Source organism: Dickeya oryzae, assembly GCF_009372235.1.
In the GTDB taxonomy this organism is placed as follows: Bacteria; Pseudomonadota; Gammaproteobacteria; order Enterobacterales; family Enterobacteriaceae; genus Dickeya; species Dickeya oryzae.
In genome coordinates, this window is record NZ_SULL01000021.1 from 1 (window position 1) to 57,671 (window position 57,671).

The following is a 57,671-nucleotide window of genomic DNA, read 5'->3' on the forward strand; positions in this document are numbered from 1 at the left end:
TGCTCAAACAGCTCATGCACACACAGACCTGACGGGAATACGGTATGGGTTGCATTGAAATCGTACAGCACCTGCTGTCGTTCCGCTTCCGGCAGCACGGGCAGCGTGTTGGTTGCCTGCGTCGGGGTGCGTTCCAGCGCGTCGATCAGCGCGTTCAACGTCGTCAGTAACATCTGACCCACCCGTTCGGCACCGATGCGCGGGTCGACCTGAACATCAAGGCTGAAGTGTTTGCCGCCGTGGTCATTGACCGAAAGGTCGACCGGGTAATTGGAGCGCTCCTGACTGAACAGAATGTGCATACCGTCAATGTCAGAGCGCTGCGTGGCATCCAGTTGCTGACTGCCGCCGTCGTAACGGTAATTGAGCAGGCTGGTGAACAGCGGACTTTGGGCATCAACGCTGCTGTATTGCTGAATTTCAGCCAGCGAGGCGTGTTCAAAACACAGCAGCCCGGCCAGGCTGTCGTGCGTCTGGCGCAGCGCCTGTTCAACACTCACCTGTGCCAGCGACAGGCGCAACGGCAGAGTATTCAGGAACATGCCCAGCACCCGGTCTGCGCCTTCACCACCGGCCATACGGCCAAACAGCACCGTGCCGAACACGACGTTATCCTGCCCGGTAGTGGCCTGCACCACGCGTCCCCAGGCGAGATGGAACAGGCTGGCTACGGTGACACCGTGCCGTTGTGACTGCGTCCGCAGCCGTTGTCCTAATTTGTCTGACAATGGCAGGTGATGTTCGTCGATGTGCTGACCGCTGCCCTGGCTATCCCGCAGCCCGAACGGGGCGCAGGGTTCATCAATATCGCCGAGCTGTGTGCGGAAATAGTCCTGCTGTGCCGATTGTTGTGCCGGTATAGCCGTTTGTTGACGGGCGAGGGCGACAAACTGCCGGAATGGCAGCGGGGCCGGTAACTGGTCGGCTTTACCTTCAAGGTGTGCCTGCACTTCTTCGAGCAGCAGCTCCAGCGTGGTGTGGTCCATGCACAGGTGGTGGTGCAGCAGGCACAGCAGCCAGCGGTTATTGGCCGGGTCGGCGACCTGATAACTCTGGATCATCGGTGCCTGCGTGACGTTCATCTGCAACTGCGCCGGGGTAAAACGCTGTTGCAGGGCGTCGGCGACATCGTCGGCGGTGATTTCCAGCGTTTCCACCGGCATCAGTGCCTCGCGCCAGACCACCTGCACGGCCTCATCCAGCCCTTCCCAGACGACCGCTGTGCGCAGAATGTCGTGACGTTGAATGACGGCCTGCAAGGCGGCAATGAAATGATCCAACCCGTCCTTTTCGGCAAAGCTGAGGATGGAGCGGGTGATATAGGCATCCCCCACCGGTTGCAGCAGATGGTGGAACAGAATGCCGGTCTGGAGTGGTGCCAGCGGGTAGATATCCTGCACATTACGGGCACCGCCCGGCACGGTCGCCACCACGGCATCGATCTGCGTCTGCGTTAATGCCACCAGCGGCAGCATGGCCGGGGTGATCTGTTCACAATGCAGGGGGATCAGATTGGCCGGTACGCTGTCAGCGGTGGTGCTGGCTGTCAGCGTGGCGGCCAGTGCGGCCAGCGTCGGCTGCCTGAACAGTTCGCTGACGGCGAGCGTATACCCCACCCGGCGCAGGCGTTCGATAAGCTTAATCGCCAGCAGGGAGTGGCCGCCGAGCTCGAAGAAGTGATCCTGCCGCCCGATGCGCTCAATGCCCAGCAGGTCCTGCCATATCGTGGCAATCGCCTGTTCGGTGGCGGTTTGCGGTGCCTCGTAGGTGGTACGGACAAAGGCGCTGTCATCCGGCGCGGGCAGGGCGTTGCGGTCCACCTTGCCATGCCGGGTCAGCGGTATCTGCGCCAGCGGCACATAGGCCGACGGCACCATAAAATCAGGCAGACGGTGCGCGAGCTGCTGTTTCAGTGCCTCAATGGAAACGGATGTCTCTGAAATGGATGCCTCTGAAACGGATGTATCCGAGAGCGTGTAATAGGCCACCAGACGGTGATCGCCGGTATCGGTGCGCTGGGCGACGACCACCGCGTCACTGACCCCGTCGCATGACTGCAACGCCGATTCAACTTCGCCGGGCTCAATACGAAAGCCGCGAATTTTGACCTGAAAATCGTTACGGCCGAGGTAGTCAAGGGTGCCGTCAGCATTCCAGCGCGCGAGGTCACCCGCGCGGTACATCCGGGCACCAGGCTCGTGAGCAAACGGGTCATCCAGAAAGCGCTCCGCTGTCAGGTCGGGGCGGTTCAGGTAGCCGCGTGCCACCCCCATCCCGCCGATATAGATTTCACCCACCACCCCAACCGGTGCTGGCTGACGGTGTTCATCCAGAATATACATCCGGGTGTTGGCGATCGGACGGCCGATCGGTACCGCACCGGTGCTGCGCAAATCGGTCAGTGTATGCATACAACACCCCACCACGGTCTCGGTCGGGCCGTATTCATTCACGATGCGCACATCGGGCCGATGCTGCCGCCAGAAACTCACATGGCGCTCCAGCACGGCTTCCCCGCCGAGAATGAATTGCTGCAAACCGGGCAGCGTGGCGATGTCGATACCATTCGGATCACTGATCAGCAGACGGCTTAATGCATCCAGATAGGAGGGCGTCAGCTTGATAAAACTGAATGGCTCGCCGGACACCAACGCATGGTACAACGACGCGATTTCATCCTGACTGTCGACGATATACAGCGTCTTACCGACCAGAATCGGTACAAATACACTGGTAATGGTGGCATCAAAACCGATGGAGGAGTTCATCGGGACGCGATCACCGGCGGTGTCCGGGTAGGTTTGCAGGCTCCAGAACAGGTAGTTCATCAGGCTGCGATGTTCGATCATGACACCCTTGGGCCGCCCGGTGGAACCGGAGGTGTAGATGACGTAAGCCAGATGACGCGGTGTCAGGCCGAGGGTCGCCGGTGCGATATTGTCAGTCGGGCAGGTGGCCCACGGCTGGGCGTTACTTTTCCGTTCGATCTCACTGTCCCGTTCGATCTCACTGTCCAGTTCGACAACCGCCAGCTCAGCGGTGGTCTGCGTGATGAGTGTAGTGCGTACCGCGCGGGTGGTAATCAGCGCCACCGGCGCACTGTCGGCCAGCATGTCGCTTAATCGTTGTGAGGCATAACCCGGATCAATCGGCACATAGGCCCCACCGGCTTTCAGAGTTGCCAGCAGTGCCACGATAAGCTCAGGGCGACGCTCCAGTGCAATCGCCACGCGATGATCCGGTCTGACACCCAATTCAATCAGCCAGTGTGCCAGTTGGTTGGCCTGTTCATTCAGCTCGCGATAGCTCAGTGACTGCCCTTCGAAGACCACGGCGATGGCATCCGGCGTGCGCGCGACCTGCTGCTCAAACCGTTCATGGATGCACTGATCGGCCGGGAAGTCCGCCTCGGTGTCATTAAAGCCGTACAGCACCTGCTGGCGTTCTGCATCCGGCAGGATATTCAGCGCCGGTACGGGCTGCTCGGGTGTCTGTTCTAATGCATTAGCCAGCTCTGCCAACGCTGCCAGCATCATCTGACCGGCGCGTGCTGCGCCAATGCGTTGGTCGACCTGAACATCCAGACTGAAGCCCACACCGTGGTGGTCATTGACCGAGATATTAACCGGGTAGTGGGTACGTTCCTGACTGAACAGAATGTGCATCCCCGTGATGCCGGACCGCTCCGTGGTGTCCAGTTGCTGGCTACCGCCGTCGTAACGGTAGTTGAGCAGGCTGGTGAACAGTGGACTTTGGGTATCAACGCCACTGTATTGTTGAATTTCAGCCAGCGAGGCGTGCTCGACGTTCAGCAGGTCAGCCAGGCTGTCTTGCGTCTGGCGTAGCGCCTGTTCGACACTGACCTGTCCCAGCGACAGGCGCAATGGCAGGGTATTCAGGAACATGCCCAGCACCCGATCAGCGCCTTCACCTCCGGCCATACGGCCGAACAGCACGGTGCCGAACACGACGTTATCCTGCCCGGTGGTGGCCTGCACCACGCGACCCCACGCCAGATGAAACAGGCTGGCTACGGTGACGCCACGTTGCTGAGACTGCATCCGCAGCCGTTGTGCCAGTTCGCTTTCAAGCGGTAAATGACATTCTTCAATGCGTCCGACGTCCTGACCGTCACCCTGGCTATCGAGCAGCCCGAACGGCGCACAGGGCACGTCAATATCCCCGAGTTGTGCCCGGAAATAGTCCTGCTGAGCCTGCGCATCTGTCTGCTGACGGGCGAGGGCGACAAACTGCCGGAACGGCAGCGGAGTGGGTAGCTGGTCGGCACGGCCCAACAGGTGTGCCTGCACTTCTTCGAGCAGCAGCTCCAGCGTGGTGTGGTCCATACACAAATGGTGGTGCAGCAGGCACAACAGCCAGCGGTTATTGGCCGGGTCGGCGACCTGATACCCCTCGATCATCGGTGCCTGATCAAGGTTCATGGATAAACGCGTCGGATCGAATTTCTGGTGCAGTGCCCCGATAACATCGTCGGACTGTATAACCAGCGTTTCCAACGGCATCAGCGCGTCGCGCCAGACCACCTGCACGGCCTCGTCCAGCCCTTCCCAGACGACCGCTGTGCGCAGAATATCGTGGCGCTGGATCACCGCCTGCAAGGCGGCAATGAAATGATCCAGCCCGGCTTGTGCCTCAAAGCTCAGGATGGAGCGGGTGATATAGGCATCGCCTACCGGTTGCAACAGATGGTGGAACAGAATACCGGTCTGTAATGGTGCCAGTGGGTAGATATCCTGCACATTACGGGCACCACCCGGCACGGTGGCCACGACGGTATCGATCTGCGACTGCGTCAGTTCCACCAGCGGCAGCATGGCCGGGGTGATCTGTTCTGCATGCTGGGGGATCTTATTGGCTGGTACGGCGTCGGTCGTGATGGTTTGGGTGAGCGTGGCGGCGAGAGCGGCCAGTGTTGGCTGTTTGAACAGCTGACTGACAGAGAGCGTATAACCGGCCCGGCGCAAACGTTCGAGCAAGGTAATCGCCAGCAGGGAATGGCCGCCCAGTGCGAAGAAATGATCCTGGCGACCAACGTGGTCGATACCGAGCAGATCCTGCCAGAGCGTCGTCAAAAGCTGTTCGCGCTCACCCTGTGGGGCTTCGTATTCGGTGCGCACCACATCGTGCTCAGTGGGCTCCGGCAGGGCCTTGCGATCGACCTTACCATTCGGCGTCAGCGGCAGAGTATCGAGGTGAATATACGCGCCCGGCAACATATGAACCGGTAACTGCGCGGCAAGATGTGCATGTAGCTCGGCTACTCCAGCATGACCGGTAAACCAGGCAATCAGCCGTGGCTGATGGTGTTGATCCGCTCGGGCCATGACGATGACGTCAGTAACACCGGCACAGTGGCGTGCGCAGGACTCAATTTCACCCAGCTCGATGCGAAAACCGCGAATCTTGACCTGAAAGTCGTTACGGCCAAGATAGTCAATGGTGCCATCGGCGTGCCAGCGCCCCAAATCACCTGTCTTATACAGGCGTGCGTCGGGTGTAGAGGAAAACGGGTCGGGAATGAAACGTTCGGCACTCAGTTCTGGCCGGTTCAGGTAGCCGCGCGCAACCTGTACCCCGCCAATATGGAGCTCACCCACCACCCCGACAGGAACCGGGCGTCCCTGCGGGTCGAGAATATACATACGAACATTGGCTTTGGGCCGACCGATGGAGACCAGCATGCTGTCGGTATCATAGGCGCAGGCCCAGCCGGTGACGTCCACGGCGGCTTCCGTCGGCCCATACAGGTTGTGTAGTTCAGTGTGGGGTAAATATCTACCCGTTTGCCTGATGGCGGCGGCAGGCAGGGCTTCCCCGCTACAGAATATCGCTCGCAGACTGGGGCACTGGCCGGGTTTCAGCACGCTGAGAAAGTGGCTCAACATCGGCGGGACAAAGTGGGCGATAGTCACCCGTGCCTGTTCAATCAGTGTGCTCAGGTAATACGGGTCTTTGTGGCCCTCCGGTTTAGCCAGCAGCAGGGTTGCGCCGACCCATAACGGACAGAAAAACTCCCACACCGAGACATCAAAACTGAAGGGGGTTTTTTGCAGAATGATGTCTTGCGCGTCGAAGGCGTAGTCTTCAATCATCCAGGCCAGACGGTTGACCACGCCCCGGTGCTCATTCATCACCCCTTTGGGCTGACCGGTCGAGCCGGAGGTGTAGATAACATACGCCAGATGATGAGGCTCCAGGCCTATGTCGCTGGGGGTGATGTTGTCTGTCGGGCATTGCTGCCACGGTGTGGTTTCACCATCCAGTTCAATCAGGTGAGTCGCACTGGACTGTACAGACAGGAGGCTGACCCGGGCGCGGACAGACTGACTGGTGATCAGCACCGCAGGCTGGCAGTCATTGATCATGTAGGACAGCCGATCCTCCGGGTAATCCGGGTCCAGCGGCACGTAAGCACCCCCGGCTTTCAGGGTTGCCAGCAGGGCGATAACCAGCGCATGACTGCGCTCCAGTGCTACACCGACCCGACTGTCCGGCCCTACGCCTTGTTGGCGCAGCCACCAGGCCAGCTGGTTGGCCCGGCGGTTTAGCTCACCGTAGCTGAGCGTCTTACCGTTAAGTGACAACGCTATCGCGTCTGGCTGTTGACGTGCCTGTGCTTCAAACGGCTGATGGATATAGTCGCTGACAGGACCGGCGAGCTGAGCGGCATTCCACTGATCCAGAATGCGGGCTCGTTCGCCGGGGACAAACAGCTCCCGCTCGCCGATAGGCTGCTCCTGATGCTGGTCGGCCTCAGCGATAAAACAGAGCAGACGCTGGAGATGGCTGTCCAGATCAGCGGTGCTGTACAAGGCCGCATTGGCGTCCAGGTAAAATTCAAGGCCATGCTCACCGAGGTCGGAGACGGTGATGGAAAGGTCGTCCAGCGGGCCGAAGGCCAGATTATGCTCGGCGGTGCTCAGGCCATCGAACGTCACCTCGCCTGACAGCGGCAGGAAGTTGAACGCGGTGGCATAAAATGTCCGGTTCTCTGTCGCCAGGCCGAGGTCGGTTCTTAACTGCTCGCCCCGGTAGCGTTGGTGGCGCAGCGCACTGCTTAACCGGCCTTTCACCTGTTGCAGGCACTCGCTGAGGGTCAGGTCGGCTGACAGAGTTAAGCGCATCGGGACGATATTGGACGACATACCCGCCAGGCTTCGATGCTGACGGGTCATCCTCGCCGTGACCGGCAACCCCATGACCAGGTCGTTCTGGCCGGTCATCCGGTACAGATAAATGGCGGTCAGGGCGGTCAATAACTGCGCAAGGCTGGCATCGTGCTGGCGGGCCAGGTCACGAACGCGCTGACTTTCCTGACGGTTCATAGCCCGCGCTTGTCTGACAATGTCCGCACAACGTGCCTGCTGGTTGGCGAGGCTGACGGGGGCCGGTGCGTCTTGCATCAACGTCAGCCAGTATTGACGGTCACGCTCAACATGGCTGGATGTGTGGTAATCCTGCTCCAGCGTCATCAGGTCCTGAATGCTGCCAAAGGTGTGCTCTGACACCGTCTGCCCCTGCATCAGTGCCGAGTAGATATCGGCAATACGGCGTGTTATCAGGGTTCCACTGTAACCATCGATCACCACATGGTGAGAGCACTGGTAAAAGAAAAACCGGTTAGGCGAGATGCGCAGCAGGGCAAATGAAAAAAGTGGCCCCCGCTCAATATCAAAAGGCTGGTTCAGGTTTTCCCGCATCCATTGGATGGCACATTGCTCAGGGTACTGTTCGGTACTGAAATCCAGAGTTGGAAACGCCCAGCGTGGTGCTTCCAACACTCGCTGTACCGGTGTGGGGCCTGAGGCATCAATGACTGATCGGAACGACTCGGTTTCTTCAATTACCTGAGCAATAGCCACCTTCAATATATTGGCATCTACCTGACCACCAATATCGGTATATTTGGAAACCTTGAATACATTGGCTTGGGCATCCTGATTCACTTCCTGTGCTAACCAGATGCCTTGCTGAGCGGTTGATAATGGAAACGAGGAAGAGTTATTTAATGAACGGTGCTCTTTGTTATTACTCATATGAATTAGTCCCTATATAATCTGACACATCCTTTTGAAAGATTCAGAGTTACCTGTTTTGATAAAGGTGCAGGAACGTAAATCAAAACAAAAAGCGGTAACGCTCGTGTTGCATACTAACAATCTCATTATTAAATACAACGTAGGTTTATTAAATATGACGGAATAATTAGAAGGATGTTAGAGGGCTCTCATAGAATAAAGGGTAACACACGTGATTTTAGCGAAATACTCTCTGCGATTGTGAGGGTGCTTGTGGTGATATGACCTCGAAATCTCAATTCGATATTTGATATGGCATCACGTTTGTAATGAGTGTGTTTTATGACCAAATGAATAATTCTGTTTTTGTGTAAGTTTATTTGATGATTTTTTATAAATCTTCATGTTTTGTTTTTATTTGTATTTTTAAAATCAAATATTCCAGATGGGAATAAGATTTTTGAAAGTATTTCAATTGATGTAATTCACTCTGTAATTAAGACGGGGGTAGAGAGTTATTTAAAATGGGCTGGTTAACTTATTTTTTATTTTGCTTTGATGACTAATAGCAGATAGATTGTCATAACCTGACCCAAATCCGACCACCACATTCTTCCGATGCAGAGGGAAAACTGAAAATGTCCACTGCTTTGTGCTAAGAAAACTCTAATGCAGTCCACCAGACATATCTAAATTTCTAGTCGAGCAGAGAAAAGTGAATGGTTCGGTTTACCGGGATACTTACATGTTCCCATCCTGTTATTAGTGTTTTCGATGGGGGTGAGCCACATTATTACGCGTAGCGCGGTCAAAAATTGATTTTTGCATTATAAATACAAGTTTATTTTTTTTAGCTTATTGATTTATATAAGAAGATGGCGAAATCAGGTGGCGCCTTAGAGGACGTCATCGTTTTGGCAGCACCTGTATCAGGTAAGCAATATGGCGATGATATCATCATGGACCTCCTGCCATTCCTGGTCGCTGAAGGCGTAAAACCCAAAGCCTTTTAGGGTAAATGCGCCTTCTGTTGCCAGCAATGCAAGCCTCAGACGACGACCCGCCTGCGTGGAAGTATCGAACATCGCGAACAGATCTTGGTAGAAGGCATTGGCTTCGGCCAGGGATACGGGGGCCCGCATAAAGCTCGCCATCAGGGCGACAGCGCGCGTAATCACTTCAGCATCTTCACTCCGGTTGGCCTCGATATAGGCATGAATGCGGGTTTCTGGACTGTCACCCCGCATCGCCAGAAACTCCTCAACAATGCGATCGTAATTGGCCATGACTCGGCGCAACATTGCATCAATTAACTCATCCTTGGTGGCAAAGGCATAAAGTACTCCCCCCTTGCTGACACCGGCCTGTCTGGCCACGGCATCAAAAGTCAGGTTACCGGCGCCAACGCTTAGAACCACCGCTTCGGCAGCGTTAAGCAATAACTCTCGATCTATTGTTTTATGTCGGCCCATCACTCTCCCCTTTTAAAACCGTCTGGACGGATATATATTACTGACCCGTGTATTTCAGTGCAATTGTTCTCAGCGCACAGAGGTTTTTAGATGCTGTCCCTTCGACATCGCTGGTTAGTCTTGCTATCGGTGCTTCTGGCATTTTTGCCCATCATCATAGACATGACCATTCTGCACATCGCAGTGCCTTCTGTTACCCTGGCATTAAGTGCCAGTGGAACCGAGGTGTTGTGGATCATTGATATCTATCCTCTCATCATGTCCGGGTTACTGGTTCCCATGGGGACATTATCAGATAGGGTTGGTCATCGACGTATGCTGCTGATAGGCCTGTTCGTATTTATGCTCGCCTCGCTAGCTGCCGCTTTCTCACCCACGGCAGGTTTCCTGATTGCTGCACGCCTTCTGCTTGCGGTGGGGGGCGCGATGGTGATGCCTAATGTGCTCGCTATCATCCGACATACTTTCGATGATCCCAAAGAGCGGGGTATTGCTCTGGGGCTCTGGGGGACTGTTGGGTCGGCTGGTGCTGCACTTGGCCCGCTCGGAGGAGGCGCGTTACTCGAACATTTCTGGTGGGGGTCGGTGTTTCTGATCAACGTGCCAGTCATTCTGATTGTCCTGCCACTGGCTTATTTAAGCTTGCCGCATCACAGGCCAACGGTAAGAGGACAGTGGGCTATCAGACAGGCTCTGGTTCTGATTGCGGGCCTGATAGCCACTGTCTACGCTGTAAAATCCGGGTTCAAGGCTGAAGCCTCTTTGCTTATCACCTGCCTGATATTAGCGGTAGGACTGGGCCTGCTCACCTGGTTTGCCCGTCAGCAGCTTTCCAGCGTCGACCCAATGCTGGATCTCTCCTTATTCAGTAAGCCAGCTATCTGTGTTGGTATCATCATGGCATTGGTTGCCAGCGGCGCGCTGACAGGCGTGGAATTGACACTTGCTCAGGAACTGCAATTCGTGGTGGGTTACTCCCCGTTACAGGCGGGTCTCTTTATGGTGCCGCTCGCTATTGGCTCAGGACTGGGGGGCCCATTGGCGGGTTATACGACAGTACTGTTTGGACTTCGCAATGTAGCCTCCGCCTCCCTATTGGCGGCGGCGATGTGCCTCGCAGGGCTCAGCATAAGCGATTTCTACCACTTGACTATTTCCACTATCACGTTGCTGACGGTATTGGGTATGGCACTCGGCATCGGTCTGACTGCGTCATCTATTGCCATCATGAATAGTGCGCCACCGGACAAGGCTGGTGCGACCGGTTCGCTGGAAGTGACAGGCTATGAACTTGGTGCCGGACTTGGGATCACTTTCTTTGGTGTGCTCCTTTCCATGGCTTACGAAAAGACCATCAATTTGCCCGCTGATTTGCCAATCGGCTTTCACGCCAGGGCGGCCAGTTCCATCAGCGATACGATGGTTGTGGCGGAGCACCTGGGGGAAACCGGTATTGCTTTAGCACAGGCTGGACGTGTCGCATTTTCCAGTTCACATAGTGTTGTTTTGTTGACGGCAGCAAGCATGATAATGCTGCTGGCTGCGGTAGCGTTCGTCACATTGAAACACTATCAGAAACCCGAACACGGTTAGCCTCCTCCAAAGCAAGGAGCTTGAGCGTTGCTGTTATTCCGCTATCATTCGCCATTCATAAATGGATCGATAGAACCTTTAAGGCAAATTTTTATTGTCTCATGAAATGAGATCTATTTTGTTAAGGCGATAGTTCATGAAAGAAATCAGGTTGATTCCTGTAACTGAAAGTGAAAAAGTTAGGCTTTTCAGGGATGTGCAAAATTCTTTTCAAAGCGGGTTTGAAGCGGTTTTTGGAGAGTGTGCGGGCACTATTCTTCCAGAGCAAGATATAGAATATTCTTTTTCCGCCCCTAATGCTGAGTCTTATTTTGCGATTCTTGATGGTGAAGTCGTCGGTGGCGCTATTATTACCGTAAACAAAAAGAGTGGTATCAACCATCTTGATTTTCTCTATGTCAACGCCGGATGTCAAAACCACGGTGTTGGTATGGGGATCTGGAAGAATATTGAGCGTCTTCATCCAGAGACAAAAGTATGGGAAACGCATACCCCCTATTTTGACAAAAGGAATATCCATTTTTATATAAATAAGTTGGGTTTTCATATTGTTGAATTCTACAACGCAAGACATAAAGATCCGAATTATAAGGATGTAGCGGTAGAAGAGACGCGTGGAGATATTGACGAGGATCTTTTTCGTTTTGAAAAAGTGATGAGATAAAAATAATTATACGGTTGGTGAATCGGGAAATGAACAAGTCGATATTTGGACTGACCTTGCCCTACATTGTATATGCTGTATTAGTCGTGACGAGATCTGACACATGGCCTTGAGAGGTTGAGAGTTACCGGTTTTGATAGGGGTATCGAAGCCTTATACAAAACACAAGGTAACTCTCATACTACCAATCTCGTTGTCAAACACAAAGCTGGTTTGCTCAACCTCGCTGAAGAGCTCAGCAACGTATCTAAAGTCTGCAAAATCATGGGCGTTTCACGGGATACGTCTTATCGTTATCGCGATTAACTGGTAACACAGTGAGGCTCAGGCTGAGGCGGCATGTAGCGACGCGAGTACCAACAACCTTAACCCCATAGTGGAATGAATATGTCTCTGGTTTGGAGGCGAACCAATATTGTTTATGGGACTATCGCCCAGACCGTGATATGCATTTGTCTGATGACGGTTCCACAGCACTGATGGCCTCGATGATTTCGTGCAGGTGTTCCACCACAGTCAGGTCTTGGGCTGCCGTCATTGTCGCCTGCGACGGGCGAACCAGGAAGCCGTTGTGCGCAAGGCGCAGCATGGCAAGATCGTTGAAGGCGTCACCTGCGGCTAGAACGTGGCAACCCTGCTCCAGTAAGCGGGATATGTGTTCCTCCTTGCCATTTCGATCAGCCCATGCACATCCGGTTATCCAGCCGTCCGCATCTGTCTCCAGCGAGTGGCAGAACGACTCTGGTGAGCCAAGAGCATCAAGTAATGTGCCAGCCAGTTCGTAAAAACAATCCGAGACTATGTGGACCCGGTAGCCTCGTTGTTGAGTGAGTTGTTGGAGGAATACAACCGCATCGGGATAAGTCTGGGTTTTCGCGATCATCGCTTGCACGTCCGGCAGGCGTAGGCCGTTTTTTCGGAGATGCTCGATACGCAAGCGCATCAGTGCGGGGTAGTCGGGTTCCTCCCGCGTTGTGATGGACAGAGCTTCGATACCGCTGGCTTGCGCTATCTGTGGCCACAATTCTGGAATCAGAACACCTTCGAGATCAATACAGGCAATTTTCATCATATCCTCTTCCTTCATCAGGCGCTGACATTTGTAAAAGCCAGGGATGTACCGAGCACGATCAGGGCAACGCCGATGAACTTGTCGACAGTAAGCTGGTGTTCGAGCAAACGACGGCGCATGGCTGGCGCTGCGAAGAACAGTGCAACGATGCTGAACCAGATCCAGTGAGATACCGACATGAACAGGCCGTAGGCGAAGTTGTGGCTCATCGGACTGTCCGCATGGACAACCTGGGTATAGGTCGCGACAACGAAAAGCATCGTTTTTGGATTGAGTGCGTTGGTCAGGAAGCCCATGCGGAAAGCCGCCAATGTAGATGGCGCAGAACCGGAGGCCTCTCCGAGTTTGAGCACTGCTTTGTTGGTCAGCGATTTGTACCCGAGGTAGATCAGGTAAGAGGCACCCAGTACCTTCATTGTCATGAACAGCAGGGGCGAGTTGACGATGACTACGGCGATACCCAGTACCGTATACATCACATGGATCTGTACGCCGCAGGCAATACCAAACGCAGAAATTAGGCCGGTGCGTGCTCCGAAGGCATAACTGTTTCGGGTGATCATCGCGAAATCGGGACCGGGACTGATAACGGCCAGAATTGTGATGGTGGCTACTGCAATCAGTTCGTTCATTGTTTTAAAACTCCATTCAAATGTTGTGGAACGATCGGGTCGCTCCACAGACGGTGTCAGCGCTTGTTGAAGGTGATGACGAGGACATCGCGATAACCCTGTTGGGTGGGATCGCTTGCAAGGATTGGCGTCACTCCATGCATGGTGCGTTCGTCGTTGACGATAGCAGCGTCGAGAGGGACTGACAGCGTGTAGCGGGCGAGCTTCTGGCGATCTCTGTCGTAGATGCCCGTTTCGCCATTCAGTACGTTGACGCGGTTGACCAGCATCATGAATACGAAGCTTACACCGTCACGGTGTATTCCTTCTGGAGTGGGCAATGCTTCCGCACTGGTAGCGACGATCCGGAATTGATGAACCTCAATATGCCAATCGTAGAAAGGCGCCAGGTTGTTAAATGTGGCTCGGCACAGTTCCAGCGCCGACATCAAAATCCTCCCTGAAGCAATCGACGGCTCAATGGGGGCGAAATGTCGGGCAACACCGCCGTTAAGGGTGTTGTATGTGACACTCTGATAGTGGGGTTGTGATGGTTCAATCTGGACGCCCGAGGTCGATGTGGCACTGTAGACCCCGTGGCGTCGAAACCGATACGTCCCACCGTCTTTCATGAACTTGTCTTGTTCCAGTCGGTTCCAGCTCTCTTGGAATTCGGTCCAGTCGTCCAGCATGTCTTCATCCTCAGCGGAGAGCAGCGACTGGGTCATTTCGGATGGCAGTATGATGTAGTCTTTTTTGGCGATGATTTTGCACAGATTGTTGATGCAATTATGACTTGCAGCCTGTTTCAATCTTGGCTCAACAATGTTCGTTTTAGACGATAATATCTCCATTTATTACCCCAATATTTATTTTTTCGTTTGTTTTTGTGCAGTTGAGATTAAATTATTGGGTTCTTGCATCGGAGAGAAAAGCGATTTATCTTGAAGGAAATCTGTCAAATTTCGTCGTGGATATGAAACTTCCGTCGTTGGCCTCATTCCGCTTTTTCGAAGCGGCAGCTCAAACCGGCAGCTTTGTGAAAGCGGCTGAACAACTGCATGTGACACATGGCGCCGTCAGTCGGCAGGTGCGGCTTTTGGAAGAGGCTCTGGGTGTCGAGTTGTTCGAACGACGTAACAGGGCGATTTTCCTGAACGCAGCCGGGCGCTTATTACATGCGACGACTACCTCGGTGTTTGAGCAACTCGAAGGTGCCGTGTATCGATTGCAGCAGTCGGCGCGGGAAGATGTGATTGTGCTGTCCTGTGAGCCGACCATCGCCATGAAATGGCTGATTCCCCGACTTCCCGCGTTTCATAGTGCAAACCCTGATATTAACCTACATCTTGTGGCTGCCGGTGGACCGATTGATTTCGCCAGGTCCGGTGTCGATATGGCACTACGTCGCGATGACTTCCATTGGGATCAGGATGTTCATGCCGAGAAAATCTGTGATGAGTGGATGGGGCCGGTAACCCGTGCAAAGGAGAGATCCAAAGTGTGCTTTGACGGTGTGCGATTGCTGCACTCTGGAACGCGGCCGAAAGCATGGTCGGACTGGCAACGCTTGTCGGGTGTTTCAATGAAAGGCAGCATCCGCGTGGACTACGAACATTTCTACCTGTGTGTTCAGGCGGCGGCATCTGGCTTAGGGATGGCTATGGTTTCGTTCCTGATGGTGCAGGACGAACTGGAAAGTGGGCAGCTATATGCTCCTTACGGTTTTATTCGCGATGGTTCCAGCTATTGTCTGCTGTCGCCAAAGGCCCTGGGTCAGAACGAAAAGTGTGTACGGTTCAAAAAATGGCTCATGGCTGAGGCAGCGTCAAGCCTCTCGGTGGAATTGCCCCTATATTCCCAGACTGAAAACCACAACCTCGATTAGCGCTGTGTCCACAATAGCTGGGTAGGATCAGTGTTGCTGACACATCCCGCAAACGGCATTTTTACACCGCTGATTGCTGTAAACAACGGCCCAGGTATGGCGGCTGACGATGACGTTTGCAGGACGGAAACGGTAGCCGGGCCTGTTTTTGGTGTTATGGTAAGTGTATTATGCCGTGTAATGCACACGTATCTCATATGGGAGAGCAATCATGACCGCGAAACAACGCAACACGCAGAGCGTGACCATGACGGTAGAGCGTGCCTTACTGGTCCGGGCGCGTGAAGCGGGCATTAACCTGAGTGCCACCCTGACAACCGCACTGGATGCGGAGCTTCGCCGTTATGAAGCGAACAAATGGCAGGAAGAGAACAGGGAAGCCATTGACGCATTAAATCGTTTTCATGATGAGCACGGCTGTTTCAGTGACGAATACAGGACGTTTTAACCATGCAATTCACCGTATACGGTAATACCGGGAAAAGCGCCATTTACCCGCTGTTGCTCGATGTCACGAGCGATATTATTGGGCAGTTGAATCGTCGGATAGTGATCCCGTTGCTCCCTGTTGAAAAGTACCCGGCAGGCCGCCGACCGGATCGCCTTGTCCCCGTCGTCAGGCTGACGGACGGCAAAGAATACGCCGTAATGACGCACGAGCTGGCAAGTATCCCTGTGCAGGCGTTGGGTGCGGTGTTCTGTGATGCGTCGCAGTACCGTAATCAGGTAAAAGCCGCAATAGATTTCCTCATTGACGGCATTTAATCGTGGCTGTCGGGAGCCTGTTCCAGTTCGTCGTTAGTGCGGAACAGAAGCATCTCCCGGTTTTTGGCGTCAAGCGGAACTGGAATACCGTTCCTTATCTGCGTCCTAACGCTAAATTAAAAGCAAAAAAGCAGATGCCTTTCGACATCTGCTTTTTCTAAATTTGGCTCCTCTGACTGGACTCGAACCAGTGACATACGGATTAACAGTCCGCCGTTCTACCGACTGAACTACAGAGGAATCGTTTGAACGGGGCGCATAATAACGGGGTCCGTCGGCCATGTCAAAGGTGTAAACCACATTTTTGATGCGTTTGGCGAGGGAATGCGCAATATGCCGTTTTTTTCACATGATTGCGGCGATAAAGCTGCATTTTCGTTGTGTGGTGATGGAAAAACAGCGGGCTGACAGCAACAGAATGCTGCCAGCCCGCTAAGGCTAAGTGGGATAAAAACTAGCGTAACCGCAGTTGCAACTGGTAGCGGTAGCGAGGGGCCGTCAGCAGGAAGTCTGGTGCAACGCTGGGGCTCCAGGAGTCGTCACCGCCAACGCCCATGTGGAAGCCATCCAGATTAAGCCAGGTACCGGCTTCTGGTTGCAGCAGATGGTGATGGGTGCATGACATCAGTTGTTGCTGGCTGTAGCGGCTGATGCCGAAGTGGAAGTCACCTTCGATAAGCCAGTCGCCGTAGCACAATTCCTGGGTGTGACAGCGCAGGCCGTTTTCCGATGGGAAAATATAGGGTGTGTGCATCGACTCCAGCGGTTGTTGCCAGCGGCCGTGTAGCGCGGCAAGGCGTCGGTCGGGGTAGTTTTCATGCGGGCCGAGTCCCAGCCAGCTGACCTGTGGGTTGACTGCCGCCAGTTGCACGCAAAGGCCGATGCGAGCTGGTGAAGGCAAGTGACGGGCAATCTCGACATCGACATTTACCGTCAAGACGCCGCGCGCATCGATTCGCCACTGTTTACGGCTGATGAACAACACCTGTTGCTGATAGTGGCTGATGTGCTCGGTAGTGATCAGTACGCTGTCGCTGAGGGTGTCGGCGTGGATGTACTGGCAGTCGGTGTCGTACTGGTACAATCCGGCCAGTTTCCAGCGTTCTACCCAGGCATTCGGGTCAATACGATCGACTTCACTGATGCCGATGTCGTTATCCAGTGCTGCGCGGGTCACATTATCCTGCAACGGGCTGAGTAACTGAGGTTGCCCATCACGCCACCACTGTGTCAGCAAGCCGCTGTGGCGGTTAAACACCCAGCGCTGTTGGCCGAGTGTCACCTCGAATTGCTCATCGGTTTGGCTCAATGAGGGAGACTTGCCATCATGAACAGGTGGCAGCGGACGTGCCAGCGGCATCGGCAACTGCCATTGCTCCCAGGCGCAGCGATGACCCGCTGGTGACCAGTCGGTCGCCTTCGGCTGAATGACCTCTACGGTCAGCCACATATCAGCGTGGTGCTGCGGGGCAGGCACCTGCTCCAGCAAGGTAAGTGTCTGACTCCCTTGCGGTGCGATATCGAGCGCTACCTGGCCTGATGCCAGTAGCACGTCATCCTGCATAATGCGCCAGTGCAGCTCTTCATTATCACTGTGGCGGAACAGGTATTCACTGGTGACGGTCAGCGTCAGCGGGGCATCGTCATGGCGGCTGAACTGGAAAAATTGCTGGGCGCGCTGGGCTTCGTACAGTGCCGGGTGCGGTGTGCGATCAGGGAACACCAGACCATTGAGGCAGAACTGACGGTCGTTAGGTTTATCACCAAAGTCACCGCCGTAGGCCCAGTGTGTTTTGCCGTCTTGTTCACGCAGCAGCGCCTGATCCACCCAGTCCCAGACAAAGCCACCTTGCAGGCGTGGGTACTGGCGGAATGCCTGCCAGTAGCGGTCAAAGCCGCCAAAACTGTTGCCCATCGCGTGCGCGTATTCGCACAGAATCAGCGGACGGTGTTCACCCGGCAGGCCAATCCATTTTTTGATGGACCATTTCGGGACGGCGGGGAAGGGCTGGTCTTGATCGACGCGGGCATACATCGGGCACAGAATGTCGGTCGCTGGTGTATTGGCACCGCCGCCTTCGTATTGCACCGGCCGGGTGGGGTCTTGTTGTTTCACCCATTGGTAAAGCGCGCTATGGGTATGGCCGTAGCCAGATTCATTGCCCAACGACCAGATAATAATGCAGGGATGATTACGGTCGCGTTGTACCATGCGAGTGACGCGTTCGGCATAAGCGGGTAACCAGCGCGGGTCGTCGGACAGGCGGCTCATTGGTTGCATGCCGTGGGTTTCGATATTGGCTTCATCGACCACGTACAAGCCATAGCGGTCGCACAGCCGATACCACAACGGATGATTAGGGTAGTGGGAGCAGCGTACCGCGTTAAAGTTATGCTGTTTCATCAACAGGATATCCTGCCGCATGGTCGCTTCATCGATCGCCTGACCGTGCTGCGGGTGGTGCTCATGGCGATTAGTACCGCGGATCAGCAGCGGTTGACCGTTGAGCAACAACAAGCCGTTACGGATGGCAACCTCACGAAAGCCGACGTCATAGGCTTCTGCTTCCACCAGCGTGCCGTCGCACTCCAGCGCCACCACCGCCCGGTACAGATTGGGGTCTTCCGCGCTCCACAAGGCGGGCTGCGCCACCTCCAGTTGCAGACTCACCCTATCGTGATAGGCACCGCGTTCATCTATCGCCGGGGTGCCGAACGGTTTGCGTTGTTCACCCACCAGGCGTTCGCCCCGCCATAACTGTACCGTCAGTTGCCAGTGTTCAGCCTGGTCTTCCGGCAGGTTGGCCAGCGCGGTGACGCACAACGTACCTTGGGTGTAGCTGTGTCGCAACGGCGTGGTGAGTTGCACGTCGCGCAGGTGTACCGTCGGTTTATGCAGCAGGTAGACATCGCGATAAATGCCACTCATGCGCCACATATCCTGATCTTCCAGATAGGTGCCGTCAGACCAGCGCAGCACCATCACTGCCAGCCGGTTTTCTCCCACCTGCAGACAAGGTGTCAGGTCGAACTCTGCTGGCAAGCGGCTATCCTGAGAGTAACCGACCCATTGGCCGTTGCACCACAGATGAAAAGCAGAATTAACACCGTCGAATACGATGCGGGTTTGCCCTTGCGCCAGCCAGTCATTATCGACTGAAAATGTGAGCGAGTAACACCCGGTAGGGTTGTCTTCTGGTACGAACGGTGGGTTGACGGGAATAGGGTACTTAACGTTGGTGTAAATCGGTGCGTCGTATCCTGCTAACTGCCAGTTAGAGGGAACGGTAATCTGATCGGCATCGTTTAAATCCTGTGTCAGCCACTGTTCTGGTACGGCTTGCGGGCGAGCAAAATAGCTGAAGGTCCATTTGCCATTCAGTAACTGACGCTGGCCGGAAGGGGCATCGTCGCGTGCTGCATTCAGGTCGCGCCAGCTGGAAAAGGGCGGATGGGCGTCCAGGCGACGAATGTGTGGGCAGGCCGGGTTTTCCCAGTCGCGTCTGGCGAGAATATCCGCCAGCGAGATGCCGGATAGCGGAACATAAGCGGAAACAGTGGACATAAAACAGGCTTTCCTTTTATTGGCTGAGTTGGCTGCAAGTGAATGACTGAAAACAACTGATGAGCGGATAAATGAAATTGTGATCCGCTCACAATTTTTGTCAGGATCGCGGCTTGCCGAATATGAGTAAAGTGCAGCGATGCCGGAAAGTGGTATCGATCACAAAACCGGCATCCGCAGGGAGCGGCTAACGCTGTAGCTGCCGTGCCAGACTAATCAACTGCTGGGCGACATCCTGTGGCGACAGGGTGGAAGGGCGCCAGGCCGCGGTGGTTTGACGTGGTACCAGGGTCGTTTTTAACCGCAGTGGGGCTGGTGTGTGCGGGTGTTGCAGGCAGTCCAGCAGCCGGTTGACGCTTTCCCGGCCCAGTTGCCTGAAATCCTGACGGATGGTGGTTAACGGCGGCTGGAAATAGGCGCTGTCACGCGTATCGTCAAAACCAATGACCGAGATCTGTTCCGGTACGCGCAAGCCGTATTCATGAATCGCCCGCAGAACGCCCAGCGCCATTTGGTCGTTGGCGACGGCAATCGCGGTGGGGCGGATTGAATTTGCCAGCAGTAAATGCGCCTGCTGATACCCTGAGCTGGCGCTCCAGTCGCCTTCGGCGATGGCGCAAGGGGTTAACAGGTTGGCGGCTAGCGCTTTCTGCCAGCCCTCGTAACGCAAACGCGCCGACACCGAACTTTGCGGACCGGTCAGCAAGGCGATGCGACGGTGCCCCATTTCTACCAGATGGTCGATAGCCAGCTTCGCACCCTGCTGCGGGTCGAACATCACGCTGGGCAGGTTGGCGGTAGGTGCCGTGTCGAGAAACAACGCTGGTGTGGCCGCGCACAACTGATGGATGTGCTCCGCCTCTTCTTGCTCCAGTGGGACGTTGATGATGACGCCATCTACCCGCTGTGACAGTAATTCGTTAACGGCGCGCTGGACGTCATTACCATCGGCCGCACGTAACATGGAGATCACCACCGTGAACCCCAGTTCGCTGGCGGTCGTTTTGATGGCAGCGGCGATTTGGGATGGCGCATGCAGTGATAGGTCGATTGTCGCCAGCCCAATGGTCGTGCTACTGCGGCGCGCCAGTTGCTGTGCTACCCGATTGGGGATGTAGTGGAGCGCGGCCATCGCCTGCTCTACCTTTTCCCGTGTACGTACCGAGACGTGAGGTGCCTGATTCAGTACCCGGGAAACGGTTTGGTATGACACACCGGCGTAAGCTGCCACGTCATTGAGCGTTACTGGTTTTGCTTTCATGATGCTCTGTCAGTCGGTCTCTGCATTGTCACCTCACGTTATCATAACAAATGCCGGTGAGTGCATACCGTGGTCAACAGAGAAAAATTACGCTGCAACGAGGGGATGTGTCACTTGTCGGTAATACCAGGCGATAGTTTGTTTGATCAGTGCGTCGGTGGCATCCAGGTAGGCATCGGGTGTGGCGCTGACTTCTGGCTCCAGAATCAGCGGCAGCTCGGTGCAACCCAGAATGATTTTTTCTACCCCTTGCTGGCGCAGCGAATCGGCGACCGGCAGCAGTAGTTCGCGAGACTGGTTGAAATCACCCGCCTTGTAAGCATAGATACTGTTCATGACCGCCTGCTGCTGTGCCTCATCAGGCAGGGTGCAGCGCACCTGCTGACCACTGAGTGCATGCTGGTAGATATTGCCGCGCACGGTGGCGGTCGTCGCCAGAATGCCGACGTGATGGACGCGTTGTTCGGCGACCTGCTGGCAGGCGGCATCAATAATGCTGATCATGTCTACCTGAGTATGTCGCTTCAAATCCTCGAACCAGTAGTGCGCGGTATTGCAAGGAATGATGATGCAGGTGGCTCCCGCGTTTTCCAGAATTCTCATGTACTCAATCATCTTTTGCAGCGGCGACGGGCTGTGATTGAGAATGCACTGGGTACGGTCCGGAATATCTGGGATAGACACGGCGATCATCGGAATGTGTTCCTGATCCTTACGTGCCGGGGTTTGCCGGATAAGTTTTTGCATGGCGTCTACGGTGGCACCCGGCCCCATGCCGCCAAGAATTCCGATTACAGGGTTCACGTTTTCCGCCTCACTGCGAATAGTCTGGAGTGGAAAAATCATCGCACAGCGCCTGGAAATGTGAATTGCGAAATTCCCATCCTCTATGTATGTTTTGCATAACGCCATACACATTATGCGTAGAATGCGTTTTCAAAACGGCGGTTGATGATGCTAAATAATATTGAAACCAAATGGTTATATGATTTCATTGCACTGGAAGAACACCGCAGTTTCACGCTGGCGGCGGAGACACGTAACATCTCACAGTCGTCGTTCAGCCGACGTGTTCGGGCGCTGGAAGAGGCCGTAGGGTTTGACCTGTTTGATCGCCGGGCGCAGCCGTTGCAACTGACCGAGCAGGGTAAGATTTTTCATGCCCACATCCGCAATACCCTCGACGATCTGGAATATCAGATTCATAAATTGCACGGCGGCAGCCACTATAAAAATAAGATAACGATTGCCGCAGCCCATTCGCTGTCGGTGTTTGTGATGCCGGAATTGCTGAAAAGCGTGCCGGATGTGCAAGAGAAAATCTTCTATGTCGAATCCATCGATGTCGATGATGCGGTTCTCAACCTTAAAGAAGGGCGCAGTGACTTCATTTTCTCCTTTTATAACGAGGAGTTGATGTCAGAACCGTTTCGTCATACCCGCATTATGGATTCTACCTTGTATCCGGTTTGCGCCTGCGACGCGCTCGGCAAACCGCAGTTTGATGTGCGCGCCGCCACGTTGCCGTTACTCAATTATACCGATACCAGTTACATGGGCCGTCAGGTCAATCGCTACCTCTCCACGCTGGCATCGGAGCGTTTTACCGTGAGTTTTGTCTCCTCAATGAGTGATTTACTCAAACGTATGGTTAAGCAGGGGCACGGTATCGCCTGGCTGCCGGATTACTCGATCCGTGATGAGCTGGCGAACAAAGAGCTGACGGTGTTGAAGCTGGATAACGCAGTAATGAAGATGCAGGTGTATCTGTATCGGTTGGATGCGCGGCTGAATGTGGCGTCGGAATCATTCTGGCGGGCAATGACGGCGTTGCGAACAGCGTAATAAAAAACAGCGGCCGGGTGGCCGCTGTCTGCGTTCAAATGCTGGAGGTATGGACTGGATCAGGCGTCTTGTCTGGCCTGTTGCAACACCACTTCCGGCTCGGTTTCTTCTTCGTCGTCGGTGATGTCTTTTTCCAGACTGGCCACCACGGCGGTAGAGATACTGTTGCCGATAACGTTGGTCGCGGTGCGGCCCATATCCAGGAACTGGTCGATGCCCAGAATCAGCAGGATACCGGCTTCCGGCAGGTTGAACATCGGCAGCGTGGCGGCAACTACCACCACAGAAGCACGTGCAACGCCCGCCATCCCCTTACTGGTGATCATCAGCGTCAGCAGGATCAGGATTTGCTGGGTCATGCTCAGATCAATATTGTAGGCCTGAGCGATGAACAGGATGGCAAATGACTGGTACATCATAGAGCCATCGAGGTTGAAGGAGTAACCCAGCGGCAGCACGAAGCTGGTGATTTTCTTCGGTACACCGAAACGGGTCAGCGCATCCATGGTTTTCGGATAGGCGGACTCACTGCTGGCGGTCGCGAAGGCCAGCATGGTGGGTTCACGAATCAGGCGCGCCAGTACGGCAATAGAGCGGCCGAGGAAGGCGTAACCCACCAGGAACAACACCGCCCACAGCAGCGCCAGGCCCAGATAAAACTCACCAATCAGCTTACCGAAGTCATAGATCAGCCCCAGACCCTGAGTCGTGATGGCAGAACCGATAGCGGCAAAGACGGCGATAGGTGCCAGCGCCATCACGTAATCGGTGACACGGAACATCACTTTAGCCAGCTCTTCGATGGTAGAGAGAATGAAGTTGGCCTGTTTGTTGTGGTGCTTGACGTAAGCCAGCGCCGAGCCGAAGAACAGCGAGAACACCAGAATTTGCAGGATCTCGTTGTTAGCCATCGCTTCTATGATACTTTTCGGGAAGATATGGCTGATGAAGTTCTTCAGTGTGAAACCATCGGTATTCAGGCCGGTAGTGACGTGGCTGGCCGAAGCCACCAGGTTCATGCCGGTGCCCGGCTGGAAGAAGTTCGCCAGCATCATACCGATCAGCAATGACAGGAAAGACGCGGTAACAAACCAGGTCATGGCTTTGATACCGACGCGACCTACGGCAGAAGAGTTACCCATACTGGCCAGGCCGGAAACCAGGGTTGCGAATACCAGCGGTGCAATGATCATCTTGATCAGACGCAGGAAAATATCGGTAACCATATTAAAGTACGACGCCACTTCTTTGGCGCGGGCGCCATCCAGATAAGTGTGGCATGCCCAGCCAATCAGAATACCGAGCACGATCGCCAGCATTATCTGTATTAATAACTTCTGCCTTTGCATATAAACCTCATGTTGATGAATGTACCCAGACAACACCAGTGTTATTGCAGCGTAGCGGTCAGATATGCCGTAAGACATGCGTGGACCGATACCCTGATTTGTTTGTGGGGTGCTGTGTCTGCCGCGCCGAATATTACAACGAATTGCGCGCTTTGCCCTTTTTTTCTGCGAAGAAAATGAAATGCATCACTTAATCGGGCTCAAAATACGCTATTTTTCGGTTATTCATCACGAAAATCTTAACTGGCTATCGTTGGTATGATTTAAATAAATCCATAATTTTCAATTAATTAGTGTTTATTTTTTTGTGGTGAAAGGTGGTTTTTGCACTAATCATAACTTTTTCTTATATCTTGGATGAAGTCAGCAATATCACCAATAATGACCGGGGGATTTATCGCTAAGGGAGGATGACGGTATTATTGATTGATAACGTGTTGGATTAATAAACAGGAATTACCCTTCGTATTTATAAAAATATAATGGGCCGTGGGATGAAGAGTGATGTTGACCATGAAATAAAAATGACAGTCATTTTAATCACCTGCCTGTATTGCGTAAAAATGGAACGCAAATGTTGTTTTCATTCTCTGCATGTAATTGGAATGTTGCAATGAAGTGCTTTTGTGGTGGAGTTTTATACACTCGGCGCGAAAAGAAAAAACACGAAACCGTACTTGCCGCCGTGTGAGAAGGTGATGATAATCACACCGTTTGCAGCCTTAATTATAAATAATTCTTATTATTACCTGTCTGGCCACTGATCACCGCTCATCGGATAACCGGTTGTGGCTCGCTAACCCCGGTTTAGCACGATTCAGATCAAGCTATTGGTGAGGTGACGTGTCATTTCACCAGTGAAGCACTTACACTATTTCCCCACACTATCTATGGAGATTGGATTACGGTGGTTATGGCGACACGACTGACAGACTCCCCGTCCCGGCTGTCTATTCTCTGGCAGGATGCCTTGTTGAAAATTTCTCAGTCGCTGTTGCAACAGCGCACCCTACCTGATCTGTTGCAGTGCCTGGACGGTGTGTCGTTCTCGGTGGTGCGGTTTGGTCGCGTCAACGTCATCCTGCTCGACCCTTTGCGTAACCAGATGCATTTCTACCGCCACGATCGTGACTCCGGGCGGACGCTGTGTAGCGAAGAGGCGATTCTGCTGGCCAATGGCCCCGGTGGTGTCGTGTGGAGCACTCAAACCGTGCTGCACTGTGACCGGACACACTTTCAGCGTGATTTCCCCCATCTGACCGATCTGCCCGCCTACGCCGGATTAAGCGACTATTGCCAGTTGCCGCTGCGTGGCACCCAGCGAGTACTGGGCGGGGTCGAATTTCTTAAAACCGACGGCAGCCGCTTTACTGACAGCGAACTGGATTTTTTTCAGGCGCTGGCAGGCGTGGTTGCACTGGTGGTGGAAAATATTCGTGAGCGTGAGCAAGTGTTGCAGGAAGAAGAGCGGTTGCGCCACGAGCGGGATCACCTGCGTATTCTGGTGGATGTCACCAATACCGTGATTTCCAAACTGGAGCTGAAAGCGCTGGCGCTGGAGGTGTCGCGCGAGATCCACCGCTTCTTTGGTATTGATTTTATCGCGCTGGTGCTGAAAGACGGCGAAGAGCAAGACAACCCACTGAAGTATCTTGCCACGGTGTATCCGGCATCCGGCGCACCCAAAACCGTACAAGGCGAAGTGGAGCGGGCGCAAACACTGGCTGACAGCGTGATGGCTCAACATCAGCCGCAACTGATAGACGTACCGACACGACTGGCGGCTAAAGACCCACGTCCACTTTGTCAGTGGTTTGACCGTGAGTTGTCTCATGTGTGTCTGTTGCCGTTGGTATTCGGGAACCGCACACTCGGTGTACTGGAGCTGGCGCATCGCACTGCGCTTGCTGTGAGCGAGGCTGACCTGCGGCTGCTGCGGCAAATTGCTGCCCGCATCGCCATTGCGCTGGATAATGCGCTGGCGTATGAGCAAATTACCCGGCTGAAGGATTCGTTGATCCATGAAAACTTCTATCTGACGGAGCAACTGACCGAACATATCCATCAGCGCAGTGGCGACGAGTTTGGCGAGATTATTGGCCGTAGCGCAGCGATTCGACAGGTACTGGAACAGGTGGCGATGGTCGCCGCCAGTGACAGTACGGTGTTGATTTTGGGAGAAACGGGCACCGGTAAAGAGTTGATTGCCCGCGCTATTCATAGCCTGAGCCAACGTAAATCACAACGCATGGTGAAAATGAATTGTGCCGCGATTCCTTCTGGCCTGTTGGAAAGCGACCTGTTCGGACATGAGAAAGGGGCGTTTACCGGCGCGACCAGCCAGCGTCAGGGGCGCTTTGAGCTGGCGGATAACAGCACGTTATTTTTAGATGAAGTTGGGGATATTCCGCTGGAGTTGCAGCCCAAGCTACTGCGGGTACTACAGGAGCGGGAGATAGAGCGGCTGGGCGGCAGTAAGATTATCCCGGTGAATGTGCGGTTAATTGCCGCGACTAACCGTGACCTGAAACAAATGGTGGCGGACCGTGAGTACCGTAGCGATCTTTACTATCGCCTCAATGTGTTCCCGATTGTTATTCCGCCGTTACGTGAGCGACCGGAAGACATCCCACTGCTGGTGAAGTTTTTTACCCGCAAGATAGCCCGTCGTATGAACCGTACTATCGACAGTATCCCTTCCGATATGCTGCGTCAGTTGAGTCGCTTGCCGTGGCCCGGCAACGTGCGGGAACTGGAAAATGTGGTGGAGCGGGCGGTGATCCTGACACGCGGCACCACGCTCAACTTACATATGGATGAACTCCAGCACCATTTGTCGCCGCTGGATGTGCCCAAACCCGCGCACTATGAGATTATGCCGACAGTAGAGCCCACTCCTGTGCCGCAGGAGGCCGACGACGAGTCAGAACGCGAGCGCATCATCCGGGTTTTACGGGAAACCAATGGGATTGTTGCTGGCCCGAAAGGCGCGGCGGCACGCCTTGGCCTTAAACGCACCACGTTATTGTCGCGTATGCAGCGTATGGGGATTTCCGCCCGGGAAATTGAAGGGATTTCGTAACGACGACGGTGGTAGCGGAAAACGCGGAAAAAGGAGGGGGACGCAATAGCAGCCCCCTCTTGACGGAGAGGGCTGAGAGGGATTAACCCGCGACTTCGGCTTCTTTACGCAGACGGGCTTTCAAGGCGCTGTATTCCTGTCTGACATAGTTTTCCGCCCAGTTCTGGTCGGCGATCGGTTCCAGTTTCACCGCGCAGTGCTTGTACTCCGGGGTTTTGGCGATCGGGTCAACTTCATCCAGTGTCAGCTCGTTACAGGCACCAATCCACCACTGATAAGTCATGTAAACCGCACCTTTATTGATGCGTTCACTGACCATCGCCCGGCTGATGACTTTGCCACGGCGTGATGCCACCCAGGTGAGTTGCTGGTCACGGATGCCCAGTTTGGCGGCGTCTTCTGGGTTCATCTGCACGTAACCCGGTTCGTCTGCCAGTGTTTGCAGCGCGGTACAGTTACCGGTCATGGAGCGGCAAGAGTAGTGGCCCACTTCACGCACGGTGGAGAGCACCAGCGGGTAATCGGCGTCGGTTTGCTCCATCGGCGGGTGCCATTCTGTTGCAAACAATAACCCTTTACCGTTCGGGCGGTCGAACTTGTTACCTGCATACAACCACGGTGTGCCGGGGCTGTCTTCGGTCAGGCACGGCCACGGGATATAACCCAGCCCGGCCATTTTCTCGTAGGTGGCACCGTAGTAAAGCGGGCACAGGTTACGCAACTCATCCCAGATTTCCTGAGTGTTGTTGTAATGCATCGGATAGCCCATGGCGGTAGCCATCAGGCTGATGATTTCCCAGTCTGGCTTCACATTGCCTTTGGGTTCCACCGCTTTATAGAAGCGCTGGAAGCCGCGGTCAGCCGCAGAATACACCCCTTCATGCTCACCCCAGGAGGTTGCCGGGAAGATGACATCCGCCACGGCGGCGGTTTTGGTCATGAAGATATCCTGAACGATCAGCAATTCCAGTTGATTGAAGGTTTCGCGCACCACCGACAAGTCTGGCTCGGTTTGCAGCGGGTCTTCCCCCATCAGGTAATTGGCTTTGATTTTGCCTTCTTTGATCATGTGCGGGACATCGGTCAGCGAGTAGCCGATGCGGTCAGACAGCGACGGCACACCCCAGGCTTTGGCAAACTTCTCACGCACGTCCGCTTCAGTGACTTTTTGGTAGCCGGGGAACTGGTTCGGCAGCGCACCCATATCACAGGCACCCTGAACGTTGTTTTGTCCACGTACCGGGCCGACGCCGACATTCGGGCGACCGAGGTTGCCGGTCAGCAGTGCCAGGCCAGACAGGCCTTTCACCACGTCCACCCCTTGTGTCCACTGGGTGACACCCATGCCCCACAGTATGGTGGCTGACGGTGCCGCGGCATACATGCGAATGGCATCGCGGATTAACTGCGGGTCAAGGCCAGTGATATCTGCCACGTATTCCGGGGTGTATTTCGCCACAATGGCGCGATATTCATCGAACCCTTCGGTGTGTTGCGCCACGAAACTTGAGTTATACAGCCCTTCGTTGATCAGGACGTTGGCAAACGCGTTGACCAGTGCCATGTTGGAGCCGTTTTTCAGCGGCAGCCACAGGTCGGCGATACGGGCGGTTTCGATATGGCGTGGGTCACAAACGATAACTTTGGCACCGCGCTCTTTCGCTTTGATGATGCGACGCGCCACGATCGGGTGAGAGTCGGCAGCGTTGTAACCGAAGACTAAAATGCAGTCGGTTTTTTCGATTTCGCAAATCGAGTTACTCATGGCCCCGTTACCCAGTGTCACCTGCAACCCGGAAACAGACGGGCCGTGGCAGACGCGGGCGCAACAGTCGATGTTGTTGGTGCCGGTCACCGCGCGGGCGAATTTCTGCATCACATAGTTGGTTTCGTTACCCGGACCACGGGATGAACCGGTGTGCATGATGGCGTCCGGGCCGTATTTCTCTTTGATGGCTTTCAGGCGAGAACTGGCGAAGTCGATGGCTTCTTCCCAGGAGACGACCTCAAACGGCGCGCCTTTCTGGCGGCGGATCATCGGTTGTTTGAGACGTGGGGTTAACAGTTTGGTGTCGTTGAGAAAATCCCAACCATAGTAGCCTTTTAAGCACAGCTCACCTTCGTTGGTCAGGCCGTTGGCACCTTCTGCACCGACGACTTTGCCATTTTCCACCAACAGGTTAATTTTGCAGCCTGACCCACAATATGGGCAGACGGTAATCACTTTCTGCATGACATTGCTCTCCTTCATCGTACCGACGGCACGCTCAGAATTTCATTTCCGCGGCTTCATCAAGTGCTGCGCGCCGCTGTTTACGTTGGATCATCTCCTGAATGTCGTCTCTGCTTATCAGGTGCAGGGCTTTGGTGGGGCAGACTTCGACACAAGCCGGACCGTTGGCACGTCCTTCACACAGGTCACACTTGTGCGCTTCCGCCTTAATGCAGTTGCCCAGCGTCTGATAATGGCTGATACGCGCTACCGGTTTACTGATCACCGTCATGGCACCGTAGGGGCATGCCACTACGCAGGTTTTGCAACCAATGCATTTCTCTTGCTGCACCCGGATATGATCGCCGGCATGGACGATCGCCCCGTTAGGGCAAACATTTGCACAGGGTGCGTCTTCACAGTGACGGCACTGAATTGTGGTGCTGACATTCAGCCCCTTCACCACTTTTAGTCGCGGTGCGAAATGCTCTGCAGACAGCGATGACGGGTTACCATCACTGTGGGCCAGCACGCAGGCGATTTCGCAGGTGCGGCAGCCAATACATTTCTTGGGGTCTGCTAAAACGAACCGGTTCATGACAGGGTCTCCTTCCGCGGCTCTGGTTGACTAAAGGTTATGTCGACGGCATGGCACCGACACATCGCCATACACAAAGCAGGGTTTATGCCAGAATGAATGCTTATGATTTAGTGGTTTGATTTATAAAAGATTAAAGGCGAATGGATGATGAAAGTCGGCGTGATAAATGGGCGGATGTCGAGTGTCGACGACCGCCTTCGGCAGATTTGACGATGTATACCTGACGTCGGATAGAGCGGGGGCCTGGGCACTTGTTTGTAATACGCATTCCAGATCTGAACATTCTCTATCGAGGTAAGGTCATCCGGCATTTATTGTGGCAGCGGTGGCAGCGGTGGCAGCGGCACGACAGCGGCTGAAATGGATACGTTGTGTGGTGATCAGGTTTGTGGTGATCAACAGCACGTTCATTTCCCGTGACAGTTTCCGGAGCAAGTTAATCCGAAGAAAGTTAAAAGGGCCTCCGCAGGGGGAGAACTGAAAGAATATTAAGCAGAGTATTGAAAAAGGAGATTGTATCCCATGGGATACAAGAGTACTCTGTTGATGGACAAGGAGTGTTAATGCCTGAGATTGACAGACTGGCAGGGTTAATCTTCCATCTGTACTTTTACGATGATGAGCGGCACCACTTGCCGCATGTGCATGTCTGCTACGGCAATCATGAACTTATCATCAGTATTCGTACCGGAACCGAGATAGAGGGATATCTGCCAAATACCAAACGTAAGCTGGCGATTGCACATATCATGGCGCATCGTGAGCAATTGCTGAGTATGTGGGCACAGGCGGTCATCGGGAAGAATCCGGGAAAATTGTGAGGTGTTTATGCATAAGATTGTGGATGTTGACGCGATTGGCGATTTTTCGTTGCGTCTGACCTATGACGACGGCCTGATATACGACGTTAACCTGTATCGCTATGCCTCATATCCTGTGTTTTTACATGCCAGCCAGTTTATCCGATTTGGGTTATTACCTGATGGTTCGCTGGAATGGCCGGATATCACGATCTCTTCGTCCGCATTACGGGAAAAGGGAACATATGTTGGCCACACCCTGGCGGTGAGGGAGCGGAATTTTGCCGATATTATCTCCCGAGCCTTCTATGATGCCGTGATTGAGAACCGGCCTGAAATTCTGCAGGCGGCACTGAAAATCGCAGTAGACAAACATGGCAACAGTACGGTGGCCAAAGAAGCGGGAGCCAAGAGCCGTACCAGCTTGTATAAATCGCTGAATAAAAATACTAATGTCAGCCTGGCGACGGTAGTTAGCCTGGCCCACACCGTGTTGCAACTGGAAGAGAAATAGGCGCGCGGTTTCGGGGCAGAGACAGAATCCGGTCTGCCTGCTACCCCCTTGGGCGGTCAGCGGTATAGCTTGTTACTGTGCGGGCATGTCACGCCATCACCTCAAACCCGCCATTCCCTTCCCAGCCTTCAAGGCGTTGGTGTAGTTGTTCCACCGCACGGGTGACTTCCGGACTAATCGGGAAATAAAACGCCACCAGAGCGGGTTGAATACCGACGAAAATCACTTCGGGAATATCTTCTTTCAGGCTGTCGATCAGATAGTTCAACGGCAGGCTGTGGGTATTCATCAGCATGTCTTCGGCGATGCGCTCCGGGTCGACGATACGGATTTCACCTGGCGCCAGCCCCATGTCGGTGGCATCCACCACCAGCAGGCGACGAGGTTTTAGTTCCCGCAGTGTGTGTGCCGCATTTTCCGGAATGGCTCCGCCGTCGATGGCTGACCAGCCCACCACCGGATGCTGGTTCATGCGCTCTGCCAACAGCGGGCCTGCGCCATCATCCCCCATCAGGGTATTGCCGACCGCCAGCACGATATTTTCGATATACAGTGGCGCTTCATTGGGCAGATGTTCTGTGTGCAGATGTTCAGTCATCGATACGTTTCACCATCAGATAAAGAGCCGGTTCCCGTTGCATCGCGGCGAGATACTCCATCAATGTCGCGGTCCATTCCGGGTGACTGTCGTGTTGAGCCAACGCGCTGAAAGCACCGCCCAGCAGGGCGGTGTGGGTATGGTCGATGGTGATTTCACCAAAGCGTAACAGACCGAGCATTTTGCGGCGGGCTTCGTCATCGCTCAACTGGCCGACCCAACCTTCGAAGTCCGCCAGCGGGCACTGCAATACCTGCTTCAGGCAGTCGATGACGCCAACGTGATGACCAATCGCCAGCGAGTAGTACATCACCTGTTGTGCCTGCTCCGGTATTTTGTCGCGGCTGTCGAGAAATTTGCGGTTCAGGGCATAGAAACGCACACTGCTCATCACAGGATCTCCCCATTCAACATGGCATGGTAAATGCGCAACAACCGGCCAGCGATTTCGTTCAGCCGTGGGTCGTTGTGTTGATCAAGCCAGCCGGTAACGCGCTGCTCGAACCCCTCCAGCGGCTGGTTTTCCAGCAGCCCAAGGAAACGATCGCTGATTTCACGCCCCTGACGGTATCCCGCCATCAGGCGGGCCTCCCGTTCTACCTGCACGCGTAAATCCAGCGGCAGTGCCGGATGAATCAGTGCGGCTTTCTCATTGTCGCCCTGCTGGTGGTCGCTGCCGTGCAGTTTTTGTTCCAGCAGCCCCAGTGCGACCGCAAAACCGTAAATCGTCGCAGCGGGTGTCGGTGGGCAGCCGGGGATATAAACATCGATCGGCACAATTTTGTCGCTGCCACCCCATACACAGTACAGGTCGTGGAAGATGCCGCCGCCGCAACCGCAGGCACCGTACGAAATACAGATTTTCGGGTCTGGCGCGGACTCATAGGCACGTAACGCCGGTGTCCGCATAGCACGGGTGACCGCACCGGTGAACAGCAGAATATCGGCATGGCGTGGTGACGCCACCACCTTGATACCGAAGCGTTCGGCGTCGAACAGCGGTGTAATAGCGGAGAAAATCTCTATCTCGCAACCGTTGCAACCGCCGCAGTCCACACGGTAAACATAGGCGGAACGCTTGATATCCTTCAGCAGCGTTTTTTTCAACTGCTGAGCGTGTTCGTCCAGCGTAATCGGGGTGGTCTGGTAATGGTCGACCCCATTGGGCAGCATACTCATTGTGCATTCCCCTTGTGAGTGGACGGGGCGGACAGGTGCTGACTCAACTGCACATTGCCCTGATGGTTCATGTTCTGTTTGCGTTTGCAGTCCGGACAGGTTTCAAACTGGTGGCGGCGTGCTTCCACCTCATTTTCCGGTACCCCAGCGTGTGCCAGCAGCGCCATGGCGTACTCCACTTCTTTTTGCGGGGCGAACGGCTGTTGGCAGACATGGCAGTTCAGTAACCGGAAGGTGGCACGCTGATACAGGTCGGCCTTGTTGGCGACCGCCATTTCAAACTCTTGTGACAACACGATGGCACGGGTCGGGCACACTTCTTCACAACGGCCGCAGAATATGCAGCGGCCGAGGAACAGTTGCCAGGTACGGGTGCCGTTGTCCAGATCGTTGGCCATCGTCAGGGCATTAGCCGGGCAGGCCATGGTACAAGCAGCACAACCGATACACTGCTCAGGGTCATACTCCGGTTTACCGCGAAATCCGGTGGGTACCGCCAGCGGCGCGAACGGGTATTTCACCGTACTGTTGCCTGCCTTGAGGATGGTTTTAAATAATTTAATCATGGGGCCTCCCTCATTTCAGCGGCGAGCGGGTACGTTCCAGCCCGTAGCGTTCGATCTCTTTATACGGCACGGTGGTGATTTTCTTTTTACGGACGTCCACCAGTGTGACGCGGTCGGTACAGGAGTAGCAGGGATCAAGGCTGCCGATGATCAACGGTGCATCCGAGATGGTGTTGCCGCGTAACATAAAGCGCAGTACCGGCCAGTTGGCGTAGGTGGCGGCACGGCAGCGCCAGCGGAACAGCTTCTGGTTATCGCCGGTCATACTCCAGTGGATATCTTCGCCGCGTGGCGCTTCGGTAAAGCCCAGCGCAAATTTATGCGGTTGATAGTTGATGTGCTCGTTGAGGATTGGCCCTTCCGGCATGTTGTCCAGCCCGAATTCAATCATCGCCAGCGAGGTGAACACTTCGCGTACCCGCACTAGTACACGGGAGTAGACGTCGCCGCCATCCAGATGATGCAGTTCCATCGGCAGGTCCAGGTAGCCGGAGAACGGATGGTCGACACGCACATCGCGCTGGAAGCCGCTGGCGCGAATCATCGGGCCTACCGGGCTGTAGTCACGTGCGACCTGACGGTCCAGCACGCCGATACCCTGGGTACGTTGCGTCATGTTGGCGGTGCCCAGCAGCATGTCCGTCAGTTGTGTAACCTCTTCGCGCATTTCACGAATCAGTTTGATGGTTTTCAGCCGGTCTTCTTTCAGGATGTCGCGGCGAATACCGCCAATCAGATTCAGGCCGTAGGTTTTACGCGCACCGGTCAGCATTTCGGCGATTTGCATCGATTTCTCACGCACCCGGAAGAACTGCATGAAGCCGGTGTCGAAACCCACAAAGTGGCTGGACAACCCGATGTTCAGCAGGTGACTGTGCAGACGCTCCACCTCCAGCAGAATGCTGCGGATTGTGTGGGCGCGGGCGGGTACTATCACACCTAACGCATTCTCGATAGACGAGGTATAGGCCACGCTGTGAGTGAAACCACAGATGCCGCACACCCGGTCGGACAGGAACGTGACTTCGTTGTAACCCATGCGGGTTTCCGCCAGCTTTTCCATACCGCGATGCACGTAGAACAGGCGGTAATCCGCATCAATGATTTGCTCACCGTCGACGAACAACCGGAAATGTCCCGGTTCATCGGAAGTGATATGCATGGGGCCGATAGGCACGACACGGGTGTCGCCGGTGGCTTCATTAATAAAGGTGTAGGATTCGTCATCGCGGGTAGGGGCCGGGCGCTGGCGGTAATCCATGGCGTCTTTACGCAGCGGGTAGAGTTCGTCTGGCCAGTCATCCGGCAGCACCAGTCGGCGTTCATCCGGCAGGCCGACCGGAATCAGCCCGTACATATCACGCACTTCACGCTCGCCCCACACGGCGGCAGGTACACGCGGTGTCACCGAGGGGAATTCCGGCACTGTTGGGTTAACCAGCGCTTTCACTACCACCCAGCACTTCTCACCCTGTTCCATCGACAGCACATAGTAGACGGCGAAATGGCCGTTGAGGGTGCGTTCGTCGTTACCAAACAAGACGGACAACCAACCGCCGTGCTGGTAGTAAAGGTATTCGACGACTTCCGGCAACTGATGCAGTTTGACGGTGATCGTCAATTGGTTGGCGGTTTGCCGTTCTTCTTCCAGAATCACCGTCGGGAATTGCTGTCTGACATGAGCGACATAATTCGCGCCCAGATTTTCAGCGTTGGTCGCGTTGGATGAATTAATCACGGTACATCTCCTGACGGGAAGGGGTTAACGATGAAGCAGGTGCCGTATCCGGCGTGGTAGTACTCGGCGTAGTAGTGCGTGCGCTCAGTGCGGGCCAGCCCATGCTGGGTTGTCCCTGTTCACCGGCTTGATTGCCGTTCAACGCATTACCGTTCAACACAATGGCCGTAGCACGCTCAAGTAAATGGGTGACCGGTTGTGGAATGCGGGTACCCATCACTAGCATTAATACCAGCAGGATCAGCATTGGCGCGGTGGTGAGCCAGCCCAGCTCACCTTTACTGACCGCTTCCGGCTTGCTACCCAGCACACTGGTGGCGATCATGCGTACCAGCCCGGCGAGCACGACGGTCAACAGCACCAGTAACACCAGCACCAACGGTAAATGGCCTGCATGGATACCGGCGGTTACCGTCATAAATTCGCTCAGGAATACGTTGAATGGTGGCATGCCGCCCAGCGCCAGTGCGCCACCGGCCAGCAGTGCGCCGGTAATCGGTGCAACACGCAGGATGCCTTTCACCGCATCCATATCACGGGTGCCGTATTTCAGCAGTACGTTACCGGAACCACAGAACAGCAGGGTTTTCGCCAGGCTGTGATTTAAGGTATGCAGCAGTGCCGCCAGAATACCGAGCGGGCCACCGATGCCGAGGGCGACGGCGATCAATCCCATGTTTTCCACACTGGAATAGGCCAGCAGGCGTTTCATGTCGCGCTGCACCAGAATCAGGAACGCCGCGACAGCTACCGACAGCAGACCGAAGACCAGCAACAGCCGTTGCGGGAATTCCGGGCCGATGGCCGCACTGATCAGGATGGTGTAGCGCACGATAACCAACAGTGCGCAGTTGAGCAGTACCGCAGAGAGCAGGGCACTGGTCGGGCTTGGTGCCTCACTGTGGGCATCCGGTAACCAGGCATGCATCGGGAACAGGCCGGTCTTGGTACCGAACCCGATCAGAATAAAGATAAATGCCAGGTGCATCAGCGTGCTGTCCAGCTCACCGGCATGCTTGAGCACTTCCGTCCAGAAAATGGCATTGCCCGGTTCTGCCATCACGTTGGCGGCGTTGGCATACACCAGCACCGTACCGTAAAGACCGAACGCGACGCCGACGGTACAAATAATGATGTATTTCCATGCGGCTTCCAGCGAGGAACGCTGACCGTACAGCCCCACCAGAAATGCTGAACTCAAGGTAGTGGCTTCAATCGCCGCCCACATCAGGATCAGGTTATTACTGGTGATCACCAGCAACATGGTGAACAGGAACAGATGGAAGAAGCCGTAGTAGTGGCACAGCGTGGTAACGCTGACTTCGCCGCTGTCGACTTCGTGGCGCATGTACCCCATTGAGTAGAGGCCGGTAAGAAAGCCGATGACGCCAAGAATCGCCAGGAATAGCGCACTCAGGCTGTCGAGGTGCAGCCAGCGATGCGCTGCCAGCAATTCACCTTGCTGGTAGACAGTCCAGACTACCAGTAATGCCACCAGTAGCAGGGCACTGATGCCCGCCAGATGAATCAGGCTCACCAGCGAGCGTGCCGCCGCGCCCGTAAAGCGGCAGGCGAACGCCAGCAGGGCGACGACAAACGGCACACCCAGCAGCAGGGAAAAAAGATCCAAAGTCGTCATGGTTTCATCCTTTCAACGCAGTCAGTTGCTGAACATCCAGCGTGTGCAGCGTGCGGTGGATTTTGCGTGCCATCAGCGCCATCACAATGACGGCGAAGATAGCGTCGGTCGCGATGCCGATTTCCACCAGTTCAGGTGCGCGGTACGCCAGTAGCGCCAGCGTCAGGTGAGCGCCGTTCTCCATTAAGCAGTAACCAAACACCTGTTTGAGGATGTTGCGCTGGCTGACGATGCACAGCAGACCAATCAGGAAGTGGCCGAGTGAGACCGCCAGCACCGGCTTGAGGTCATTGACCATCGGCAGTTTCACCGGTGAAACGGCAAAGTAGCTCAGTAGCACAATCAAGGTGGCGATCAGTATCAATGTGGCGGTGCCAATCACACCGCCATCGGCTTTCGGGTCGGCCAGTCGGCAGAAAGCAAAGCTCATAATGGCGGGGACCATCACCACCTTGGTGATAAAGGCGGTCAGCGACCACAGATACAGCTCATGCGAGCCGAGTAGTCCACCCAGCGAGATAAAGATAAGCACCAGCACCAGCGACTGTAATGCATACAGCGCGGCGGACACCGTGGGTTTTCTGGCAGCGATCACCAGCAACGAGGTGATGATCAGCAAACCTGCCAGATTATTGACGAGAAGTGATCCAGTCATGGGAGTTCCTTATTTCAGCCAGAGTGCGGCGATAACGCTGGAGCACAGCGACATCACTATCAGCACCAGCAGCACCAGGTTCATCGACATCGGCACTGGCGTTGCGGATGCCACTTCCTCAGAGGGCTCGCCCGGCACCGTGCGGCCAAACCAGTAGAGGAACCAGGCAAAGCTGGCGACCGATTCCACCAGTACGACTATCATCAACGGCAGTAACCACCAGATGTCGTTGGAAAGCGCAAACCCGGCGGCAAACAGCGGAAACTTGCTGAAAAAGCCGTTGAACGGGGGAACGCCGGTGATCGCCAACGCCGCGACACAAAAGCCGATACCCAGCAGCGGCAGGCGGGCCATCATGCCGCGTAACTGTGGCAGCATGCGGGTACCACAGCTGTAGCTGAGCGCACCAGCTACCAGGAAGAACAGGCTCTTGGCGTAAGCATGGTTGAAGATGTAGGCCATACCGGCGTCAAAGGCCATGCGCGAACCGAAGATGGACAGCGACAGCGCCAGGAAAATGTAAGACAACTGGGTGATGGTGGAGTACGCCAGCAGTCGCTTCATGTCTTTTTGCGGCAGATACATCAGGAAGCCGTACACCAGCGTGATCGTCGCCATGATGACGCCAACCACACCGATAACATGTGGCACTTCAACGGCGGACAAAATCGCACGGGCGAAGATATACACGCCGACTTTTACCATTGACGCGGCGTGCAGATACGCACTCACCGGTGTCGGCGCTTCCATCGCATCCGGCAGCCAGACATGCAGCGGCAACTGGGCTGACTTGCCCCAGGCCGCGAACAGAATGCCGCTGAAGACGATGATTTTGCTGCTGTCGTCCAGTTGCGCGATGGCACTGAGCGCGAAGGTACCGGTGGTGGCGAACAACCAGGCCGCCGCCAGATACAAGCCAACGGACGCGACATGGGTCACCAGCAGCGCTTTGAGCGCGGAACGCAGTGACTTCGGTTTCTGGTAGTAGCCGATCAACGCCCAGGAACAGCCGCCGGTAATTTCAAAGAACAGCAGTTGACCAAGGATGGTGGATGACAGCGTTAACCCGGCCATCGCACCGATGAACACCAGCAAAAACGCGTAGTAGCGGTTGCTGCCATCGTGCGGGTGCTCGCGGTTGCCCAGCGTCAGGTAGCCGCAGGAATAGAGGCTCACCAGGAAACCGAGGGATACCACCGCAAAGCCTATCAACAGGCTGATGCGGTCGAACACGAAACCGAATAAATCTGCCTGACCGTAACGATAAAGCGGCACGACCAAATCGGTTTTTCCGCCATCGAAATAGCGCCAGGCCAGCAGCGCCATGCCGAGCGTCGCCAGCAGGGCGAACAGCGTACATAACCCTTTGGCCAGGCGCTGCGGTGCAAACGCTATCAGCAGCGCACCGAGAAACGGCAGCAGTAGGGTGGCAAGAGCAATATTCTCCATGATGGATGTCGACTCCTTATAATCCAGTCAGGTAGAAAACGAACGCCAGCGCCGCGACACCGAATCCGAGCCAGGTGACCCGGCCGGTCAGCAGGAAGCGCCCGCGCGCCAGGCTGTTTTCGATAGCTGCGGCGATGACAAATACCACCACCAGCTTGATGAACAGCGCCAGCGCACCCCACAGCAGGCAGGCGACAGACAACGTCTCTGCTTTGCCGAACGGCACGAAAATCGACAGAAACAGCGTGGCGACCACCACTTGTTTGAGGCTGATGCCCCATTTCACCAGCGCCAGCCCGGCACCGGCGTATTCGGTCAGCGGCCCTTCCTGCAGTTCCTGTTCGGCTTCCGCGACATCGAACGGGATTTTGCCCATTTCAATGAAGGTGGCGAACGCGCAGGCCAGTAAGGCCAGCACGGTGGCAGTAGGGGAAACCCAGTGACCGCTCGCCAGCTTGACGCTGATGTTGCCAATATTGGTGGAACCGGCCACCAGTGCTACCACCAGCAGCGCGAGCATCAGGATAGGCTCTACCAGAATACCGAGCGTCAGCTCGCGGCTGGCACCGATACCGGCGAAGGTGCTGCCGGAATCGAGACCAGACAGTGAAAAGAAAAAGCGAAATACCGCAAACAGGTACAGCAGGGTGATGACATCTCCCGCCGCACCGAGCGGCGACGCGTCAGTCATGGCAGGCAGCGTCATTGCCACCAGCAGCATGGTGCCAAGCAGGATGAATGGCATCAGGCGAAAGACGCCGCCGCTGTGCTGAGGTGCCACTTCCTGGCGTCGCAGCAGTTTGACGATGTCACGATAATCCTGCAGCAGTCCCGGTCCCTGTCGTGAGTGCATTTTGGCGCGCAGCACGCGCGACAGACCGGACAGCAGCGGTGCTACCGCCATCAGCAGTACGGCTTGCAACAGCGCGCACAGCAGCGGAAATATGAGTGAACCGTGAGTCATGTTCCGTCTCCTTAAACCAGAGTGACCAGCAGCAGGGCCACCAGCGCCGCCACGACATACAGGCAGTACACCCGGAAATCGCCGTGCTGAATCCATTGCACCGCCCGACTGATGCGTTGCACGATGCTGACGACCGGCATGACCACATGGTCGTCCCAGACGGGTTCGGCACGCGCTGCCGCTTGCGTGGTTTTCTCCAACGCCTGTTGCATGGCTGGGGCTGGGTTGAGGGTTTTACGTACGCGATAGAGTGGGGCGAACATCACTCGCAACGGCTGGGTAAAGCTACCGGCAGACGCTGACATGGCTTGTTCGTAGCCGTAGCCGCAAGCCCAGGGTGTGCCTTTCTGACGAAAGTCGAGGCGCGAGCCACGCAGCAGGCTGTAAATCATCAGCGGCAGTAACGGCAGTGCCAGCAGCAGGATGAAGATCAGCGGGGTGTTGAGGCTGGTTTGCTGGCTGTCGCCGGGGAATACGCCCAGTCCTTGTGCCATGGCGACCGCCGGGGTGTGTGCCAGGTCGGCGGCGATACGGGTAATGACCGGTGCCACCACACTGGCACCGATGCCAAGCAGGATGCACAGCAGTGCCAGCAGCAGCATGGCGAGTGTCATCGGCCAGGGGACTTCACGGGCGTGCGAAGCTTTTTCACTACGCGGTGCGCCACAGAAGCTGATGCCATACACTTTGACGAAGCACATCGCCGCCAGCGCACCGGTGATGGCCAGCATCACGATGGCAATCGGGGCAACCAGCCGCAGACCCATGCCGCCGTTATGGCTGAGAGTGAACAGTGACTGGTAGGTAAACCACTCGCTGACGAAGCCGTTGAGTGGCGGCAGGGCGGAGATCGCCATACAACCGACCAAAAACGCCAGCGCGGTTTTTGGCATCAACCGTGCCAGTCCGCCCATTTTTTCCATGTCTTTGGTGTGGACGCGGTAGATAACCGCACCGGCACCGAGGAACAGCAATCCCTTGAACACCGCATGATTGAGCAGGTGATACAGCCCGCCCAACAGGCCAAGCAACGCCAGCAGCGGATGATGGGTGGCGATACCGATCATGCCGACGCCGACACCCATCAGAATGATGCCGATGTTTTCTACCGTGTGGTACGCCAGCAGACGCTTGATGTCATGTTCGGCCAGCGCGTACAGCACACCCAACACCGACGAGACCGCGCCGAATGCCAGCACGACGACGCCCCACCAGGTTTCTGTCGCCCCGAGTAAATCAATACCGACTTTGATGATACCGAACACCCCTATCTTCACCATCACACCCGACATGAGCGCGGAGGCGTGCGATGGGGCGGCCGGGTGCGCACGGGGCAGCCAGCCGTGTAACGGCAGCATCCCGGCTTTGGCACCAAAACCGAAAAACGCCAGCAGGAATACCGCAGAAGCCTGAGGCGCCGACAATGACGCGTGGCGGAAATCCGCGAAGTCGAGGCTGGCGCTGTGACGGTAGAGCAGGAAGAATGCCGCCATAATCAGCACGGAACCGGCGTGGGCAATCAGGAAGTAGAGCAACCCGGCGCTGACGGCCTCGTCATCCTGATCGGCAATCACCAGGAAGTAGGAACTGAGCGACATCACCTCGAACAGCACAATGAAGTAGAATGCGTTATCCACGATCACCAGCGCGACCATCGAGGCGACAAACAGGTTCATGAAGAACCCCATCGCCCAGGCACCGCGCCCGCGATACTCTTCCAGATAGGCCAGTGAATACAACGCAGATACCGCGACCAGTAGCGAAATCACTAACGTCATAAATGCCGCGAGTGTGTCAAAGCGCAGCGTCAGGTGAGCGAAGGCGTCAAACGGCCCGGCGAATACGGCAGTCAGCACATTGCCGCCAAGCAGTACCGGGGCGGCGGCCAGCACACCGGCACACCCCCCTGCCAGCGCACACAGCCCGCTTAAGCGGATAGCCAGCGACTCCTGACGGCAGCACAGCAGTGAAAGCACTGCTCCTGCCAGATACAGCGCCAACGACAGGCCCAACCATTGCAGTGGCGTGAATAATTGCAATGCGGTCATCATAGGTTTTGCTCCCTGTCAGCCCCGGTGGGAGGGAAAGGGACGTTGCCCTGCGGCCATTGTGCGGCCTGACGGCGTTTAGCGGCGATAGCATCGTCCAGCGTGGTGTCATCTACCAGATACAACGCGTGGGTCGGGCAGACGCGTACGCATTCCGGCCCTTGCTCACGAAAATCACACAGGTCGCATTTCACCGCGATGCTGCGAACCCCGGCGTTCCACGACAGCATCGGATGCACTGACGGCAAGCTGACGGGGACATCGGACAGCAATGTCAGCGGGATGTGTTGGTCAAACGCCGTCGGTGTCGCCAGCGGCGTACTGCCAGATGGCGTGATAGCGCCAAACGGGCAGGCGATGGCGCAGAGTTTGCAGCCGATACAGGTGTTTTCGTCCAGCAACACGGCGTTGTCCTGATGTGTGATGGCATTGACCGGACAAACTTTCGCGCAGGGCGCGTCTTCACAATGGCGACACAGCACTGGGGCGGTGCCTCCGGCGTCACGCTCAACGGTCAGTCTCGGATGAGACTGCAACCCAGCCTGTCGGTGTACTTGTGTACAGGCCGCCATGCAGGTGTTGCATCCGATACAACGTGTTGGCTCCGCAATGACGAAGCGGTTCATAGCCATACCCTCCGGGGTGATAGAAATGTTTACTGCGCCGCAAGCATATTCCATGCCATAAGAAAAATATGGGTGTAATAGCTTTAATAATCATTCTGTTATGATTTGTGTGTAATGAAATTCATCCCTGATGACCGTTGCTGTTCGACATTAGTGACGATGTTTTTCGACGAACCACCAGGCGACTGTCGTCACCCTCGACAGTGCGTTAGCGCCGTCGACAGGAAGGTCATTGCCGACAGATTTGACGAGTAGCCCGGTGTGTAGCGGCCTGACGGCCAGGTGAGAGACCACTGACAGTGGTTCGATTTCGCGACAGCGCCCAGGCTGCGTAGGATCATGTCAGCTGGCATCAAATTTGCTTAAGCTGTCAGGGAGAAAGGTGACTAACGAACAGGATGGGTGTTATGTGTCTGGGAATTCCGGGGCAGGTGGTCGAGTGGGCATCATCGGATCATCAACTGGCATGGGTTGATGTTTGTGGCGTACGCCGTGAAGTGAATGTGACGCTGGTGCAGGACGAGGGACAAACACCTTCCACATTGATAGGCCAGTGGGTGCTGGTACACGTCGGGTTTGCCATGAGTCGGCTGGATGAACAAGAAGCGCGCGACACGCTGGATGCGCTGCGGCAGATGGAAGAAGTCGAGTCAGATGTGAGCGATTTTTTGACCCGGTCGATTTGAAAGGTCAGAGCCATAGCTGACATTATGGCTCTGATATCTTGCTTATCTGATTCGACATACGGATTGTAATATTCCGTTGCTATCCCGGTTAAAATCCACTTTCGCTTCGTTTTGGGGGTGATGAGCAATATAGTCGTCGTTATAAACGTGTTCTATGGTGTAGCCCATATGCATTATAAATGATAACAGTTCTTGTTTTTTCTCTGCGAACCAGTCGGCATTCCAGGCTTCGAATGAGAACGGTGGAAAGCCATTATGTTCCAGAAAACCGACTGCACCTTTTAGGACTTCAATTTCCAGGCCTTCCACATCTATTTTCACAAAGCGGGTTGTCTCTTCAAACAGAAGGTCGTCGAGCTTGATGACCTGCACAAAGTGCGTTTCTTTCGACATACAATCGCTTATTCCCGTCAATGTTCGGTATTCATCAACCAGTGAGAATGCACCGGCATTCGTCATCTTCTGGTAATCAGGAACGGGGATTTCAATGACACCGTCTTCACAGCCTACCGCTTTATTAAGTGCGGAGACGTTAGTCAGCCGGTTTAAGAAGATGTTGCCGCATAGCTGGTAATAGACAAATTTTTGTGGCTCAAATGAATAAACAACACCCTTCTGCTTTTCTATTGTGCTGGCAACAGGCACGGTATAGGCACCCAGATTAGCGCCAATGTCAAAAACGATTGGAGAGTCAAACCCTGAGGTAAATTCATTAGTGACGAGATATAACCATTTTTCCCATTCATCCTTGCTGGCAAGATTCTGTGCTATCAGGTCTTGCCCCAATGTTAAAAAACTTCCTTGCGATGAATTAATTAAATGAACCCTCGGTAACATAAAACCGCCTTGATTATAGAAAAGTAAGGTAAGAGGTTGCTCGTCGTCATAACCGGCAAGTAAACCATAGTATCGTTCATTGTGAAATACAGCTTAATTTCTCAGACAATAATCTCGTCATCTATAGAAAATGATTTTTGCATCAATAAGTAGCATGAGCAAGGCAAGGAATTAATATGGCTCATATATCTCAAAAAATTATAAATAGTAATTTTTTCTTATTTGTATGGAATAAAAATACTTCGTATGAATAGTGCTAACAACAGACGTGACAAGGGACAAGGGCGTGAACTTTCAACAATTGAAGATCATCCGCGAATCGGCGCGATGCAACTATAACCTGACCGAGGTTGCCAATACCCTGTTCACCTCCCAGTCTGGGGTCAGTCGTCATATTCGCGAACTGGAAGAAGAGCTCGGGATTGAGATATTTATCCGTCGCGGTAAACGCTTGCTGGGGATGACGGAGCCGGGTAAAGAACTGCTGGTGATGGCCGAGCGTATCCTTAATGACGCCAACCACATCCGTCGGCTGGCGAACCTTTTTAGCGATAATGATGTCGGGCAACTGGTTATCGCCACGACCCATACCCAGGCGCGCTACAGCCTGCCGGGGGTCATCAAAGCATTCCGCGCGCTTTATCCGCAGGTTCAAGTCGTGCTGAATCAGGGCACGCCGGATGAGATTGTCGCGATGCTGGAATCTGGTGAGGCGGATATCGGGATCGCCACTGAACAACTGATCAATGTCACCTCACTGGCGGCATTTCCCTGGTACCGCTGGCATCACGCGATTCTGTTGCCGGAAGGCCATGCACTGGCACAAGAGCCGGTCATCACGCTCGACAAACTGAGTGCAGTACCGTTAATTACCTACCGTCAGGGCATTACCGGCCGTTCACGCATTGACCGGGCGTTCACTGCCGCTGGCCTGACACCGCATATCTCTATCAGCGCACAAGACTCTGATGTGATCAAAACCTATGTCGAACTGGGGTTAGGCGTGGGGATTGTGGCGGATATGTCGTTCGACGCCACGCGTGACCCCGGTCTGGTTCGGTTGGATGCTCGCCACCTGTTTGAAGCCAACACCGTCTGGCTTGGTCTTAAACGCGGTCAATTACAGCGCAACTACACGTGGAAGTTTATTCAGCTATGTAACCCGGAACTGACGCCGGATGAGATTAAAGCACGAGTGTTTGCTGAGGAGAACGAGGTAGCGATCGATTATCAGATCTAATCGCTGATTTATGACCGAATGGTGGGTTTCGCTGCGTTTTGCCTCGATTTGTATGAGCCAAATTTGGCCTGTACTGGCGTTCGGCAGTGTTCAATAGACAGTGACGAAACGCATAATTATGAAAACTACCCCGAACGTAGCGCTTGATCTCACGGGAGGGGGATAGTAGCATGCCTCGGCATAACAACAGGTTATGCCTTTTTTATTTTCTTTTGCGATACAAATAGTTGCGCAATTTTAATGAATAACTATTTGATTACGCATTCTGTTTTGGTGAGTCACGTATTTGCCTGTGGGTCACGAGTTTTTGCAAAAATAACCTTCAAACCTCCCCCTTCATCTGTAGCAGTTCAGCATACGCTGGAGCGTTCGATGGCTGTGTTATAGCCATCGACAAGTAGTCGCAGGGAGCACAGACAATGGATCCGTATTATGAAAAAACAGAAAGTTAGCCTTGCCTGGCAAATCCTCATCGCATTGATTGTCGGTATTGCCGTCGGTGCCTGGTTACATGAAAACCCGGCCAATAAACTGTGGCTGGTGACCAACGTGTTAAGTCCGGCCGGGGATATCTTCATCCGGTTGATCAAAATGATTGTGGTGCCGATCGTTATCACCACGCTGGTGGTGGGTATCGCCGGGGTGGGTGATGCTAAAAAACTGGGACGTATCGGTTTTAAAACCATCGTTTACTTTGAGGTCATTACTACACTGGCGATTGTGATTGGTATTACGCTGGCCAACCTGTTTCATCCGGGGTATGGCATTGATATGTCGATGCTTACCCGTGTGGATATTTCTCAGTATGAGAAAACCACCGAGCAGGTGCAAAGCGGTTCGCACAGTCTGGTGGGTACGATTCTCTCGCTGATCCCGCCCAACATTTTTGCCGCGTTGGCCAAGGGTGACATGCTGCCGGTGATCTTCTTCGCCGTATTGTTTGGCCTTGGGCTGTCATCTCTGCCGCGTGAGCAGCGTGATCCGCTGTTGAACGTGTTTCGCAGTGCTTCGGAAACCATGTTCCGTGTTACCAATATGATTATGCGGTATGCCCCGGTTGGGGTATTCGCGCTGATTGCGGTGACCGTTGCCAATTTCGGGTTCGCTTCACTATGGCCGCTCGCCAAGCTGGTCATACTGGTCTATGCCGCGATTCTGTTCTTTGCGTTGGTGATACTGGGAGCGGTAGCGCGTCTGTGTCGGTTACGGATTATGACCTTGATCCGTATTTTGAAAGACGAGCTGATTCTGGCGTATTCCACCGCCAGCTCTGAAACGGTGCTGCCGCGTATCATCCAAAAGATGGAGGCCTACGGTGCGCCGAAGGCGATTACCAGTTTTGTGGTGCCAACCGGGTACTCGTTTAATCTGGATGGTTCTACGTTGTATCAAAGCATCGCGGCTATTTTCATTGCCCAGCTTTATGGTATCGATTTGAGCCTGTGGCAGGAGTTGGTGCTGGTGTTGACGCTGATGATTACCTCCAAAGGGATTGCCGGCGTACCGGGTGTTTCCTTCGTGGTATTGCTGGCGACCCTGGGCAGTGTAGGGATCCCGCTTGAGGGTCTGGCGTTCATTGCTGGGGTAGACCGTATTCTGGATATGGCGCGTACGGCACTGAACGTGGTGGGCAACGCCCTGGCCGTGCTGGTGATTTCGAAGTGGGAAGGGCAGTTTGACGAAGAAAAAGCGCGAGCCTATGAACGGGAGCAGGCAACAATGGCGGTTCGTCCCGCCGCCAGTCAGGAGTAGACCAGCGCGCTGACAACAGGCCATCGGGCGTTGCCCGGTTGTACGCTTCTCACCCTCACCCTGCGAGCGCTATGCTGGCAGGGTGTTTTTTTATATCGGTTCGTATCGGTATATTACGTTCTGTTCCGCTAATCCATTTTGGAGTCTGAGGCATGAAGATAGCGTTGGTTGGGTCGGGGAAGATTGTTGCTGCCTGTCTTGAGGTGCTGGCAACGATTGAGGGGATAGAACTGTGTGCGTTGTGTGTCCGACCAGGGAGCCTGTCAAAAGGTGAAACACTCGCCCGCCAATATACTATCCGTTCGCTGTATACCGATTACGATGCCATGCTGCGTGATGAGCATATCGATGTGGTTTACCTCGGGATACCCAATCATCTGCATTACGCGTATTCCCACCGGGCGCTATCTGCCGGGAAGCATGTCGTCTGTGAAAAGCCGTTTACGTCCAGTTATGCGCAATTACTGAGTTTGGTTACGCTGGCGAAATCAAAAAAGCGCTGTTTGTTCGAGGCGATAACTGCAATTCATACGCCGGGATTCCATTATCTGAAGCAGAACATCGCTGAGATTGGCGATATTAAAATGGTACAGGCGAATTACTCGCAGTATTCGAGTCGTTACGATGATTATATCAATGGGATCGTGCATCCGGCATTTGACCCGGCTTCGTCGGGCGGCGCGCTTTACGACATCAATGTTTATAACATTTACCTTGTCTGCGCATTATTCGGCGCGCCAGAGCGTGTGAATTATCTGTGCAATAAAGGGCATAACGGTATCGATACGTCGGGTGTTCTCGTCATGAGTTATCATACGTTTATTGCGGTTTGCAGTGGTGCCAAAGATTCAGCCAGCCCGGCTTATTTCACCGTACAGGGGACGGCGGGCTATGTGAAAGTTAACGATACACCTGGCGTATGCAAGCATGTCGAGAGTGTGAAGCAAGGACAGCTCGCCACATTTGACGATACAACGGACAACCATCACATGAGGTACGAGTTTGAGGTATTCAGAGATATCGTCAACGCTCAGGATCTTTCTCGCTGTTATCAGTTACTGGATATGGCGTTGATGGTTGCTCGGGTGCTGGAACAGGCGAGAGTGTGCTGCGACATTGATTTCCCCCTTATTCAAGAATAACCGCCCGACGGCAGGGACCGAGCGGGCGGTTGAGGGAGAAACCGACATGCGCCAGAAGAGCGGTCTGGCGCAATGGCTAACTCAGTAACATTAACTCAGTAACATTAACTCAGTAGTACCCGTACATGGCGGCGAACACCCAACCGAATACGCAGGAGGTGCTGACGCCAATCAGGCCGGGCAGAATGAAGCTGTGGTTAATGACAAAGCGGCCGATGTGGGTCGTACCAGAGCGGTCGAACTGGATAGCGGCCAGATCGCTGGGGTAAGTCGGCAGAATGTAGTAACCATAGCAAGCCGGTGCAGATGCTACGATATACGCCGGGTCGACACCAATCGCCAGTGCGACCGGTACGATAGCGGCCAGCGCGGCAGCCTGCGAGTTAACGAACTTGGAGACCAGCAGCAGGATCAGCGCATAAGCCCAGGGGTACTCTTTAACCAACGACCCCAGGGTATCTTTGATCTGTCCGAGGTGAGCACCGAACATGGTTTCCGCCATCCAGGCGATACCGTACACCGCGACAATCGCAATCATCCCGGAACGGAACACCTCATTTTTCGAAATTGACCCTGGATTGGTTTTGGTGGCGATAATAATGATGGCACCAGACAGCAGCATAAACATCTGGATTACCAGCACCATGGACAGCGGTTTGCCGCCGAAGGACGGACGCAGGCTTTCGACTGCACCCAGCAGAGCGACCGCCGCGATAGTGGCAAGGAAGATCCACATGGCGACCCAGTTGCTGCGTGGCAGTTTGCGATCCAGCAGGGTGGCGGTGTCACCATAGACGTACTCACGGTTTTCCGGTACGGAAATGAATTTCTGGAAATCCGGGTCTTTATCCAGATCTTTACCCCTGAACCAACTGAAAATCCCGATGGCCAGAATACCCAACAGGGTAGAGGGAATCGTGATTGCCAGTAAGTCCAGAAACTCGAGGTGTTTACCGTGGAAGGTAAATTTACTGAGCATGGCGACCAGTGATACCACCGCTACGGATACCGGGCTTGCGATAATCCCCATTTGCGCACCGATCGAACTGGCTGCCATGGGGCGTTCCGGACGGATGTTATTCTTGATAGCGACGTCATAAATAATCGGCAGAATGGTATACACCACATGGCCGGTACCGCACAGAATCGTCAATATACAAGTGACGAACGGTGCAATAATTGACACGTATTTCGGGTTACGCCGCAGCATTTTTTCCGCTACCTGCAGCATAACGTCCAAACCGCCGGAAGCTTGCAATGTCGCCGATGCAGCGACTACGGAAATGATGACCAGCATCACGTCCACCGGTGGTTTCCCAGGTTCTAGTTTAAAAATGAAAACCAGAATGACGAGTCCGATACCCCCTAATAATCCGAGCGCGATACCGCCTTTTCGCGCACCGTAAAACAGGCAGATCAGGACTATGACAAGTTGAATGATAAAGTCCATAGATTCCCCATTACTCAGCATGACGAGTTAATTAATTGAGATTGGATTACTGTCGTCGCAACTACTATAGGGATTATTCCGTCTATTTTTTCTTGATCTAAGTCTACAATTTCCATTGTTTCTTGCCCGTAGGACAAATTAAATGGCGCATTGGCGAAGATAAAAAAACTGTAGTTTTTTTAGTTTATTAACTATAAGATTAATTTTATAACCTTTAATAAAGATGTGTCTTCGCGAGTTTGTTTAATTATTTTCTGTATTTCGCGTTTTTGTTTTGGTATGTGTTTTATTTTTGTTGTAGCGGTGTTTTTTTATGGTTTATTTTTTGCCTCAATTTGGTGAGTGGTGTTCACTGACGTTATATCAATAAATGTATTGTTAGTGTATTTTATTTTTATCTTTTTGATTTTTAATGATTAAATTTTATATCGATTTGTTGATTTATTCTGTTTTTTTAATGTCAATCACACGCAGGTTTGTTGGGAATAAATGATAATAATTTTCGAATCGGCTGGGGGCGTTATTTTATAAATCTATCGGTGATGTCACATTGTTGTGCTTGGGGGAAATAAATATCGTACGCTATGACTAATAGTCTATACCCTTCATACTTCAAGTTGCAGGTGTGTTGGCTGCCCTCACTCACCCCAGTCACTTACTTGTGTAAGCTCCTGGGGATGAAATGAGAGACATCCTGTCTCTCACCGGAGGCCAGCCGTTGGCTGGTCAAATTCGTTCCCAACGAATTTGTCGCTCGATTGCCGCATTACAAGGCTCTAATGAGCCTTGCCCTAAAGGGCCAACGCGTGGCGTTGTTCAACACGCAAGCGTGTTGTCCTGTAACTCGAATTATTTTGGGTATATAGGGTTATTAAAATAACGCGGCAATGACGTTTTTTTCATTGTCAGCAGTAAACCACCTCCTGATGAGGTGGTGATTGTTGTGGTCTGAGTCATGCCATGTTATCAAACCCGACCTCAAATCGGTTGAGCGAGACAGTATTAGCACGTACTTATCCTGTCTGTCGTGCGCTGACCAACGCGGCCATTGCCGGGCAACCTTGCTCACGTTGTAATCCATCAATTACGCCCTGACGGTCTGCCGGGGTTCTGTTCTGGCTCACTTTCCATTTTCCTTCCAGTGCCGTAATCGGGATTTCCAGCCCGATGATGCCGTTCAGTTGCGCGTCGATAAAATTGGCCGGTGCATCATCCACACGCCACGGTTGTGGGCGAGCATGCTCATGGGCATCGGTCAGGGCACCGACTTGCTGCCTCAACCACTGTGCGTCGTCGATAACCTTGGGCGTGCCACGTGCCTGAACCATGACGTAATTCCAGGTTGGTACCGCCTTACCTTGCACCTGTTTTGATGGATACCAGTCGGGCGAAATGTAGCTGTCCGGCCCCTGAAATACCACGAGAACCTGGTCGGCCGTTTTCAATGCATCCACCTGTGGGTTATTGCGCGCCAGATGGGCGTGTAAGGTACCGAAGGCACCCTCGTCGGTTAAGAGAAAAGGAATGAGGTTGGCTGACAGGCCGCTGGGGCCAGTGGTGATCAGCATCGCAAGCGGGTGGGCGCGCATCAGTGCGTGTAGTGTGGGCAGCCGTGTTTCGCGAAATACCGGTGGACAATGCATGGTGATGATTCCTTCTGTCGTGGATCGGTAGCGGGTAATGTCATGTATGTCGGCTATTTTGTGATGAAATGGACTGCAATGAAGGGCCACTTATGCATCATTTTGTCAGTGATATGTGATGTCAGTAATCCCTTTGCTGGTCGATATCGGTTCCCGCTCATTCTCCTTTTGGTGGTAGCTCAGCTACGCTTTAACGATAGCGAATACATGCGTTTTCACACATTGATTCACGATGAGGTGCGCGATGACGAACCCGTGCAGGGTGAACAAGTCGAGAAGATGGCAGGTATTTTGCTAGATGATTGCCATAGGGTACGTCTATAGCTATCGCTTCAGGGGAGCAGGGTATGCACGACAATTTGCTGATTGACATGTTGATTGACGGAAAACGGGTGCTGGGCAATGGAGCGCCTTACACGGTGCACAACCCAGCCACGGGAGAGGCCATCATCACGATGGCGCAGGCGGATCTGGCGCAGGTGGATGCGGCCGTGATGGCGGCGGAGGCGGCGTTTGCCCACTGGGGGCAGACAACGCCCAAAACACGCGCCACGCTGCTGCTGAAGCTGGCGGACTGCATTGAACAGCACGGTGAAGCGCTGGCCCGACTGGAATCGCTAAACTGCGGTAAACCCTACCATGCGGTATTAAATGACGAGATACCCGCAGTAGCGGATGTGTTTCGCTTTTTTGCCGGTGCCGCACGCTGCCTGAATGGCTCGGCGGCGGGCGAATATCTGGAAGGGCATACCTCGATGATCCGTCGTGATCCGGTGGGCGTCGTCGCCTCCATTGCTCCCTGGAATTATCCGTTGATGATGGCTGCCTGGAAGCTGGCTCCGGCGCTGGCGGCCGGTAACTGTGTGGTGCTGAAACCCGCCGAGCAAACGCCGCTGACGGCATTGTATTTGGCCAGCCTGTTGGCTGACCTGTTCCCGCCGGGCGTCGTCAATATCCTGTTCGGGCAGGGACGGGAAATCGGCGATGCGCTGACCGGCCATGAGCGGGTGCGCATGGTGTCACTGACCGGCTCTATTGCCACCGGTTCGCATATTATTGGCAACGCGGCGGCCAGTGTAAAACGTACCCACATGGAACTGGGCGGCAAGGCACCGGTTATCGTGTTCGACGATGCGGATCTGGAGCAGGTGACAGACGGTATTCGTAGTTTTGGCTTCTATAATGCCGGGCAGGATTGCACCGCGGCCTGCCGTCTCTACGTGCAACGCCCCATCTATGACCAACTGGTGGAAAAGCTCGGTAAGGCGGTTGCTTCGCTCAAAATCGGCACGCCCGACGACCCGACAACAGAGCTGGGGCCGCTGATCACGGCAGAGCAACTGGAACGGGTGGCTGGGTTTGTCGAGCGAGCCCGCGCACAACCTCACATCCGGCTTATCACCGGGGGAGAACGGGTGCCCGGTGGGGGGTACTATTTCCAACCCACCGTACTGGCTGATGCCCGGCAGGAAGACGAGATAGTCCAGCGTGAAGTCTTTGGTCCGGTGATATCCATTACGCCGTTTGATGATGAAGCACAAGTGGTGGCGTGGGCCAACGACTCCCGCTATGGGCTGGCGTCTTCGGTATGGACGCGGGATATCGGCCGTGCGCATCGCGTTGCCGCCTGTCTGGAATACGGCTGTACCTGGGTTAACACCCACTTCATGCTGGTCAGCGAGATGCCGCACGGCGGGCAGAAACTCTCTGGTTACGGTAAGGATATGTCGGTCTATGGTCTGGAGGATTACACCATCGTGCGGCATGTGATGATCCGCCATTAACCGTAGCGCGATAACCGATGGGCGGTGAAAAATGCCCAACCGTAGGGCGAACTGCACATAAACGGTGCGTTCGCCTTGTTTTTTGGGCGATTTTTATTCTTTATCCGATTAGCAATAGCAGAATGTGACAATAAATGAGCAGTTTTGTCTATAATCTGTTGTGAAAATAAGCAGGGGAAGGACGAAATCGTGATTTTCTGATTAGGCGGGCGGAGTGGTGCGTTATATGCATTACTTAAATTGGTATCACGTGATACCTCACCCCCAAGGAGCACATTTTGTCCAGATCTCCATCACATTTCAACCCGCTAGAGTGTTCTCAGCAGGCGCTTGATTTAATTATGAGCGATACCCTTACCGCCGACGCGATGGCGGCGCTCAATCGTGAAACGCTCAATGCATTTCGTGAGTACGTCAATCCCGGTTTTCTGGAGTACAGAAAATCCGTCACCTCCGGTGGCAGCTTCGGTGCGGTAGAATGGCGCGCCAGCGGCCCCAACACGCTGCTTGATACACAGGGTAACGAATACCTCGATTGTCTCGGCGGTTATGGCATTTTCAATGTCGGTCATCGCAACCCCACCGTAGTAGCGGCCGTGGAAAAGCAGCTTTCTAAACAGCCGTTGCACAGTCAGGAACTGCTCGATCCGCTGCGTGCCATGCTGGCAAAAACGCTGGCGGCCATTACACCGGGTACGCTGAAGTACAGTTTCTTTTGCAACAGCGGCACCGAGTCGGTGGAAGCGGCGATCAAGCTGGCGAAAGCCTACCAGTCACCGCGTGGTAAGTTCAGCTTCATCGCTACCCACGGCGCATTCCACGGTAAATCGTTGGGCGCGTTATCCGCAACCGCCAAACCGGTATTCCGTCGTCCATTCATGCCATTATTGCCCGGTTTTCACCATGTGCCGTTTGGTGATATCCAGGCGATGCGACAGAAAATCGAGCAGTGCCAGCGCAACGGCGAAGGCATCGCGGCGGTGATTCTGGAGCCGATTCAGGGTGAAGGTGGAGTCATTGTGCCGCCGGATCAGTATCTGCCTGCGGTCCGCGCACTGTGCGATGAGACCGGCGCGTTGCTGATCCTCGATGAAGTACAAACCGGCATGGGACGCACCGGCAAGATGTTTGCCTGTGAGCACTATGGCGTGCAACCCGATATCCTGTGTCTGGCGAAAGCGCTTGGCGGTGGGGTGATGCCGATTGGTGCAACGGTCGCGACCGAAGAGGTCTTTTCGGTACTGTTTGACAACCCGTTCCTGCACACCACCACCTTTGGCGGTAACCCATTGGCGTGTGCGGCGGCGCTGGCCACCATCAACGTACTGCTGCGTGATAATCTGGCGGAGCAGGCGGCGCGTCAGGGGGCGTTTCTGCTGACCGGGCTGCAACGACTGGCTGCCGCGTATCCTGATTTGATTGTGGAAGCGCGTGGCAAAGGCCTGCTACAGGCGATTGAATTCAGAGAAAACGCGATCGGCTATGCGTTTGCCAGTGAACTGTTCCAGCGCCGGGTGCTGGTGGCAGGCACGCTGAATAATGCCAAGTCGATTCGTATTGAACCGCCGTTAACCATTACCCCAGAGCAATGTCAGCACGTGCTGCAAGAGGCAGAACGGGCGCTGGCGAGGCTACGGGCAACCGGTGTCGACGACGCCAAACCTAAACCTGTTAATAAGGAACTCGCACTTCAGTGAACACCCACCTAGCAGCGTTCAGCCCTGTGCTGAGCCGATACGCAAAGCCAGTCTGATTCGTCGACTGGCTTTTTTTTGGTGGGCGATTTAACGTTGTACGTGACAACAGGCATTTTCCCCTGGCAGGAACAGAGTGAATAAATCATTGGTTGATGGGTTGTTATTAATTCCAGGTAAGTAATTTCATTTGAAATTGATTATGTAAGATTGATTTCACACAACTCTCTCATTTTAAGATTATTATCTTTACGGTGTTATGATTCTCTCTGGCCTGATTGCAGCCATTTTGGATTGACAGGCACAGTATGAGAAGTTATTTTTTATTCACTTTATTTGATTTTATATTCATATGACTTTATATCAATTGACATTGTGACACTCACACACTGTCACTGCGAGTGATAGGGAAACCATGGAACAAACCAGTTTGATTGCTTTTGCCTTTGCCGCTTTATTGCTAAACCTGAGCCCTGGCCCCTCGTTGTTTTTTGTGAGTGCACGGGGAATGAGCCAGGGGAAAGCCGCCGGAGCGGTTTCGGCATTGGGGTTAGCTTCAGGGAGTTCTATTCATGCACTTCTGGCGGGGCTGGGGGTGACGGCGATTGTCGCTAAAAGCACTTTTATTGCTAATGCCGTCGCGTTGATTGGTGGTGGGTATATTCTCTATCTGGGATGGGGCTCGCTTAAGGCTGCACGTTATGCCGGTGAAAATAATGCTACGCAGGCTGCGTCACCCCCTAAAAATAGCTTGATGAAACTGTATCTACAGGCGGTATCGGTAGAGTTTCTTAACCCCAAAACGATTCTTTTTTATCTTTCAATATTACCCGGCCTGATTTTAACCGGTGGGTATACGCCCGTACAGGCGCTGCTGGTTTCACTGATTGTACCGGCGACTGCATTACCGATTGACATGATCGCCGGGTTAACCGGGGGAATGCTGGCCCGTGCGTCGCAAAATAATCGAGTGATGAGTATGGCGCTTAATTATGTATCAGGCGGCGCACTGGTATTTATTGGTGTTATTCTGCTCTATAAGAATTTTATGGCGAGCTGATCGTGCTGTTATCACACTGGAATTTTTTTTCAGATATTTGGGGGAGATTAACGTTAGGATTCACAGTAGCAGTTTTGGGCTGTGTTTGGTATAGAAAATAACAGTGGTATAGTTATGCGACTAAGTTGATAGTCAATAAAAAAGCAGGAAGTTAACAATATGAGTAGGCGTTTATGCAGGGATAACCGCACAAAAGTACGAAACATCCCTCGTCGTATAAGGTCACTTAACCGTTGGGCTGAAACCTTTCATAACCCAGAACGCGCAGTTTTCGCTGAGGATCAACATTACTGGAATTACAAGATACCCGTAGAAATTAATCTTATTCAAGGAAAATACAGTAAACAAGAAACTAAAGCAGCCTGCGCGCAGGCCATGATTAATGCCTGTTACAACCTGATGCTCGCCACCGCAGATTATGATGACATCCCTCGAATAACTAGCGTAATTTGCCTCCCGGATATGTTTACAAGTGAAGTCTGTTTATTTCGCTCGGAGGAATACTTTCAAAGTTTCATTACAGAGGGACGTTCTGAAAATGGTTCATCTATACTCATCAGAGAACGAAGCCTTGCCCAGGAGTGGGGGCTTATTCTTCCTGATGGAGTGCAGGAATTGGGCATTACATTTGATTACTATGGTGGTGACGACCCGGATGAGTGGTTTTCAGGCGAGCGCTGGTATTATGGGCAGTTATAGTGACTTTACCTGTATTTGCTCAGACCTGTGCTCTGGCAGCGTTCAGTTCCACAAACAATCAACCCTTATAGTCAGCTATTGGCACTTGGCGGACATCTTTGCGGCAAGGTTCGCTCAGAGCGAAATATAGACTTTCATACCCTGAACGTTACGCTATTAGGTGATCCAGGGTATGCACTTGCTGGTTACGAATATTGAGCGAGAATCATGCGATGATCACCGCTTTTCTTTCGAGCCAGCAAGTGCTCCACGTTCGTTAACGAATACTCAGGGCATGCAGACAAACTGCTGACTATATTTCTTTCGAAGAACGTGGAATGCATACCAATCCTCGATAAAAAGGAGTTGGTGATGACTGCGATAAATCAGTTTACTGCTCATATTGGCCTCGACTGGGCGGATAAAAAACACGATGTATGTGTTCAGTTTAATAATGGCGAGCGAGTCTTCCATGTCATTGAACATACGCCAGAAGCACTTGATACCTGGCTGAAAGCATTGCACAAAAAAGTGAAAGGCAGGATCGCAGTCGCCATTGAACTTAAAAAAGGCCCGGTGGTTTTCGCGCTACAAAAATACCCGTTTATTACTGTTTTTCCTGTTCATGCGTTATCGCTTGCTCGCTACAGGCAGACCTTCTGGCCCAGCGGGGCAAAAGACGACCCGCAGGATGCAGAACTGGCGCTGGAACTGATGTTACGTTATCCCAAAAAGATCAAAGCCATTGAACCCGACAAAGCGGATATTCGACTACTTCAACAGCTGGTTGAACAGCGTCGGCAACTCATTGAAGACAAACGTCGTTTTGTGAACAGGTTAATCAACACTCTCAAACAATATTATCCTCAACTTCTGGAATGGTTCTCACATCGAAGTAGCTTACTGTTGT

General features: G+C 53.9%; 43 protein-coding genes, 1 tRNA gene and 1 pseudogene (1 of these 45 running past the window's edge). 19 read left to right on the forward strand and 26 right to left on the reverse strand.

Annotated features, from left to right (window positions below; translation table 11 throughout):
* Both FAZ14_RS19265 and FAZ14_RS19270 read right to left on the reverse strand, forming a co-directional pair.
* Positions 1–8,057, reverse strand: an 8,057-nt coding sequence (locus FAZ14_RS19265) for a non-ribosomal peptide synthetase (protein ID WP_153509036.1), incomplete at its 3' end; no start/stop codon positions are given.
* A gap of 911 nt (positions 8,058–8,968) precedes the next feature.
* Positions 8,969–9,511 (reverse strand): TetR/AcrR family transcriptional regulator, encoded by a 543-nt coding sequence (locus FAZ14_RS19270; RefSeq protein WP_016943935.1) that lies wholly within the window; start codon positions 9,509–9,511, stop codon positions 8,969–8,971.
* A gap of 90 nt (positions 9,512–9,601) precedes the next feature.
* On the opposite strand from FAZ14_RS19270, the gene FAZ14_RS19275 reads away from it, so the two are divergent.
* The 3 genes and pseudogenes from FAZ14_RS19275 to FAZ14_RS19285 form a co-directional block, all read left to right on the forward strand.
* Positions 9,602–11,104, forward strand: a complete 1,503-nt coding sequence (locus FAZ14_RS19275; protein WP_016943936.1) for an MFS transporter — start codon at positions 9,602–9,604, stop codon at positions 11,102–11,104.
* Between the two features lie 136 nt (positions 11,105–11,240).
* Positions 11,241–11,768, forward strand: coding sequence for a GNAT family N-acetyltransferase (locus FAZ14_RS19280; RefSeq protein ID WP_016943937.1), 528 nt, complete (start codon positions 11,241–11,243; stop codon positions 11,766–11,768).
* Between the two features lie 144 nt (positions 11,769–11,912).
* Positions 11,913–12,071, forward strand: a pseudogene (locus tag FAZ14_RS19285) (helix-turn-helix domain-containing protein); the annotation flags it as partial.
* Positions 12,072–12,195: 124 nt separating this feature from the next.
* Here FAZ14_RS19285 and thrH read toward each other — a convergent pair.
* The 3 genes from thrH to FAZ14_RS19300 are packed head-to-tail and all read right to left on the reverse strand — an operon-like array spanning position 12,196 to position 14,305.
* Positions 12,196–12,840, reverse strand: a complete 645-nt coding sequence (gene thrH, locus FAZ14_RS19290; protein ID WP_153509037.1) for a bifunctional phosphoserine phosphatase/homoserine phosphotransferase ThrH — start codon at positions 12,838–12,840, stop codon at positions 12,196–12,198.
* 14 nt (positions 12,841–12,854) lie between these two features.
* Entirely contained in the window at positions 12,855–13,472 is a 618-nt protein-coding gene (locus FAZ14_RS19295; RefSeq protein WP_153509038.1) for a LysE family translocator, read from the reverse strand.
* A gap of 56 nt (positions 13,473–13,528) precedes the next feature.
* Complete coding sequence (locus tag FAZ14_RS19300; protein ID WP_153509039.1) at positions 13,529–14,305, reverse strand: 2OG-Fe dioxygenase family protein; 777 nt, start codon at positions 14,303–14,305, stop codon at positions 13,529–13,531.
* A gap of 122 nt (positions 14,306–14,427) precedes the next feature.
* On the opposite strand from FAZ14_RS19300, the gene FAZ14_RS19305 reads away from it, so the two are divergent.
* From FAZ14_RS19305 to FAZ14_RS19315, 3 genes are all read left to right on the forward strand, one after another.
* Positions 14,428–15,339 (forward strand): LysR substrate-binding domain-containing protein, encoded by a 912-nt coding sequence (locus FAZ14_RS19305; protein WP_153509070.1) that lies wholly within the window; start codon positions 14,428–14,430, stop codon positions 15,337–15,339.
* Between the two features lie 211 nt (positions 15,340–15,550).
* Positions 15,551–15,787: a type II toxin-antitoxin system CcdA family antitoxin gene (locus FAZ14_RS19310; protein WP_153509040.1), complete on the forward strand. Its 237-nt coding sequence runs from the start codon at positions 15,551–15,553 to the stop codon at positions 15,785–15,787.
* A gap of 2 nt (positions 15,788–15,789) precedes the next feature.
* Positions 15,790–16,104 (forward strand): CcdB family protein, encoded by a 315-nt coding sequence (locus FAZ14_RS19315; protein ID WP_019844797.1) that lies wholly within the window; start codon positions 15,790–15,792, stop codon positions 16,102–16,104.
* 164 nt (positions 16,105–16,268) lie between these two features.
* Here the strand turns inward: FAZ14_RS19315 and FAZ14_RS19320 are convergent.
* The 4 genes from FAZ14_RS19320 to cuyB form a co-directional block, all read right to left on the reverse strand.
* Positions 16,269–16,344, reverse strand: a tRNA-Asn gene (locus tag FAZ14_RS19320).
* Between the two features lie 214 nt (positions 16,345–16,558).
* On the reverse strand, positions 16,559–19,669 hold the full coding sequence (locus tag FAZ14_RS19325; RefSeq protein WP_016943618.1) for a beta-galactosidase: 3,111 nt from the start codon (positions 19,667–19,669) through the stop codon (positions 16,559–16,561).
* 187 nt (positions 19,670–19,856) lie between these two features.
* Positions 19,857–20,930 (reverse strand): LacI family DNA-binding transcriptional regulator, encoded by a 1,074-nt coding sequence (locus FAZ14_RS19330; RefSeq protein WP_153509041.1) that lies wholly within the window; start codon positions 20,928–20,930, stop codon positions 19,857–19,859.
* Positions 20,931–21,017: 87 nt separating this feature from the next.
* Positions 21,018–21,776 (reverse strand): cysteate racemase, encoded by a 759-nt coding sequence (cuyB, locus tag FAZ14_RS19335; protein ID WP_016943620.1) that lies wholly within the window; start codon positions 21,774–21,776, stop codon positions 21,018–21,020.
* A 108-nt stretch (positions 21,777–21,884) separates the two neighbouring features.
* On the opposite strand from cuyB, the gene hypT reads away from it, so the two are divergent.
* Complete coding sequence (hypT, locus tag FAZ14_RS19340; protein WP_029456622.1) at positions 21,885–22,775, forward strand: hypochlorite stress DNA-binding transcriptional regulator HypT; 891 nt, start codon at positions 21,885–21,887, stop codon at positions 22,773–22,775.
* 59 nt (positions 22,776–22,834) lie between these two features.
* On the opposite strand, the gene FAZ14_RS19345 is transcribed toward hypT, so the two are convergent.
* Positions 22,835–24,124 carry a dicarboxylate/amino acid:cation symporter gene (locus FAZ14_RS19345; protein WP_038926122.1) on the reverse strand — a complete coding sequence of 430 codons (1,290 nt, stop codon included), beginning with the start codon at positions 24,122–24,124 and terminating at the stop codon, positions 22,835–22,837.
* A 913-nt stretch (positions 24,125–25,037) separates the two neighbouring features.
* On the opposite strand from FAZ14_RS19345, the gene flhA reads away from it, so the two are divergent.
* On the forward strand, positions 25,038–27,206 hold the full coding sequence (gene flhA, locus FAZ14_RS19350; RefSeq protein ID WP_153509042.1) for a formate hydrogenlyase transcriptional activator FlhA: 2,169 nt from the start codon (positions 25,038–25,040) through the stop codon (positions 27,204–27,206).
* A gap of 82 nt (positions 27,207–27,288) precedes the next feature.
* Here the strand turns inward: flhA and fdhF are convergent, their stop codons facing one another.
* Positions 27,289–29,439, reverse strand: a complete 2,151-nt coding sequence (gene fdhF, locus FAZ14_RS19355) for a formate dehydrogenase subunit alpha (protein ID WP_016943623.1) — start codon at positions 29,437–29,439, stop codon at positions 27,289–27,291.
* Positions 29,440–29,473: 34 nt separating this feature from the next.
* Entirely contained in the window at positions 29,474–30,016 is a 543-nt protein-coding gene (locus FAZ14_RS19360; RefSeq protein ID WP_016943624.1) for a 4Fe-4S binding protein, read from the reverse strand.
* A gap of 566 nt (positions 30,017–30,582) precedes the next feature.
* Between FAZ14_RS19360 and dhiT the strand changes: the two genes are divergently transcribed.
* Positions 30,583–30,840: a type II toxin-antitoxin system toxin DhiT gene (dhiT, locus tag FAZ14_RS19365; RefSeq protein ID WP_016943626.1), complete on the forward strand. Its 258-nt coding sequence runs from the start codon at positions 30,583–30,585 to the stop codon at positions 30,838–30,840.
* 7 nt (positions 30,841–30,847) lie between these two features.
* Complete coding sequence (dhiA, locus tag FAZ14_RS19370) at positions 30,848–31,333, forward strand: type II toxin-antitoxin system antitoxin DhiA (protein WP_016943627.1); 486 nt, start codon at positions 30,848–30,850, stop codon at positions 31,331–31,333.
* A gap of 88 nt (positions 31,334–31,421) precedes the next feature.
* On the opposite strand, the gene hycI is transcribed toward dhiA, so the two are convergent.
* Genes hycI through FAZ14_RS19425 form a run of 11 tightly spaced genes read right to left on the reverse strand, consistent with a single transcriptional unit; the run spans position 31,422 to position 42,795 of the window.
* A complete protein-coding gene (hycI, locus tag FAZ14_RS19375; protein WP_016943628.1) occupies positions 31,422–31,931 on the reverse strand; it encodes a hydrogenase maturation peptidase HycI in 510 nt (169 codons plus the stop codon).
* Positions 31,924–32,322 (reverse strand): formate hydrogenlyase maturation HycH family protein, encoded by a 399-nt coding sequence (locus FAZ14_RS19380; protein ID WP_016943629.1) that lies wholly within the window; start codon positions 32,320–32,322, stop codon positions 31,924–31,926. Before FAZ14_RS19380 ends, hycI begins: the two co-directional genes overlap by 8 nt.
* Complete coding sequence (locus tag FAZ14_RS19385) at positions 32,322–33,110, reverse strand: NADH-quinone oxidoreductase subunit B family protein (protein WP_012885279.1); 789 nt, start codon at positions 33,108–33,110, stop codon at positions 32,322–32,324. The genes FAZ14_RS19380 and FAZ14_RS19385 overlap by 1 nt, the downstream gene beginning before the upstream one ends.
* Positions 33,107–33,676 carry a hydrogenase 4 subunit H gene (hyfH, locus tag FAZ14_RS19390; protein ID WP_016943631.1) on the reverse strand — a complete coding sequence of 190 codons (570 nt, stop codon included), beginning with the start codon at positions 33,674–33,676 and terminating at the stop codon, positions 33,107–33,109. Before hyfH ends, FAZ14_RS19385 begins: the two co-directional genes overlap by 4 nt.
* Positions 33,677–33,686: 10 nt before the next feature.
* Complete coding sequence (locus FAZ14_RS19395) at positions 33,687–35,414, reverse strand: hydrogenase large subunit (RefSeq protein WP_038926120.1); 1,728 nt, start codon at positions 35,412–35,414, stop codon at positions 33,687–33,689.
* Positions 35,407–37,053: a hydrogenase 4 subunit F gene (locus FAZ14_RS19400; protein ID WP_016943633.1), complete on the reverse strand. Its 1,647-nt coding sequence runs from the start codon at positions 37,051–37,053 to the stop codon at positions 35,407–35,409. Before FAZ14_RS19400 ends, FAZ14_RS19395 begins: the two co-directional genes overlap by 8 nt.
* 4 nt (positions 37,054–37,057) lie before the next feature.
* Positions 37,058–37,708, reverse strand: a complete 651-nt coding sequence (gene hyfE, locus FAZ14_RS19405; protein WP_012885275.1) for a hydrogenase 4 membrane subunit — start codon at positions 37,706–37,708, stop codon at positions 37,058–37,060.
* Between the two features lie 9 nt (positions 37,709–37,717).
* On the reverse strand, positions 37,718–39,157 hold the full coding sequence (locus tag FAZ14_RS19410) for a hydrogenase 4 subunit D (protein WP_016943634.1): 1,440 nt from the start codon (positions 39,155–39,157) through the stop codon (positions 37,718–37,720).
* A gap of 16 nt (positions 39,158–39,173) precedes the next feature.
* Positions 39,174–40,121 carry a respiratory chain complex I subunit 1 family protein gene (locus FAZ14_RS19415; protein ID WP_038908492.1) on the reverse strand — a complete coding sequence of 316 codons (948 nt, stop codon included), beginning with the start codon at positions 40,119–40,121 and terminating at the stop codon, positions 39,174–39,176.
* 11 nt (positions 40,122–40,132) lie between these two features.
* Positions 40,133–42,172, reverse strand: a complete 2,040-nt coding sequence (gene hyfB, locus FAZ14_RS19420) for a hydrogenase 4 subunit B (protein ID WP_038926119.1) — start codon at positions 42,170–42,172, stop codon at positions 40,133–40,135.
* Positions 42,169–42,795: a 4Fe-4S dicluster domain-containing protein gene (locus FAZ14_RS19425; RefSeq protein ID WP_016943637.1), complete on the reverse strand. Its 627-nt coding sequence runs from the start codon at positions 42,793–42,795 to the stop codon at positions 42,169–42,171. The genes hyfB and FAZ14_RS19425 overlap by 4 nt, the downstream gene beginning before the upstream one ends.
* 407 nt (positions 42,796–43,202) lie before the next feature.
* Between FAZ14_RS19425 and hybG the strand changes: the two genes are divergently transcribed.
* Entirely contained in the window at positions 43,203–43,481 is a 279-nt protein-coding gene (hybG, locus tag FAZ14_RS19430; RefSeq protein ID WP_016943638.1) for a hydrogenase maturation factor HybG, read from the forward strand.
* A 42-nt stretch (positions 43,482–43,523) separates the two neighbouring features.
* Here the strand turns inward: hybG and FAZ14_RS19435 are convergent, their stop codons facing one another.
* Complete coding sequence (locus tag FAZ14_RS19435; protein WP_016943639.1) at positions 43,524–44,318, reverse strand: FkbM family methyltransferase; 795 nt, start codon at positions 44,316–44,318, stop codon at positions 43,524–43,526.
* Positions 44,319–44,604: 286 nt separating this feature from the next.
* Here FAZ14_RS19435 and cbl point away from each other — a divergent pair, with 286 nt between their 5' ends.
* The 3 genes from cbl to FAZ14_RS19450 all read left to right on the forward strand — a co-directional run bounded on the left by cbl (position 44,605) and on the right by FAZ14_RS19450 (position 48,452).
* Complete coding sequence (cbl, locus tag FAZ14_RS19440; protein WP_012885268.1) at positions 44,605–45,558, forward strand: HTH-type transcriptional regulator Cbl; 954 nt, start codon at positions 44,605–44,607, stop codon at positions 45,556–45,558.
* A 432-nt stretch (positions 45,559–45,990) separates the two neighbouring features.
* A complete protein-coding gene (gene gltP, locus FAZ14_RS19445) occupies positions 45,991–47,310 on the forward strand; it encodes a glutamate/aspartate:proton symporter GltP (RefSeq protein ID WP_038926118.1) in 1,320 nt (439 codons plus the stop codon).
* A gap of 152 nt (positions 47,311–47,462) precedes the next feature.
* The gene (locus FAZ14_RS19450; protein ID WP_038926117.1) at positions 47,463–48,452 is read left to right on the forward strand and encodes a Gfo/Idh/MocA family protein; all 990 of its coding nucleotides are present in this window, start codon (positions 47,463–47,465) and stop codon (positions 48,450–48,452) included.
* Positions 48,453–48,561: 109 nt separating this feature from the next.
* On the opposite strand, the gene FAZ14_RS19455 is transcribed toward FAZ14_RS19450, so the two are convergent.
* Together FAZ14_RS19455 and FAZ14_RS19460 are read right to left on the reverse strand one after the other, a co-directional pair.
* Complete coding sequence (locus FAZ14_RS19455; protein ID WP_016943642.1) at positions 48,562–49,902, reverse strand: anaerobic C4-dicarboxylate transporter; 1,341 nt, start codon at positions 49,900–49,902, stop codon at positions 48,562–48,564.
* Between the two features lie 1,013 nt (positions 49,903–50,915).
* On the reverse strand, positions 50,916–51,545 hold the full coding sequence (locus FAZ14_RS19460; RefSeq protein ID WP_016943643.1) for an FMN-binding negative transcriptional regulator: 630 nt from the start codon (positions 51,543–51,545) through the stop codon (positions 50,916–50,918).
* A gap of 347 nt (positions 51,546–51,892) precedes the next feature.
* Here FAZ14_RS19460 and patD point away from each other — a divergent pair, with 347 nt between their 5' ends.
* The 5 genes from patD to FAZ14_RS19485 form a co-directional block, all read left to right on the forward strand.
* Positions 51,893–53,329, forward strand: coding sequence for an aminobutyraldehyde dehydrogenase (gene patD / locus FAZ14_RS19465; protein ID WP_016943645.1), 1,437 nt, complete (start codon positions 51,893–51,895; stop codon positions 53,327–53,329).
* A 278-nt stretch (positions 53,330–53,607) separates the two neighbouring features.
* Positions 53,608–55,026 carry a putrescine aminotransferase gene (ygjG, locus tag FAZ14_RS19470; protein WP_153509043.1) on the forward strand — a complete coding sequence of 473 codons (1,419 nt, stop codon included), beginning with the start codon at positions 53,608–53,610 and terminating at the stop codon, positions 55,024–55,026.
* 412 nt (positions 55,027–55,438) lie between these two features.
* The gene (locus FAZ14_RS19475) at positions 55,439–56,083 is read left to right on the forward strand and encodes a LysE family translocator (RefSeq protein WP_153509044.1); all 645 of its coding nucleotides are present in this window, start codon (positions 55,439–55,441) and stop codon (positions 56,081–56,083) included.
* A 159-nt stretch (positions 56,084–56,242) separates the two neighbouring features.
* Positions 56,243–56,782 carry a DUF3916 domain-containing protein gene (locus FAZ14_RS19480; RefSeq protein WP_153509045.1) on the forward strand — a complete coding sequence of 180 codons (540 nt, stop codon included), beginning with the start codon at positions 56,243–56,245 and terminating at the stop codon, positions 56,780–56,782.
* A 351-nt stretch (positions 56,783–57,133) separates the two neighbouring features.
* Positions 57,134–57,671 carry the 5' portion of an IS110 family RNA-guided transposase gene (locus tag FAZ14_RS19485; protein WP_153509046.1) on the forward strand. 701 nt of this gene lie beyond the right edge of the window, so only the first 538 of its 1,239 coding nucleotides appear in the window; it begins with the start codon at positions 57,134–57,136; the stop codon falls past the right edge of the window.

Excerpts from the sequence above, each read along its gene's own strand:
- FAZ14_RS19325 (WP_016943618.1), bottom strand. The coding sequence starts at position 19,669 with ATGTCCACTGTTTCCGCTTATGTTCCGCTATCCGGCATCTCGCTGGCG.
- FAZ14_RS19425 (WP_016943637.1), bottom strand. The coding sequence starts at position 42,795 with ATGAACCGCTTCGTCATTGCGGAGCCAACACGTTGTATCGGATGCAAC.
- FAZ14_RS19455 (WP_016943642.1), bottom strand. The coding sequence starts at position 49,902 with ATGGACTTTATCATTCAACTTGTCATAGTCCTGATCTGCCTGTTTTAC.
- FAZ14_RS19280 (WP_016943937.1), top strand. The coding sequence starts at position 11,241 with ATGAAAGAAATCAGGTTGATTCCTGTAACTGAAAGTGAAAAAGTTAGG.
- FAZ14_RS19270 (WP_016943935.1), bottom strand. The coding sequence starts at position 9,511 with ATGGGCCGACATAAAACAATAGATCGAGAGTTATTGCTTAACGCTGCC.
- gltP (WP_038926118.1), top strand. The coding sequence starts at position 45,991 with ATGAAAAAACAGAAAGTTAGCCTTGCCTGGCAAATCCTCATCGCATTG.
- hyfH (WP_016943631.1), bottom strand. The coding sequence starts at position 33,676 with ATGATTAAATTATTTAAAACCATCCTCAAGGCAGGCAACAGTACGGTG.
- fdhF (WP_016943623.1), bottom strand. The coding sequence starts at position 29,439 with ATGCAGAAAGTGATTACCGTCTGCCCATATTGTGGGTCAGGCTGCAAA.
- FAZ14_RS19300 (WP_153509039.1), bottom strand. The coding sequence starts at position 14,305 with ATGGAGATATTATCGTCTAAAACGAACATTGTTGAGCCAAGATTGAAA.
- hycI (WP_016943628.1), bottom strand. The coding sequence starts at position 31,931 with ATGACTGAACATCTGCACACAGAACATCTGCCCAATGAAGCGCCACTG.
- cuyB (WP_016943620.1), bottom strand. The coding sequence starts at position 21,776 with ATGATTTTTCCACTCCAGACTATTCGCAGTGAGGCGGAAAACGTGAAC.
- FAZ14_RS19415 (WP_038908492.1), bottom strand. The coding sequence starts at position 40,121 with ATGACTCACGGTTCACTCATATTTCCGCTGCTGTGCGCGCTGTTGCAA.
- FAZ14_RS19410 (WP_016943634.1), bottom strand. The coding sequence starts at position 39,157 with ATGGAGAATATTGCTCTTGCCACCCTACTGCTGCCGTTTCTCGGTGCG.
- FAZ14_RS19450 (WP_038926117.1), top strand. The coding sequence starts at position 47,463 with ATGAAGATAGCGTTGGTTGGGTCGGGGAAGATTGTTGCTGCCTGTCTT.
- FAZ14_RS19435 (WP_016943639.1), bottom strand. The coding sequence starts at position 44,318 with ATGTTACCGAGGGTTCATTTAATTAATTCATCGCAAGGAAGTTTTTTA.
- FAZ14_RS19385 (WP_012885279.1), bottom strand. The coding sequence starts at position 33,110 with ATGAGTATGCTGCCCAATGGGGTCGACCATTACCAGACCACCCCGATT.
- FAZ14_RS19295 (WP_153509038.1), bottom strand. The coding sequence starts at position 13,472 with ATGAACGAACTGATTGCAGTAGCCACCATCACAATTCTGGCCGTTATC.
- FAZ14_RS19360 (WP_016943624.1), bottom strand. The coding sequence starts at position 30,016 with ATGAACCGGTTCGTTTTAGCAGACCCCAAGAAATGTATTGGCTGCCGC.
- FAZ14_RS19380 (WP_016943629.1), bottom strand. The coding sequence starts at position 32,322 with ATGAGCAGTGTGCGTTTCTATGCCCTGAACCGCAAATTTCTCGACAGC.
- FAZ14_RS19275 (WP_016943936.1), top strand. The coding sequence starts at position 9,602 with ATGCTGTCCCTTCGACATCGCTGGTTAGTCTTGCTATCGGTGCTTCTG.
- FAZ14_RS19475 (WP_153509044.1), top strand. The coding sequence starts at position 55,439 with ATGGAACAAACCAGTTTGATTGCTTTTGCCTTTGCCGCTTTATTGCTA.
- hyfB (WP_038926119.1), bottom strand. The coding sequence starts at position 42,172 with ATGATGACCGCATTGCAATTATTCACGCCACTGCAATGGTTGGGCCTG.
- FAZ14_RS19345 (WP_038926122.1), bottom strand. The coding sequence starts at position 24,124 with ATGCAAAGGCAGAAGTTATTAATACAGATAATGCTGGCGATCGTGCTC.
- dhiT (WP_016943626.1), top strand. The coding sequence starts at position 30,583 with ATGCCTGAGATTGACAGACTGGCAGGGTTAATCTTCCATCTGTACTTT.
- thrH (WP_153509037.1), bottom strand. The coding sequence starts at position 12,840 with ATGATGAAAATTGCCTGTATTGATCTCGAAGGTGTTCTGATTCCAGAA.
- FAZ14_RS19400 (WP_016943633.1), bottom strand. The coding sequence starts at position 37,053 with ATGACGACTTTGGATCTTTTTTCCCTGCTGCTGGGTGTGCCGTTTGTC.
- patD (WP_016943645.1), top strand. The coding sequence starts at position 51,893 with ATGCACGACAATTTGCTGATTGACATGTTGATTGACGGAAAACGGGTG.
- hypT (WP_029456622.1), top strand. The coding sequence starts at position 21,885 with ATGCTAAATAATATTGAAACCAAATGGTTATATGATTTCATTGCACTG.
- FAZ14_RS19305 (WP_153509070.1), top strand. The coding sequence starts at position 14,428 with ATGAAACTTCCGTCGTTGGCCTCATTCCGCTTTTTCGAAGCGGCAGCT.
- hyfE (WP_012885275.1), bottom strand. The coding sequence starts at position 37,708 with ATGACTGGATCACTTCTCGTCAATAATCTGGCAGGTTTGCTGATCATC.
- dhiA (WP_016943627.1), top strand. The coding sequence starts at position 30,848 with ATGCATAAGATTGTGGATGTTGACGCGATTGGCGATTTTTCGTTGCGT.
- flhA (WP_153509042.1), top strand. The coding sequence starts at position 25,038 with ATGGCGACACGACTGACAGACTCCCCGTCCCGGCTGTCTATTCTCTGG.
- hybG (WP_016943638.1), top strand. The coding sequence starts at position 43,203 with ATGTGTCTGGGAATTCCGGGGCAGGTGGTCGAGTGGGCATCATCGGAT.
- FAZ14_RS19315 (WP_019844797.1), top strand. The coding sequence starts at position 15,790 with ATGCAATTCACCGTATACGGTAATACCGGGAAAAGCGCCATTTACCCG.
- FAZ14_RS19330 (WP_153509041.1), bottom strand. The coding sequence starts at position 20,930 with ATGAAAGCAAAACCAGTAACGCTCAATGACGTGGCAGCTTACGCCGGT.
- FAZ14_RS19310 (WP_153509040.1), top strand. The coding sequence starts at position 15,551 with ATGACCGCGAAACAACGCAACACGCAGAGCGTGACCATGACGGTAGAG.
- FAZ14_RS19460 (WP_016943643.1), bottom strand. The coding sequence starts at position 51,545 with ATGCATTGTCCACCGGTATTTCGCGAAACACGGCTGCCCACACTACAC.
- FAZ14_RS19480 (WP_153509045.1), top strand. The coding sequence starts at position 56,243 with ATGAGTAGGCGTTTATGCAGGGATAACCGCACAAAAGTACGAAACATC.